Here is a 41,527-nt window from a genome sequence, read left to right as displayed (position 1 = left end):
TTCGTCACCTTCATCAAAACCGGTAAACCCCCTCTTTTCAAGGAGATGTGTCAGATTTGGTCTGAACTAATACAATTGAAACACTACCGCGCGATTGCCTCACGTTTCGACAAACTCAAGAGGTGCTATCAAAGCACAGTAGCTATGGCTTGTGCCTTCCTATGGCTACCCATGTGAAACGGGAACAGCCCCTAGGCGCAGCCCCCTGGAAAATACGGTTAGGCTCTCGCCTGTTGATCAGGTAATTCTCGACCAAAATGACATATCTACTGAGTCCTGATCAAGAAGTTCCAAGTATTGCTTGGCAACGGCATTGTCAAGCCACATTTGACATATTTCTTCTGCTCTTGCTTGCGTTGTCGCAATAGCCACATCCGCATAGACGCCATCCTTACCTCGCAGAAGAAAGTGAGAAAGCAAGCCTTCCTGTTCGGATAAAAAACTTTCATCTACCGCTTTTGAAAGTGCGATCAAATCCTTTTCGAATGCGCCTTCAGCAAGGCGGAAACTTGCAAACTCAAGACCCATAAACTCTGCTGTTTCAGTACGATATAACATGATTCTCTCCTTTTGTGGAGATTGCAGTATTGGGCTATCCTCCTGACACCATTGTGTCAGTAGCGTATTGCAAAGATTGATTTCTCTGGTAGTTGATGCAATTGGTTAAATTGACTGTATCTGGAATCACCGTTGGTGCTACTGCGGAAGCAATACTTCCTATACGATCTACTCTGAAATCTCGATATTGTTCTTTTAAGCTACACCAGCAGGCAAGCGTCCATTTGCCCCCCCAATAGAAAAGGCCTAATGGAAAAATGAGGCGATTTGAGGCTTTGTTTGCCAGCGAGTTATAGGAGATGTGCACCCATTGCTGAGAATTTATTGCTTTATGCAGCTGATCCCAGTGCTTGAAATCAATAGCCCGTAAATGCTCTCCCGGGACTCTGATGTTTTTTTGAACGTCAAGCTTTGTCGGGTTTGACAGTCCTGCTTCAATTTTACTCAATAGTGCGCGAGAGGCTTTGCCCAGCTCTGGCCCAGTCCATGAAGAAAGCATGTCTACACTGACAATAAGGGCTTCGAGTTCCAGCTGCGTTAACTGTAAGGGCGGAAGTTCAAAGCCTTCTGAAAGTCTATAGCCAATGCCTGCCTCACCATACACAGGAATTCCGGACAAAGAGAGATCGTCCATATACCTGTAGATTGTTCGTTCAGACACAGCGAGCTTTTCTGCCAAATCCTTTGCGGTTATTGGCTGGTGCGCTCTCAGAAGGTTCGTCAACTGAAAAAGCCTGTCCGATTTATGCATTGTATTGGCGATTCTGTGTTTTAGGTGTGGAGCCTAGTGGGCCATGCGGTTAATTAAATAGTACTTTGTTTATAGCCGAGATTTAGCGAAATCATTTAAGTTGACAAAAAGCACAGAAAAAATAATTACGACAGTCAAGCGCGCAAAAAATATTGTTACCAAATTAACCGCACAGCCCACTATTCAATCTCACTATGCTCAGATCAGGCCGGATGCAGCGCCTCACCGCCATACCGGCGCCATTCAGGGGCGATACTCGATATCCACATCGTGATCGTCACCCTCCCGATCCTCATCATCCACCACCGATCCCCTGGCGGCCCTGCGCCTGGCGCGATAACTATCTCGCAGTGCCTCAATGCGCTCGCGCGCCTCGCGCTGCATTTGCACCTCCAGCTCCGCCTGGGCCAGCTGCGGGGCCCTGCCCTCCGCCTCCCGGCGCGCTTCCAGATAGCCCATCAGACGACCAACCAGCACAGCGGTACCCTCCGCGCGGATCGCAGCCACCCGAAACACCGGCCCGGTCCAGTTCAGCGCTTCAACAATCGCTTCACAGCGCGCCTCCAACTCGGTCGCGGGCACCAGATCTGTTTTGTTGAATACCAGCCAGCGTTCGCGCCCGGCCAGCGTGGCGCTGAAGCTGGCCAGCTCGCGCTCAATGGCCCAAGCATTCTCAATGGGATCTGAGCCGTCAAACGGTGCCAGATCCACCAGGTGCAAGAGCACCCGACAGCGGGTCAGGTGCTTGAGAAAGCGGATGCCCAGGCCGGCGCCCTCGGCGGCACCCTGGATCAGGCCGGGGATATCGGCGATCACAAAGCTGCGGTGCTGCTGTACCTGCACCACCCCCAGATTGGGCACCAGGGTCGTAAAGGGATAGTTGGCCACCTTGGGCTTGGCTGCGGAAACGGCGCGTATAAATGTGGACTTGCCGGCATTGGGTAACCCGAGCATGCCCACATCGGCCAAGACTTTCAGCTCCAGCTTGAGGTTGCGCGCCTCGCCCTCAGTCCCATTGGTGGTCTGGCGGGGAGCCCGGTTGGTGCTGGACTTGAAGCGGGTATTGCCGAGGCCATGGAAACCGCCCCGAGCAACCAGAAGGCGCTCGCCAGCATCGGTCATATCCCCCAGGGTTTCACCGGTTTCCGCATCAATCACCGTGGTCCCCACCGGTACCTTCAATACCAGATCCTCCCCTTTGGCGCCGGTGCAGTTGCGCCCGCGCCCCTGCTGGCCGGTCTCGGCGATATAGCGGGGCTGGTAGCGGTAATCCACCAGGGTATTCAGGGAGTCGTCGGCTTCCAGGTAGACGGAGCCACCATCGCCGCCATCACCGCCATCCGGTCCGCCCCGCTCGACAAACTTTTCCCGGCGAAAGCTCAGGCAGCCATTGCCCCCCTTACCCGCCTGCACGTAGATGGGCGCTTCATCGACAAACTTCATAAATTACTCCACCGCTTCAGCGATTATCTATCCCTCGCCGTGTGCAAACGTGAGATGCCCATCACCAAGCCAGACAACAGGTTCTCCAAACTACGAGTGCCCACCTCCCAAGGTTGCGTATTCCGCAACCGCTCAGGGTCTTACAACAAAAAAGCCCCGCAGCAAGCGGGGCTTTTTTGAAGCTTGAGCCAGATTCCGTTCAGGCTGTTTCAATAGAAACAAACCTGCGGTTGTTGGGGCCCTTCACTTCAAACTTCACAACGCCGTCCGCAGTGGCGAACAGAGTATGGTCTTTACCCATACCAATATTTACCCCGGCGTGGAACTTGGTGCCACGCTGGCGAACGATGATATTGCCTGCAGCAACAGACTGACCGCCAAAGCGCTTAACACCAAGGCGTTTACTCTCGGAATCGCGGCCATTTCGCGTACTGCCGCCAGCTTTCTTATGTGCCATGAATCGTTACTCCTCTTTATGCTTTGATACCAGTGATTTTCACTTCGGTATACCACTGGCGGTGCCCCTGGCGCTTCATGGAATGCTTGCGACGGCGGAACTTGATGATTTTCACCTTCTCACCGCGGCCGTGGTTGACCACTTCAGCAGTCACTGTTGCGCCGTTGACAATGGGGGCACCGATATCAATCTTGTCGCCATCAACCACCATCAGCACCTTATCGAAATCGATGGATTCTCCAGTCGCGACTTCCAATTTCTCAAGGCGAAGTACCTCGCCCTCTTCCACGCGGTGTTGCTTGCCACCACTCTCAAAAACAGCATACATATTTTCTCTGCTCCGGTATGGACGACACGAAGCAGCGGGCGGACTGATGAGTCACCACCCGCATTTCGGGAGCTTGCGCCGTGTTGTCTAAACATCTGTTGCCGAGGGGTCCCAGATCCGAGCCGATCGGTACCCGCAAACGGCGGGGCGCAGATTCTAATCAATTCACCGGGTTGATACAATAGCGTCCCTTTACCGCCCGGCCCCTCCGGGCGGTCTCTGTCCAGTCGTATAAGGAACTCATGCATGCTGCCTTTCCACAGGGTCGCCGCCGAAGACTTTGCCGCGGTCAACCAGCGTATTCTCGACCAACTGCACTCGGACGTTCCCCTGGTGGAAAACATCGGCCACTATCTGGTGGAAGCCGGCGGCAAGCGCCTGCGGCCCCTGCTGGTACTGCTCTGCGCCAGGGCCTGCGGTTATCGCGGTAATCGCCATATCGACCTCGCCACCATTATTGAGTTTATTCACACGGCCACACTGCTGCACGACGATGTAGTGGACACTTCTGAACTGCGACGCGGCCGCCTCACTGCCAACGCCAAATGGGGCAATGCCCCCAGCGTCCTGGTGGGTGACTTCCTCTACTCCCGCGCCTTCCAGATGATGGTTGCCCTACAGGATATGGGCATCATGGCAATCCTCTCCGATACGACCAATACCATCGCCGAGGGCGAGGTACAGCAGCTGGTCAATGCCGGTGATCCAGGCGTGGGAGAAGACAGCTACTTAACCGTTATCCACAAGAAAACCGGCGCCCTTTTTGAGGCCGCCTGTGAAACTGCCGCGGTCTTGTCCGGGTGCACTGGCGAGGTACAAACCGCTCTGAAACTGTACGGCCGCCATCTGGGACTCGCCTTCCAACTGGTCGATGATGCGCTCGACTACCGCGGCAACCCGGAGGCGTTGGGTAAGAATGTGGGTGATGATCTGGCCGAGGGCAAACCGACCCTGCCACTCATCTACACCATGGCCAATGGTACCGAGGCCCAGGCACAACTGGTCAGGGAAGCCATCGAACAGCATAGTGCGAAGCAATTATCCAGCATCGTCGAAGCCATCGAGACGTGCGGGGCACTGGATTACACCATGGAACACGCCCGCGCCGCTGTCGATAACGCAAAGGCACAACTGGCTTTTCTGCCTGACTGCGCACAAAAGACCGCCTTGCAGCAACTGGCCAGCTTTGCAGTGGAAAGAGAGGCCTAACGCCCCAGGGGTGGTGCCAGCCCGACAGCCAAACGGGTTGACAGCGTATGAGGGCAGGGGCAGGTGCCGCCGCGGACCGATGAAATACGGGTCACTGCGCACACCTGCGCCGCTATTACAAGGAAGGCAATCAGCTCAACAGCATTGAACCACCGGAATTCAGGCCCGGATCAGTTTCAGTAACTCTTCAGTCTTTGCGCGCATCAGGGCCTTATTCCCGCGGGATTCCACATTCAGGCGGACAACCGGTTCGGTATTGGACATCCTAAGATTAAAGCGCCAATCAGCATAGTCCACGCTCAAACCATCCACATGCTCAACGTGCTCGGCATCCGGACCATAGTGCGCTTCGACGGTTTCCAGCAGCGCCGCAGCATTCCGCACCCTAGTATTGATCTCGCCGGAGCAGGGAAATGCCATCATACCCGCCCCAACCAGTTCGGACAGGGGCTTGCCACTGCGGCTGATCAACTCGGCCACCAATAGCCAGGGGATCATACCGCTATCGCAGTAGGCGAAGTCACGGAAGTAGTGGTGGGCACTCATCTCGCCGCCGTAAACCGCGTCCTCCCGGCGCATACGCTCCTTGATAAACGCGTGGCCGGTTTTGCTCTGCACCGGTACCCCACCCGCCCTGTGGACGATATCCCTGGTATTCCACAGTAGGCGGGGATCGTGAACCACTGTGCCGCCTTCATGCTTGCGCAAAAAAGCCTCTGCAAGCAAACCGACCACATAGTAACCTTCGACAAACGCACCCTTTTCATCGAAGAAAAAACAGCGGTCAAAATCGCCATCCCAGGCGATACCAAGGTCAGCCCCGCTCTCACGCACCGCCACCGCAGTGGGTGCGCGATTCTCCGGCAGTATCGGGTTGGGGATGCCATTGGGGAAATTGCCATCCGCCTGGTGGTGTACCCGCACAAACTCAAACGGCAGGTGTGGTGCCAACGCATCAACCACGGCACCCGCGCCGCCATTGCCAGCATTGACCACCAGCTTGAGCGGCTTGAGTGCGGAGCGGTCAATATATCCCAATAAATGCTGAATAAAGTCTGCGCGATGCTCGAAACGTTGCGATTCACCGCGCTTTGTCACAGGGGTAAAGTTGCTCTCCTCCGCCAGGCGCTTGATGTCCAGCAAACCGGTATCACCGCTGATCGGGCTACTGCCGGCACGGACAAACTTCATTCCGTTGTAATCCATGGGATTATGGCTGGCGGTCACACAGATACCGCCATCAAAGTCCCCATGAAACGTGGAGAAATAAATCTCTTCGGTCCCACACTCCCCAATATGAAACACATCTGCCCCGGCATCGCACAGGCCATTGGCCAGCGCTGCAGTCAGTTCGCCACTGGTGCGGCGTATATCGTGCCCGACCACCACCCGGCGCGCACCCAGGAACTGGGCAAAGGCACGCCCCACCCGGTAAGCAATATCAGCATTCAGTTCTTCCGGTACCCGACCGCGCACATCATAGGCTTTAAAACAGGTGAGATCGCGCACTTACTGCTTCTCCTGAGCGGAATGCCTGGGTAGGTATACATTTTCATACACATGATTTGTGGCCTCGATAAACCCCTCCACCGAACCACAGTCAAAACGGCGCCCTCTGAACGCATAGGCCAGCACGCAGCCCTGGCGCGCCTGGGCCAGCAGGGCATCGGTAATCTGAACTTCCCCATTTTTGCCTGGGGGCGTATCCCGGATCAGATCAAAAATATCCGGGGTCAAAATGTAGCGTCCAATAATCGCCTTATTGCTCGGCGCCTCCTCCGCAGCCGGCTTCTCGATCATATCGGTCACCTGATAGAGGCCCGGTTTGATCTCGTTGCCCGCGATCACACCGAATTTATGGATCTCCGCCATAGGGACTTCCTCTACGGCAACGATGCTGCAGCGAAACTGTTTGTAGAGCCGCACCATCTGCGCGAGGACACCCAGGTCATCATTCAGGCACAGGTCGTCGGCCAATACTACAGCGAAGGCTTCATCCCCCACCAAGCGGCGCCCCTGCAGGATCGCATCGCCCAATCCACGCATTTCCCCCTGGCGCGTATAGGAGAAACTGGCACAATCGATGACCTTGCGCACAGAGTCCAGGTAGCGTTCTTTACCGGTTCCGGCGATCTGGTGTTCCAGTTCAAAGTTGGTATCAAAGTGGTCCTCGATGGCACGCTTGCCCCGCCCGGTGACAAAGCCGATTTCCGTCAACCCCGCCTCAATAGCTTCCTCGACGCCGTACTGTACCAGCGGTTTGTTCACCAAAGGCAGCATCTCTTTGGGCATGGCTTTGGTAGCTGGCAGGAAACGGGTGCCGTAACCGGCAACCGGAAATAGACATTTTTTGAGCATTTTACCCCCTTTGAACAAAATCGTGCCTCCCCCATCGGGCCGGCAATCTATCACAGTTGGCAAGCGGTATCATTTACACAAGATGACGCAGGGCTTCCCGATAAGGTCAAAAATCCCCGATTAAATGCTCTAAGATTGTGAAGACAACTATAGCGCCAGTCACAAAAAAATTTTGGCTGACTGGACAAGCAAGACACAGCCCTTAGAATGCCCGCTCTTGCAAAAACGCCCAGCCTCAATTGCACAACCACCCAATAATAGGGATAAGATGAGTAACTTTGTTCAAAAAAGCAACTATAGCAGAGAGGAACTCCTGACCTGCTCCCGGGGTGAAATGTTCGGCCCCGGCAATGCCCAACTGCCCGCCCCCAATATGCTGATGCTGGACCGAATCACCCACATCTCCAAAGAGGGCGGTGCCTTCGGCAAGGGAGAGTTGATTGCAGAGCTGGACATCCATCCTGATTTGTGGTTTTTCAATTGCCACTTTCCCGGCGATCCGGTTATGCCCGGCTGCCTCGGCCTGGACGCCATGTGGCAACTGCTCGGTTATTTCCTCGCCTGGAAGGGCAATCCCGGGCGCGGTCGCGCGCTCGGCTGCGGTGAAGTCAAGTTTACCGGACAAATTCTGCCCACCAACAAGAAAGTGACTTACCATATCCAGATGAGCCGTATCGTCGAACGTAGACTCGTCATGGGCATCGGCAACGGCACTGTCTCTGTCGATGATCGCGAAATTTACACAGCGAAGGATCTTCGCGTAGGCTTGTTTACCCGCACGGATAATTTTTAAACTGGCCGAAGACCAAACCCACTGGACATCATCAAGTCCTCTGCCGACACGCTATGCTGGAGATCACTATGCGCCGGGTAGTCATTACCGGAATGGGAATCACATCCTGTATCGGTACCAACACAAAAGAAGTCATCGCCTCCCTGAGAGCCGGCCGCAGCGGCATTCGATTTCAGGACGAATATCGGGAACTCGGACTGCGCAGCCAGATAGCCGGCTCGGTGGATATTGATTTCAAGGAACATATCGACCGCAAACCACTGCGCTTTATGGGTGATTCCGCCGCCTATGCCTATATTGCCATGCGCGAGGCCATCGATCTGTCCGGCCTGGAGGAGAGCGATATTTCCAACCCCCGCACCGGTATCATTATGGGCTCCGGGGGCACCTCCACCCAGCAGATTATTGATGCCGCCCACACCCTCAAAGAAAAAGGCGTGCGCCGTGTCGGTGCCTACCGGGTGCCCCAAGTGATGGGCAGCACCGTCTCCGCCTGTCTGGCCACCCCGTTCAAAATCAAGGGAGTCAACTACAGCATCTCTTCCGCCTGCGCAACCAGCGCCCACTGCATTGGCCACGGGGCCGAGCTGATCCAAATGGGCAAGCAGGATATTGTCTTTGCCGGTGGCGGCGAGGAACTGGCCTGGAGCCTGACCCATCTGTTTGATGCCATGGGCGCCCTCTCGAGCAAGTACAACGAAACCCCCACCAGAGCCTCGCGCCCCTACGATACGGATCGCGATGGGTTTGTGATCGCCGGCGGCGGTGGCTGCCTGATACTGGAGGAGATGGACCATGCCCTGGCACGCGGTGCCACCATTTACGCTGAGCTGACCGGCTACGGCGCCACCTCGGATGGTTACGACATGGTCGCCCCCAGCGGCGAGGGTGCGGTGCGCTGTATGCAACAGGCCATGGCGGGCATGGATGGTCAGGGCCTGCGGGGCAGCGTGGACTATATCAATACCCACGGCACCTCGACCTCTGTGGGCGATGTGGCCGAACTCAAGGCCATGCGCGAAGTCTTTGGGGACAAGGGGCCGGCTTTCGCTTCCACAAAATCGCTCACCGGCCACTCCCTTGGGGCTGCCGGTGTACAGGAGGCTATTTACAGCCTGCTGATGATGCAAAACAGTTTTATCGCTGCCTCGGCCAATGTAGACAACCGGGACCCCGCAGCCGAAGGCATGGACCTGGTGACCGAATTGCGCGAATGCGAAATAAAGCGCGCCATGTCGAACAGCTTCGGCTTTGGTGGCACCAATGCCTGCCTGGTTTTCGACAAGGTATAGGCCACAAACCAAAAAGGGGCCTGCCTGACGGGCACCCTTCTCTTTTGCAAATCCCTCCTCGGCACTCTTTTTTAGTGTGTCGACCTCTCTGCTTCCAGGCGCTCAAGCCAAAGCTCTACCTGCCGGGTGAGACCCTGGCGCCAGCTGTGCTGCTGGATGCCAAACACATCGCGCAGCTTGCCACAGGCCAGAACAACACTGCGGTCTCGCCGCTCGCCGCTATCCTCCAGTGGGTTCAGCTGCACCAGGCGCTCTTCGTCATAGAAGGATCGGGCCCGCTCCACAACCTCCAAAGCAAACTCCATCGCAGTACAGCTGTCGGAGCTACCGTAGTGGTAAATCCCGTTGGCACAGGCCCCACTGGCCAATTGTTGTGATACTGCCACCACCACACGCGCCAAATCCAAAGCGGTGACCGGATTGCCGCTGTTGCAGCCATCCAGGGCAATAGGCTCGCCCGCCACAAAACTGCGCAATATCCGCCCCAACAGTGCATCCCGGCTGCTGTCTACCACCCAGCCGAATCTCAGAATAGTCAGGTTGTCCAAAGCGCCCAGAGCCCGCTCACAGGACAGCCACTGTTGCCCGCAACGGGCGCGGGGGTCCGCCGCATCGTCTTCATCGTAGCGGCGGGGTTCGCCACCGCCAAAGACCTGATAGGAAGAGAGATGGATCACATGCGCACAGAGGGTTTGCGCGAGCAGCCTGGCCACCTGCAGCGCCTCCGGCATGCCCTGCGCATCGGCGCAGGCCGAGGCATTGATCACGATAGAGCCCGGGCGCAATTGTTCGAGCTCAGACGGGGCCAACAGCTGGATGCGCAAGCCAGCACGCTGCAGGCGTTTCTGCAACGCACCGTCAATTTCGTTGCCAGCAGTGATAACCGCGACGGTGCTCGGTCTGTAGCCGGAGTTCAGTTCAGACACTGGACAGGCCAGTCTCAGAAGGGAATATCATCGTCAAAGCTGTTATCGAAGCCTCCGGCGGGCCCCTGGCCAGGCTGCTGCTTGTTGGATGGCGCCGCCGGCGAAGGGGCGGTATTTGCCGGTGCAAAGGCGCCCTGACCACCCGTGGGGTGTGCACCGGTATCGGCGGCGCCCATTCCGGCACCACTCATACCCTGACCAAAACCGCCCGCTTCACCGCGGCCGTCGAGCATCTGCATCTCACTGGCGACAATCTCGGTGCTGTAGCGGTCCTGGCCAGTGTTCTTGTCCTGCCACTTGCGTGTGCGCAGTGCCCCTTCAATATACACCTTGGAACCCTTGCGCAAGTACTCCCCGGCAATCTCGGCCAGACGGTTGAAAAACACCACCCGGTGCCACTCGGTGCGCTCCTGCTGCTGGCCGGTCTGCTTGTCTTTCCAGCTCTCGCTGGTGGCCAGGCTCACGTTGGTTACGGCACCCCCACTCGGCATATAGCGGGTTTCCGGATCATTGCCCAGATTGCCAATCAAAATAACTTTATTAATTCCCCTGGCCATGGCCCTCTCCTGTCTTCAGCCCGGGTCCCGCCCGGGGCAATTATGATTCAGACGTTACCTGTGCACGCCTGCTTAAGCACTGCTGTTGCGCGACCGTCCCGGCAGGCAATCAGTGTATGTTTATCCAGCAGCATACAACAGTCGCCACCAGTTAGTAAGCACTGGCCCGCTCGCACAGCCACCACCAGAACAGGCCCCAGATCGATAACACCGCAAAACCGAACCAGGCCACAGCATTCGCACCGCCCACACCGAACAGGTAGCCTCCCAGACTGCCGCCGACAAAGGTGCCGAAAAACTGCAGGGTTGCATAGAGGCCCGAAGCGGCCCCGCGGGCATCCACCGGCGCCTTGCGGGTCAACTGGGCCGGCAACAGTGCCTCCAGCAAATTGAAACCGGTAAAGAAAATACCCAGCAGTACCACTGCAGCCACGGGGCCGGTCGCCAGCAACAGTGTCGCACTGCCACCAGCCAGAGCCAGAGCGCCCAGGTTCAAGGCGAGCGGCGCTTTTTCACCGCGCTCTGCCAACCGCATCAGCGGCAGCATCAGAATAAAGGTACCCAGCATCAGTGGGCCATACAATTTCCAGTGCTCCCCTGCCGGCCACCCCAGCCTGTCCACCAAAACCGGCGGCAGGGCGACAAATAACGCCGTCAGTAACAGGTGGGAAAAAAAAGCCCCGGAAACCAACCGCCAGGTGAGACCGCTGCCCAGCACAGTGCGGAAACCGCTGCTGGATACCGCCGGGCGTCGCGCCACCGGTGGCGTTGGTACGACACACCAGACCAGCAGAATGCCCACCAAAGCCAATACCGCGGTGACCCAGAAGATGGCCGCCAGGCCACCGGCGCCCGCCAGGGCCGGCCCCAGTATCACTGCCAGCATAAAGGCCACACCGATTGACGCGCCTATTATCGCCATGGCAATACCGCGCTTCTCGTCCCGGGTGAGATCCGCAACCAGCGCCATTACCGCCGCCGAAATAGCACCACAGCCCTGCAGCACCCTGCCAGCAATCAATCCGTAAACCGAGTCCGTGTGGGCGGCAATCACACTGCCGAGGGCAAACAGGACCAGGCCTGTATAGATCACCGGCTTGCGCCCCCAGCGATCGGACAACAGCCCCAAAGGAATCTGCAGCACCGCTTGGCTCAGGCCATAGGCACCCATGGCCAGCCCCAGCAGCAGGGGCGTGCTGGCGCGGTAATCCCCACCGTAAACGGTGAGCACCGGCAGCACCATAAACAGGCCGAGCATGCGAAAAACATACAGGGGAGCCAGTCCACCCAGGGCGCGACGCTCAATGGCATTCATGCAAATTCCGCAACAGCATTCAATTGGGCGCGCATTGTACAGTGAGCCGCCGCCGGGCTGTAGTGGCAGCTGCAGAGATACTCACCAGGGCTAATTGCGACCGTAGTCATCGTCAAAGCGGACAATATCATCCTCACCCAGGTAACTGCCGGATTGCACCTCGATCAACTCCAGGGGAATGGTGCCCGGATTTTCCAGGCGGTGGACCACCCCCAGGGAAATGTAAGTGGACTGGTTCTCCGTGATCAGTAATTTCTCTTCGCCATGGGTTACCCTCGCTGTGCCGCGCACAACGACCCAGTGCTCGGCACGATGGTGGTGCATTTGTCGAGACAGCTGTTGCCCGGGCTTGACCACGATACGTTTGACCTGAAAACGCGGGCCCGCATCTATGCAGTCATAGTAACCCCAGGGCCTGTAGACCTTGCGGTGACGCCGGGCCTCGCTGCGCCCCGAGTGTTTGAGACTGTGCACCAGCTTTTTCACTTCCTGCACCCGCTGTTTGCTGGCGATCAACAGGGCATCATCGGTGTCCACCACCACCAGATCCTTGACGCCCAGCAGGCTCACCAGGCGATTTTCAGCGCGCACCAGACAGCCCTCGCTGTCCTCCAGCAGCACGTCGCCACGCAGCAGGTTGTCATCGGCATCCCGCTCGGCCAGCTCCCAAAGCCCGAGCCAGGAGCCCACGTCGCTCCAGCCGGCGTCCATAGAAACCACGGCGGCGGATTCGGTGCACTCCATCACCGCATAATCCACCGACTCGTCGGCACAGGCGGCAAAGGCCGCTTTATCCACACGGGTGAAATCCAGATCCCGCGTGGCGCGCGCACAGGCGCTCCGACAGGCTGCGAGAATATCCCTGCGGTGCTGGTCCAGCTCTTCCAAATAACGGGAGGCGCGAAACAGGAATATGCCACTGTTCCAGGCGTGTTCGCCGCCGGCCAGGTAAGACTTCGCAGTATCGACATCCGGCTTCTCGACAAACGCCATCACCTTCCAGGCATGGTCCCCCAGAGCCTCTCCGCGACGAATATAGCCATAGCCCGTCTCGGCGCGCGTCGGCACAATACCGAAGGTCACCAGATGCCCCTGCTCTGCCAGCGCTTCCGCCGCCTGCACCGCACTTTGGAAAGCCGGCACGTCCGCCACTGCATGATCCGCCGGCAACACCAACAGCAAGGGATCCTCACCACGCTCCAGTGCCACCAATGCGGCCAGCGCGATGGCCGGTGCCGTATTGCGCGCGCAGGGCTCCAGCAGGATTGACTGGGCGCCGTGGCCGATCTCCTGCAATTGCTCCGCCGCAGCAAAGCGGTGCTCCTCATTGCACACCAGAATGGGGGCCTGTAACCGCTGCAAACCCTCCAGCCGCCGCACTGTAGCCTGCAACATGGTCTCAGTGCCAATGAGCGGCAGAAACTGTTTCGGATAGGCTTCGCGGGAGAGAGGCCACAGGCGCGAGCCCGTACCTCCGCAGAGAATTACAGGAACCATCACTTCAATCTGTCTAGCTGTTGGGTTTTTGCGACAGACGATTTTGGCACATCGGATAGCGAGTTTATACTGGGCTGTTTTTCGGCACCGCAGTTGTGATCGCCCTGCGAGGAGCAAGTCCGAGGCCCGACCCAATATGACCAGCAAATAGGTAGAGCGTGGACACGATTTATGTAAGGGGTGCGCGCACCCACAACCTGAAAAATATCGACCTCGACATCCCCCGCGACAAACTGATCGTGATTACCGGACTGTCCGGTTCCGGCAAGTCCTCCCTGGCATTTGACACCCTCTATGCCGAGGGCCAACGCCGCTATGTGGAATCCCTCTCCACCTATGCGCGCCAGTTCCTGTCGATGATGGAAAAGCCGGATGTGGACACCGTCGACGGACTGTCTCCAGCCATATCCATCGAGCAAAAGTCCACCTCCCATAACCCCCGCTCCACCGTGGGCACCATCACCGAGATTTACGACTATCTGCGCCTGCTGTTTGCCCGCGTGGGCGAACCCCGCTGCCCCGAACACGCTGAGCCGCTACAGGCGCAGACGGTCAGCCAGATGGTGGATCAGGTACTGGCCCTGCCGGAGGGCAGTAAAATCATGCTGTTGGCACCCGTGGTGCGGGATCGCAAGGGCGAGCATCAACATGTGTTCGAACAGCTGCGCCGCGATGGTTTCGTACGCGCGCGCATCGACGGGGTGACCTGCGATCTCGATGACACCCCCAAACTGGACAAGCGCCGCAAGCACACCGTCGAGGTCATCGTGGACCGCTTCAAGGTGCGCAAAGATCTGCAACTGCGGCTGGCGGAATCTTTTGAAACAGCCCTGAACCTCACCCAGGGCATCGCCTCCATCGGTTTTATGGACGGCAATCAGAAAGATCGGCTCTTCTCCGCCCGCCACGCCTGTCCGGTGTGCGACTACTCCCTGGATGAGCTGGAGCCGCGCCTGTTCTCTTTCAACAATCCCGCCGGCGCCTGCCCCAGTTGTGACGGCCTGGGGGTCAAACAGTTCTTCGACGAAGACAAGGTGATACTCGATCCGCAGAGCAGTATTTCCGAGGGCGCCATCCGCGGCTGGGACCGGCGCAATATCTACTATTACCATATGCTCGACGCCCTCGCAGAACACTACGGCTTCGATCTGGACAAGCCCTGGAAAAAGCTGCGCAAAGCGCACCGCAAGGTTGTCCTGCACGGCAGCGGCGATGAAATCATCGACTTCAGCTATGTCAATGACCGCGGCGACGTCACTGTGCGCCGTCACACCTTCGAAGGCATTATCCCCAACTTCCAGCGCCGCTACCAGGATACCGAATCCCAATCCGTGCGCGAGGAACTGGCCAAATACCTGAGCACACAGCAGTGCCCGGAATGCGACGGTACCCGACTGCGCCGCGAGGCCCGCCACGTCTTTGTCGACAACTGCACCCTGGCTCAGATCACCGCCCTGCCGGTGGGTGATGCCTTTGATTATTTTGATCACCAGCTGAATTTTGAAGGCGCCCAGAAAGAGATTGCCGACAAAATCCTTAAGGAACTGCGCGACCGGTTTCGCTTCTTGGTGGACGTTGGCCTCAATTATCTGACTCTGAATCGCAGCGCTGAAACCCTGTCCGGTGGTGAGGCCCAGCGTATTCGCCTGGCCAGCCAGATTGGCGCCGGCCTGGTGGGCGTGATGTACATCCTCGATGAACCCTCCATCGGCCTTCACCAGCGCGACAATGCGCGTCTACTCAGCACGCTCACCCACCTGCGCGATATCGGCAATACGGTGATCGTGGTGGAGCACGATGAAGAGGCCATCCGCAGCGCAGACTATATCGTCGATATCGGCCCCGGCGCCGGGGTGCATGGCGGTGAAATCGTTGCCGCCGGTAGCGCCGACAGCATTGCCAAGTGCAAAAAATCCCTCACCGGCCAATATCTCTCCGGCAAGAAAAAAATTGCCGTGCCTGAGGAGCGGTATATCCCGGACCAGGACTATATACTCCGTCTCAAGGGTGCCAATGGCAACAACCTGCAAAACGTGGACCTGGAAATCCCCGTGGGACTGTTCACCTGCGTCACCGGTGTCTCCGGCTCCGGTAAATCCACCCTGATCAACACCACCCTGTATCCGCTTGCGGCAACCGCCCTGAACAAGGCCACCACTCTGAAGGCTGCACCCTACCAAGCAGTGCATGGGCTGGAGCACTTCGACAAGTGCGTGGATATTGATCAGAGCCCGATCGGGCGCACACCCAGGTCCAATCCGGCCACCTACACCGGTATTTTCACCCCGATCCGCGACCTGTTCGCCGGCACCCAGGAAGCGCGCTCCCGCGGCTACAAGCCCGGTCGCTTCAGCTTTAACGTCAAGGGCGGTCGCTGCGAGGCCTGCCAGGGCGATGGCGTCATCAAGGTGGAAATGCACTTCCTCCCGGATATCTACGTGCCCTGCGACACCTGCCACGGTAAGCGCTACAATCGCGAAACCCTGGAAGTACACTACAAGGGCAAAAATATCCACGAGGTACTGGAAATGACCGTGGAAGATGCGCGGGCGTTCTTCGACCCGGTGCCTGCCATTGCCAAAAAACTGCAGACACTGATGGATGTGGGTCTCGCCTATATCAAGCTCGGCCAGGCAGCCACCACCCTCTCCGGCGGTGAAGCGCAGCGGGTGAAGCTCTCGCGCGAACTGTCCAAGCGCGACACCGGCCAAACCCTGTATATTCTCGACGAACCCACCACCGGCCTGCACTTTGCCGATATCCAGTTACTGCTGGATGTATTGCACCGACTTCGCGATCACGGCAATACCATTGTTGTGATCGAACACAATCTGGACGTCATCAAAACCGCTGACTGGATCGTTGACTTGGGTCCGGAGGGCGGTTCCGGTGGCGGTCAAATTATTGCAGCGGGTTCACCGGAAGAGGTCGCGGAAATGGAATTGTCCCATACCGGGCAATTTCTCAAACCAATGCTCGAATAGCTTCATTCACAAAGGGTGCCGGATGACTCAGGCGCCCTGTTTACAAAGCATTACCTTTATTAGTCCATTCTGAGATCAGTAAAATGAAGTTCTTAAATAAAGAGAGACTGATTTTACTTATCGCACTCTGCGCCATTCTGATTTCCACAGCCTCTTTTTACGCCACCTACCAACAAGCGAAGGCAGCCAACCTCCAGGTCAAAGTGATGACCATGCCGATTGTGGAGTTCTCCCATGGCAATTTTGACATTAAAGAAAAAAAGCCGCTCACCTCCTTTACACTCAAAAATGCCGGATCAGGGCCAGCGATACTAAAATCCATTCAATTCAATTATAAAAACACTCCTCATTCCAATCATACCGATTTCTTAAAAGGCTGTTGCAAAAAAGAGTACAACGAGCTGATGAAAAATATTGCAAATGCAATAAGAGAAGAGAGAGATATCAGCTTTGATTCTGGGGGAATTGTCAGCAGCCCAACAAAAAATACTATTATTCCGGCAAAGTCTGACTTCGAATTTCTAAGAGTCTACAGAGGGGATTTATCTATTGATCTTTGGGAAAAAATTGACCAAGAGAGATTCAACCTTTCCCTGATCGCCTGCTTCTGCTCACCTCTTGGAGATTGCTATCAATCTAATTCAGAACATATTTCGGTAGAGGTTAATTCCTGCCCGACAGGTTAATTCTCCATCCATACAAGCCTTTAAATGCACTTTTGCAAGGACCGCTATGCATATCGATATTAACTGCGACCTGGGAGAAGGCAGCGATATCTCCAGTTGTGGTCGCGATGCGAGTATCATGCCCTTTATCTCCCGCTGCAATATCGCCTGCGGTGGCCATGCGGGCAGCCCGGAGATCATGCGACTCTCTATTGCCAACGCCCTTCAGCATCAGCTGCAGATCGGCGCCCACCCCGGCTATCCCGACAGGGTAAATTTCGGACGCAAGTCCATAAAACTTTCCAGGAATGAGCTGCTAGACTCTCTACAAGATCAAATCGGGCTGCTGCGCACATTCATTGCCGAAGCTGGAGCCGAGCTTGACCATATCAAGCTACACGGCGCGCTCTATAACGATGCGGAGTCGAATGAGGAACTGGCCGAACAAATTCTTATTTTCTTTGCACAAGAATATCCCAATATGAAGATTGTCGGCCTCGCCAATGGCGCGATGGAAGCCGTTGGCAAAAAGTTCAACACTGCATTTATCCGCGAGGGCTTTATGGACCGGCGGTATCTGAGTAAGAAAAAACTGGCGCCGCGCGCACTGCCGGGATCTGTGATTACCGATCCGAAAAGCTGCCTTGATCAAGCACTTGCCCTGGCGCGGGGAGAAACATTTAGCGGCTACCGGGGCGCGCCCATACAGCTTTCTGTGGATACCATCTGCCTGCACGGAGACACGCCTACTGCTCCGATTATCGCAAAACAGTTAATGCGGCATTTGCGCAAAAATGGCCTGACTATACACTCGTGAATTCTTTTTATAGTAATACGGATCCCGACAGTTTCGGTTTCAAAGTTATGGCAAACGGGGACTGCGCGCTGGATATCTGCTTTGCATCCCCACCGAGTGAAGACCTGAGCCGCTGTATTATCGGGATCAGGCAGTCGATCCAGAAGCAGGACTTCCCCGGTCTGGTTGATCTGATTCCCGCCTACCAGTGCCTGACGATTACTTTCGATCCACTCACCTGTGATCGCAGGCTTCTCACACAACAGCTAATAGAACTGGCTCAGGGGGTCATAGAATCCCCCCCAAGGTTAAACAGGAAGCCGCGTACCATCTCCATACCGGTTTGCTACGAGGAAGTATTTGCCCCGGACATGCACACAGTCAGTGAATACACAAAGTTATCCCGGGAGGAAATTATTGCCCTGCACACCCACCCCCCCTATCTGGTGCATATGCTGGGCTTCTCCCCGGGGTTTCTGTACCTAGGCGGGCTGGACCCACAGCTGCATTGCCCTCGCAAGCACACACCGCGCCTGCGGATTTCAGCGGGTGCTGTAGGCATCGGCGGCAGCCAGACCGGGGTTTACCCCCAGGCAACGCCCGGTGGTTGGCAGATCATCGGACAAACCCCCATCGGCCTGTTCCACCCTGCCAGAGATACCCCCTGTATCGCTGAGCCCCTGGATACTGTCAAATTCCACCCGGTGGATATCACCCAGTTTGAGGCGATTAGGCAAAGTTACCCCCGCGCAAAATACAGGGAAAAACGCTGATGAGCATCTGCTTTACCCGTGCGGGCCTGCAAACCAGCGTTCAGGACTGTGGCCGCCCCGGCCTGATGCACTACGGCATTCCCCAGGGAGGTGCCGCCGATCCCCTGGCGATGACACTGGCAAACCTGATACTGGGCAATGTGACAAACATTCCAGTGATCGAAATCACCCTGACAGGACCCCGGATCGAATTTGGTTGCGACATCTCCATTGCCATTACCGGCGCCCAGTTTAAGGTCACGCTCAATGGCAACCCCGTGAATAATTTTGAGACCATACAGATACAACGGGGCGACACTCTGGATTTCGCCCAGTTAATCAGCGGAGCCCGCGCCTATATTGGATTTTCCGGGAAAATGGTCGTACCGGAAATATTAGGTAGCTCGGCAACACACCTGATCAGCCATTTTGGCGGGCATCGGTGTGGCGCCATTACAGCTGGTGATAGTATTGATTTTTGCGATGTTCGAACAGCACAAACCGCGCGCCTGGCTCGGAAGTTTCACCTTCACTACGCACCGCACCCACAATTTCGGGTGGTTTCCGGCCCGGATAAACACCTCTTTGACGACCATGTCATTGAGCAGTTTTACCACACCACTTACGCAGTATCGGCACAGAGTAACCGCATGGGTATTCGCTTGTGCCACTCTTCCACCACGACAAGAAATGAAAGCGCGTTTGAACATATGATCTCATCCGGGCTCTACCCTGGAAGTATTCAGATTCCACCTGGCACCGAGCCCATTATTTCCTTTGTGGAGGGCCAGACTATTGGTGGATATCCTCGCATTGCCCATGTTATCAAGGCGGATTTACACCGCCTCGGCCAGTTAAAACCCCATGATAAAGTTGACTTCCATCCTGTCGGGTTGGCGCAGGCAGCGCAGATTCTAAGGGAAAAACACCAGCGTCTTTTTGAACTTCAACAAGGCCTTGCCATTGACAGCAAAGTCAGCTTGACTCTGTAGTATTTTATTTTTTTTTGTTATTTTTCTAAAAGTTTCGGATAAAAAAATAACCAAAATTAACCTCCCTGTCTCATTCCGCACTTTCGTAAATACGCGACTTGGACATTCTCCAAGCTAGTGTCGGTCCCGCGCAAAAAGGGTTTCCACCAGACACCATCTTCTTTCTCTTTTCAGCGTTACCCGCTTCCAGCAGTAGTGTTACTTTGGGAAAAGACCAAATAGTCTTACATGACCAAATAGTTTTCATCAAAACTTCGCCTAGACCGCCACAGAATTATTAACTACCCTCTGTAAGCTTTACCAAATCAGCAATTTGGACAAGTGTCTATTTTGGCCTGCCGGGAGAGGAAGGAATTACAGCAACGGCATCTTGCCTTGTACAGCTCAGCGCTATCCAAATAGCCTCGTCCAGAGAGAAAACACCAACTACCGGAAGGGGATTAATAATGATAAGAATTCTCCGTGGTTTTATGTCAGCCTTTATTGCCATCTCACTACTCACTGCCTCCTATGCGCAGGCCGAGCCGGGAGATTACAGTTTCTGGACCACCCTGAAACACCTGTTTGACCCTCCCGAGGCCAACGCACAGGTGACTCCTGAGCAGGCACAGAGCATGTACCCTCTCGCCCTGGATGACCCCAACTTTAACGATGGGTTCAGCCCCGGAAAATATGACCACTGGCAAAAAGTAGATGTTCCCGCCGATACCGGTGCCATGTGCGGCAATGGTTCGCCTTACAAGTTTTTTGTGTACCGCGTGCCGGATACCAGCAACACCATGTTCTATTTTGAAGGCGGTGGCGCCTGTTGGGATTATGAGAGCTGTTCAGGGGCTACAGGTATTCGCGGTGCACGCAATCCCAACGGTATTCCCGACAACTATGTACAGAACATCAACCTGCTGGACTTCCAAAATGCCGCCAACCTGGCCACCGCTGCAGTATCACCGCTGATTTACACCCACCATCCCTACAACCAATTTAAAACTGGTGAATGGAACCTGGTGTATGTGCCCTATTGCACAGGCGATATTTATGTGGGGGACAAAACGGAGGTCTATGAGGACGCCACGGGAGAGAATCCCGATCTGATATGGCACCACAATGGCGTGCGCAATGTGCAGGCGGTAACCTCTTGGGTCAAAAACAATTTACAAAAACCCAAGCAGATGGTGGCGGCGGGCTGCAGTGCCGGCAGTATCGGGGCACTGCTGAACTATTCCAAGCTGCGCGCGGATATGGACGTGGACTACGGCTATCTGATTGATGATTCCGGCCCGCTCTACCGGGCCCCGCTGAACAGCGGAGACAACAACAGCTTTCCATCCCTGCCCCTACACCAGAAAGTGCTGAGCTCCTGGACCACTTACTCCGCCGGTGGTGATCCCGATGATGTCAACCCGGTCAATATGCTCGCCAGCATTACTCCGGGATTCGACAAGAATGAACTGGCTTCGCTCTACTCCGCCCTGTCCGGTAAGTTTCCCAGTGACCGCCTCGGCATCACCCACTTCCTCGCTGACGGTAACTTCTCATCCTATTCCTACGAGCGTTTCTACGAAGATATTTACAACGACCCGGATCCACAGTCCCGTCTGAACAAACTGCGCAACAAGTGGCAGCAGGACACTTTTGACAACCTGATTCCACAGCTTGAGCAGACCAGCAACTGGGGCTACTATTTCCCGATGTACCGGGACTTCAATGAAAGTCACTGCACCACTATCCTGGATCTGGAATATGGCGAGATCGCCGAGCACGGGCTGGTATTGCGCGATTTCCTCAACAATATCGTCAACTACCAAGGCGGCGCCATGCTCCGAGCCTATGAATCAGATCAGGTTTCCGATTTCCAGAATAACCACAACTGGTTCTACGATTTGGTGGGCGGGCTGCTCTGACCGAGTGTTTGGATTTACCCGGCAACCCATTTGGTCGCCGGGTTCATAGTAGGATCCGTGATCCATGGTATGCGGCTGCTTGCATGGATCATCGGTCACCGATTATTTTGACCTGAATACGCTTTTTCCCTCGCTTCCTGCAGACGCCTGCGAAGGTATTCCTGTTTGCTTATGCCACCGGGAAAATGTGTCATTCCCTGTACTTCAAGCACTATCTGCGCTTCTCTCTGTTTGTACTCGGCAAATCCCGGCACCGCTTCGTAGGGGTCATAGGCCGCTGTATTCTGCTGGGATTTCCTCTGGTAGCGCTCTACCAAATCACTGGCTGCCTGCTCGAACGCCTGCGCACTGACACTGTTACGCTCCAGCCAGGCCAGCTTCAGGGCCAGCGCCTCATAGGCCATGACACGCCCTTCAGACTCTATGGATTCGATCAGCTGCCAGACCTCCTCATCACTCAGCGACGAATCTCCCTGGTTAAAATAGGCATCCAACGCCTGTTTATTCCGCTCCCTGCTCAGATAGGTTTTCACGCGCGGATCTGACAACAATCTGGCAGCCTCTTTACCACGCATTTTTTCAGGAGCCTGGCTCTGCAATGCGTGTAAATCCATCGGACGCGTTTCTACCTTCGCATCACGACTATTTCCGACATCATCAGGTGTTGGAATGAAATACCACCAGGTAGTGGCACCAGTGGCCAGAAGCAGGGTGATACCAACAGACAGCAGAATCTTATTATTCATTATTGCCATTTCCGCTATATCGGGATAATGGGAGCAGTGTAATAGGCTTGGGGGAATGTGCAAGGCGCGCTGGACTAGCTACACGCGAAGGCATGAACAAATCATGCTATGAAAGGAAGGGAATGAGTTAAAAAATCAACTCCCGTAATAACTGCTAAGCCCTGCGGCAGCAAAAAGGCAAAGCTGGTAAAAATTACACCCAGTTGATCTTCCGCTCGTCAGCAGGCGGATTCCCACACGGGGTTTCTTTGCGGGGCACAAAGCCTGCCCGGGATGCTGGTGGCAGGTTGTGCTGCTCCCAACGGGCCACTGCCTCTCCACACCTGCGGCGTTGCGCATCGGTGAGTGTTTTCCCATCGGGCCATTTACCCAACTCAATAGCGCGTTTCAGGCTCCCTACAATGTGTGGATTGAGCGTGTTGAGCAATTCTTCGAAAGACATGAAGCGGTAATCTCAGTTGGCGTCTGTACAAAAAAGCCGGTCGATGACCGGCTTTTTTCTGCTCCAGATGGGCCGCGATCTAGGCCTCGGCTGTTTCGGGCTCATCTTCCGCCTGGGGGCGATCCACCAGTTCGACATAGGCCATCGGCGCCTTGTCGCCCGTCCGGAAGCCGCATTTCAAAATACGGATGTATCCACCTGGGCGAGTTTCGTAGCGGGGACCCAGTTCATCGAACAGCTTGCGCACGGTGTCCTTGTCACGGGTGCGGGCGAAAGCCAGGCGGCGATTGGCAACACTGTCCTTCTTGGCCAGGGTAATTAGCGGCTCGGCAACGCGGCGTAATTCCTTGGCCTTGGGCAGGGTGGTTTTGATCAGTTCGTGCTCCACCAGAGAGGCGGTCATGTTCTTGAACATGGCCTTGCGGTGGGCGCTGGTTCGGCTGAATTTACGGCCACTATAGCGATGACGCATGACTCAATTCCTTACGACCACAGTTGTGCTGTCACAGCAGGTCGTTCTGGGGCGGCGTCACATCTAACTGTGGCACCACTCGGGTTTTCTCTACTTGTCACGACACTGCCGCGACTACCAAATACTTACAGTGGGCTTAATTTGCTGTCACCTTTAAGGCTGACCGGAGGCCAGTTTTCCAGGCGCATACCCAGAGACAGACCCCGGGAAGCCAATACGTCCTTGATTTCGGTCAGGGACTTTTTGCCAAGATTCGGGGTCTTCAGCAGTTCCACTTCGGTGCGCTGAATCAGGTCACCGATATAGTAGATATTTTCCGCTTTCAGACAGTTGGCCGAACGTACCGTCAGTTCCAGGTCGTCGACCGGACGCAACAGTACCGGATCGACCTCCGGCTCCTCCGCCTTGGGCTGTGCATCCTTTTCACCTTCCAGGTCCACAAATACCGCCAACTGTTGTTGCAGGATGGTGGCTGCGCGGCGGATCGCCTCTTCCGGGTCCAGAGTACCGTTGGTCTCCAGATCCAGAACCAGCTTGTCCAGGTCAGTGCGCTGCTCTACACGTGCGCTCTCCACACTGTAGGCCACACGGCGCACCGGACTGTAGGAGGCGTCCAGCTGCAAACGACCGATTGTGCGACCTTCCTCTTCCTCGCCACGGCGGGCGTCGGCGGGCTGGTAGCCACGACCGCGCGCCAGGGTAAGGCGAAGACTGAGCTCCACATCACCGGTGATGTGGGCAATCACGTGCTCGGGATTCACAATCTCGATATCGTGATCCGCCTGGATATCCCCAGCTGTCACTACACCGGGCCCCCGCTTGCTCAGGCTCAATACCGCCTGATCCTTGCCGTGCATCACAACCGCGATTTCTTTCAGGTTGAGCAGGATCTCAATAACGTCTTCCTGCACACCTTCGATCGCGCTGTATTCGTGCTCGACACCGTCGATTTCAACTTCGGTGACAGCGCAGCCCGGCATGGAGGACAGCAAGATGCGACGCAGTGCGTTGCCAAGAGTGTGGCCAAAGCCACGTTCCAGGGGCTCCAGAACCACTTTGGCATGATTCGGATTGTACTCGGTGACGTCAATACGACGCGGTGTCAAAAACTCGTTGACAGCAGTCTGCATAGCCATACCTGTTTACAGTTGCACTCCATAAAGTGGACGAATTGTTACTTGGAGTACAGTTCCACGATAAGGTTTTCGTTGATCTCTGCAGGCAGATCGACACGATCCGGAATGCGCTTGAAAGTGCCTTCCAGTTTGCTCGCGTTCACATCCACCCACTCGACATCGCCACGCTGGGTAGCGAGTGATACAGAATTCTGGATACGCAGCTGCTTCTTGGCTTTCTCGCGCACAGCAACGACATCACCTTCTTGTACTTGGTAAGAAGGAATGTTTACAGTGCTGCCATTGACCAGAATTGCCTTGTGTGAAATCAGCTGGCGCGCTTCAGCGCGGGTAGAGCCAAAGCCCATACGGTAAACCACGTTGTCCAGGCGCTTTTCCAGAAGTTGCAACAGGTTTTCACCCGTTGCACCCTTAATGCGTGCCGCTTCCTTATAGTAGTTGCGGAACTGCTTTTCCAGTACACCATAAATGCGGCGAACCTTTTGCTTCTCGCGCAACTGAACACCGTAGTCAGAAAGACGACCGCGGCCAGCACCGTGCTGGCCGGGCTTGGATTCTGCGCGACACTTGGAGTCGTGCGGACGCACGCCACTTTTCAGCTGCAGATCAGTGCCTTCGCGGCGGGACAGTTTACATTTTGGTCCAATATAACGTGCCATTTTATCAGCCCCCTCTTACACGCGACGTTTTTTCGGCGGACGACAACCGTTATGCGGGATCGGCGTCACGTCGGTGATATTGGTGATTTTGTAGCCGCAGTTGTTCAGTGCGCGAACAGCAGATTCGCGACCGGGGCCCGGGCCCTTCACTTCCACGTCGAGGTTTTTCAGGCCATACTCCTGCGCTGCAGTACCTGCGCGCTCAGCGGCAACCTGGGCTGCAAACGGGGTGCTCTTACGCGAGCCACGGAAGCCAGATCCACCTGCGGTGGCCCAGCTGAGGGTATTGCCCTGGCGATCAGTGATCGTCACGATCGTGTTGTTGAACGATGCGTGGATGTGGGCAATACCGTCGACAACGGTCTTTTTGACCTTCTTGCGAACAGTCGTTTTTGGCTTAGCCATACCAGTATCCTAAATCCTGTATCAAATCCCCATGGTTTCTCACCGAAAAGGGGCTTGTTAAACCGCGATATCGCGCCTTAATCAGGCTTACTTGCGAATCGGCTTGCGCGGACCCTTGCGGGTGCGGGCATTGGTCTTGGTGCGCTGACCACGCAGCGGTAAGCTGCGACGGTGACGCAGACCGCGGTAGCAACCCAGGTCCATCAAACGCTTGATGTTCATGGAGACTTCGCGGCGCAGGTCGCCCTCTACAGTGAGTTTCGCAACTTCACCGCGGATAGTTTCGATCTGCTCTTCAGACAGGTCACGGATTTTGGTGGATTCAGCGATACCAACCGCTGCCAAAATAGTTTTTGCCGCAGTGCGACCAACCCCATAGATGTGGGTCAGGGAAATCACGGCGTGCTTGTGATCTGGTACATTGACACCAGCAATACGTGCCATAGAGGCGTACTCCACGTATTGGGAGCCACAGCTATTAATTAAAGTATGTGACTCTACTTTGATTTCGGCGCTGACAGCGACTAAAAAACCGACGGCGCCACTAAAAAGGCGCGCAAGAATAGCTTTTCAGACACCAATTTGCAATAGTCCATATCCGCTTCGGTTTCCCCAAGCGGATATGGACGACAGTCAGCGCCCCCAGTTGGTAGCCCGCATTAGTGGCCGGACTCCCACCCAAGCGCACATAACGCCAGGGCACTGCCACTCCACAATACGCTGTAGTGGGTGGCAAATTCTATCAGATTTATACAGAGAAACCCGGATTGGCAACTCCGCACAGGGCTGACCCCAAGATTAGCCTTGACGCTGCTTGTGACGTGGCTCAGCGCTGCAGATGACCCGCAGAACACCCTTGCGACGCACGATTTTGCAGTTACGGCAGATCTTTTTTACAGAAGCGCGTACTTTCATGACCTTACCTCAATTCAATCAAACTGCGAGCAGATGGCACACTAACGGCGACCGTAACTCTGCAGATTCGCTTTTTTCATCATACCTTCGTACTGGTGCGACAACAGATGCGATTGTACCTGCGCCATAAAGTCCATCACTACCACCACAACGATCAGCAGCGAGGTACCCCCCAGATAGAAGGGAACGTTAAATCCAACCACCAGGAACTGTGGTAGCAGGGATACCAGCGCAATATACACAGCACCGACCAGAGTGAGGCGGGTCAGCACACTGTCGATATAGCGGGCAGTCTGCTCACCGGGGCGGATACCGGGCACATAGGCGCCGGACTTTTTCAGGTTGTCTGCCACTTCATTCGGGTTGAACATCAAAGCCGTATAGAAGAAGCAGAAGAAACCAATCAGCAGTGCAAACAGGATAATATTCAGCGGCTGTCCCGGCCCCAGCTGCAATGCCATCCACTGCAGGATCTCGGCACCAATACCCTCGCCGCCCTGGCCAAACCACTGCGCCAGCGTGGCCGGGAACAGCAGGATACTACTGGCGAAGATCACCGGGATAACACCGGCCATATTCACCTTCAGCGGCAGGTGGCTCGCCTGCGCAGCCGGTGCGGCAGAGTAGCGCCCCGCCTGGCGCCGGGCGTGGTTGATAGTGATGCGACGCTGACCGCGCTCCATCACTACCACAAAGAACACCACGGCAATGCCGATGATACCGATGATGAGCAGCATCAGAACATGTAGCTCACCCTGCCGCGCCTGTTCAAACGCCTGGCCGATGGCACCGGGTAGGCCGGCCACGATACCGGCAAAAATCAGCATTGAAATACCGTTGCCGACGCCGCGCTCAGTGATCTGCTCACCGAGCCACATCATAAAGACCGCGCCGGTCACCAGCGAAGTGACTGCCACAAAGTAAAAACCAAACGCAGGCTCGGCCGAGTAAGCCAGGTTCTGCCCGGCCAACCCGAAGGTCATGCCGATCCCCTGTATCAGGGCCAGAAGTACCGTCAAGTAACGGGTGTACTGGTTGATTTTGCGTCTACCTGCCTCCCCTTCCTTCTTTAAGGCCTCTAGGGAGGGGGTGACCGCACTCATCAGCTGCATGATGATGGAGGCAGAGATATAGGGCATAATCCCCAATGCCAGAATACTCATCCTCTCCAGGGCGCCGCCGGAGAACATGTTAAACAGACCAAGGATGGTTCCCTGGTTCTGGTTAAACAGGTTTGCCAGTTTTTCCGGATCAATACCGGGCACCGGAATATGTGTTCCCAAACGGTAAACAAGAATCGCTAGGAACAGAAAACGAAGGCGAGCCCAAAGCTCGCCCAATCCCTTCCTGTTGCCCAGGGGATTTCCACCGGATCCTGGTCGTGCCATTGGCGCCTCGATTAGTCTTCTATTTTACCGCCAGCAGCTTCGATAGCCGCTTTTGCGCCCTTGCTTACTCCCAGCCCTTTTACGGTAACAGCTTTAGTCAGCTCACCCGAGAGAAACACCTTGGCGCGTTTAATATGGCTGCCGATAATATCGGCATTCTTAAGCGCTGCCAAATCGATTACATCATTTCCTACCTTGGCCAGCTCCGCCAGACGGATTTCCGCGGTGAAACGGGAAACACGCGCGGTGAAACCGTACTTCGGCAAGCGCTTTTGTAAAGGCATCTGACCGCCTTCGAAACCGGGCCGAACGCTGCCGCCGGAACGTGCTTTTTGACCTTTGTGGCCGCGGCCAGCGGTCTTGCCCAAACCACTACCGATACCACGACCCACACGCTTGGCAGCTTGCTTGTGGCCTTGTACGGGAGATAAGTCGTTCAAACGCATGCTACTCTCCCTCAACCTGAACTAGGTAGTTTACTCTGTTGATCATGCCGCGCACGGAAGGCGTGTCTTCCACTTCCACTGTGTGGCCGATGCGGCGCAGGCCCAGACCCACAACGCACGCCTGATGACTTTTCAGGCGTCCATTGATACTTTTGATCTGGGTGACTTTAATAGTCTTCTTAGCCATGGTCTTAACCCACCAATAACCTTAAACCGAGGCTGCGATCAGCCCAGGATCTCTTCGACTGATTTACTGCGTTTGGCTGCCACATCCTCAGGGCTCTGCATTTGCTCCAGCGCCTTGAAGGTTGCGCGCACGACATTCACCGGATTGGTGGAACCGTAGCACTTGGCCAACACGTTGTGCACACCGGCCATTTCCAGAACAGAGCGCATGGCGCCGCCGGCAATAACACCGGTACCCTGGGAGGCGGGTTGCATGTAAATCTTGGAACCGCCGTGGCGGCCGTTGGTAGCATACTGGATAGTGTCACCATTCAGCTCTACCTGGACCATGTTGCGGCGCGCGGCTTCCATCGCCTTCTGGATCGCAACCGGCACTTCCCGCGCCTTGCCTCGACCGAAACCAATGCGGCCGTTGCCGTCGCCAACGACAGTCAGTGCGGTAAAGGCGAAGATACGACCACCTTTCACCGTCTTGGCAACGCGATTGACCTGGACCAGCTTTTCCTGCAGGCCTTCGTCGTTGCTTTTTTCTTTCTCTCTAGCCATAACTCAACCCTTAGAATTTCAGACCGGCTTCGCGGGCAGCGTCAGCCAGAGCCTTAACACGGCCGTGGTACTTAAAGCCGCTGCGATCAAAGGCAACCTCTTCAACGCCGGCGGCCTTAGCGCGTTCGGCAATCAGCTTGCCAACTGCGGTGGCGGCGTCAACGTTACCGGTTGTGCCTGTGCGCAGATCCTTGTCCAGGGTAGAGGCACAAGCCAGTACCGTACTGCCTTCAGCGGACAGAACCTGTGCATAAATGTGACGCGGTGTGCGGTTCACGGTGAGGCGAACAGCGCGTAGCTCACGGATCTTGGCGCGGGCACGACGTGCACGACGCAAGCGGGATGCTTTCTTAACGTTCATATCTATGCCCTACTTACTTCTTCTTGGCCTCTTTGCGATACACGCGCTCGTCGGTGTACCGGACACCCTTACCTTTGTAGGGCTCCGGCGGACGGAAGGCGCGGATCTCAGCGGCCACCTGGCCCAACAGCTGCTTATCGCTGCTCTTCAGTACGATTTCAGTCTGGCTCGGCGTTTCCGCAGTCACACCCTCCGGTAACTGATAATCGATCGGGTGGGAGAAACCCAGGGTCAGGTTAACCTTTTTTCCGGCGGCTTTCGCACGATAACCAACACCCAGTAACTGCAGCTTCTTCTCAAAGCCAGTGCTTACGCCAACAACCATGTTGTTGACCAGCGCACGGGTAGTGCCTGATAGCGCCTTGGCCTGCTTGGAATTATTACGCGCGGCGAACGTCAGCTGGCTGTCTGCCTGGCTCACTGTTACATCACCGTGAATAACCATACTCAGGTTACCGTTACTACCTTTTACCGCGATATCCTGACCTTTCAGGTCAATGCTTACACCTGCGGGGACAACTATCGGACTATTTGCTATTCGAGACATGTTAACCCCCGTTTAGAATACGGTGCAGAGCACTTCGCCACCGACACCCGCCTGGCGCGCAGCGCGATCAGTCATCACACCCTTGGAGGTGGAAACAATCGCGATGCCCAGACCACCGCGCATGGTTGGCAGCGCTTTCTTACCGGAGTAAGCGCGCAGGCCCGGACGGGAAACGCGATCCAGTTCGGCGATAACCGGCTTGCCCTGAAAGTATTTCAGGACAATAGTCAGTTCCGGTTTAACGCTTTCACTTATATTCAAGTCATTGACGTAACCTTCACCTTTCAGGACTTTAGCTACCGCCACTTTCAGTTTGGATGATGGCAGGGTGACCTCCGCCTTTCCGCGCGCCAGGGCATTGCGGATGCGGGTCAGCATATCTGCCAGCGGATCTTGCATACTCATTTATTGAGGCTCCTCAAATCTGCTTAAAACCGGTTCGCCATTACCAGCTGGATTTCACCAGACCGGGCACATCACCGCGCATTGCCGCTTCGCGCAGTTTGTTACGACACAGGCCGAACTTGCGGTATACAGCGTGGGGGCGACCAGTGATACGGCAGCGGCGTTGCTGGCGTACCGGGCTTGCATCGCGCGGCAATTTCTGCAGCTTGAGCTGAGCCTCCCACTGCTCCTCATCAGAAGCAGTGGCACTGGCGATGATCGCCTTCAGCTCTTGACGCTTGGCGGCGTACTTAGCTGCGGTTCGAGCGCGCTTGTGCTCGCGCGCAATCATGGATTTCTTCGCCATGGAATCCTCTTAACCCTTGAGTGGGAAGTTGAACGCTTTCAGCAGTGCACGACCTTGATCATCGTTTGCCGCTGTGGTGGTAATACAAATATCCAGGCCGCGGAGCTTGTCGACTTTATCGTAGTCAATTTCCGGGAAGATAATTTGCTCGGTCACACCCATTGAGAAATTGCCGCGACCATCAAACTGCTTCGGGCTGATACCACGGAAGTCGCGGACACGCGGGATTGCGATGTCGATCAAGCGCTCCAGGAATTCGTACATGCGCTCACCGCGCAACGTTACCTTGCAGCCGATCGGCCAGCCATCGCGGATTTTAAAGCCCGCAATAGACTTGCGCGCTTTAGTCACAATGGGCTTTTGACCAGTAATTGCTGTCATATCGTTGACAGCGTGATCCAGCACCTTCTTATCACCAATCGCTTCACCAACACCCATGTTAACGGTGATCTTGGTGATGCGCGGCACTGCCATCACATTCTCAAGGCCCAGCACTTCTTTGAGCTTGGGCGCGAGTTCTTTCGTGTAGAGCTCTTTAAGCTTTGCCATGATCTACCAACCTGCTTCTGCGCCTAATGCCCTAGATGGCTTCGCCGCTGGATTTGAAGACGCGAATCTTACTGCCGTCTTCCAGAACTTTAAAGCCCACCCGATCAGCCTTCTGGGTGTTGGGGTTAAAGATGGCCACATTGGAGGCCTGCAGGGCAGACTCTTTCTCAACAATGCCACCGGCAACGCCCAACTGGGGATTCGGCTTTTGGTGTTTTTTGATCATCTGTACACCGGCAACAATCAGGCGGCCGTCGTTCAATACCTTACGTACCGATCCACGCTTGCCCTTGTCGCGACCGGCGATGACGATCACTTCGTCGTCACGCTTGATCTTGCGCATAACTCTTCTCCGCTTGAGGCCTAGATAACTTCGGGAGCGAGCGAGATGATCTTCATGAACTTCTCACCGCGCAATTCGCGCGTTACCGGACCAAAAATACGGGTGCCAACCGGCGCCAATTGCTGGTTGAGCAGTACCGCTGCGTTATCGTCAAATTTAATCAGGGAGCCATCTGCGCGACGCACACCTTTTCTGGTGCGAACCACAACAGCGTTCATTACCTGACCCTTCTTTACTTTACCGCGGGGGATGGCTTCCTTAACGGTCACCTTAATAATGTCACCCACGCCAGCATAACGACGATGGGAGCCGCCCAGCACCTTGATGCACATGACGCGGCGAGCCCCACTGTTGTCAGCTACTTCTAAGTAGGATTCCGCTTGAATCATTGTCTCTCTCCGAAACCTTTCAATTCGGCAGTCAATGCGCTAGGGGTTAAACCTTCGCCGCACGCTCTACAATTTTCTGTAAAGCCCAGGATTTGCTCTTGGACAGCGGACGAGACTCCTCAATGGTGACAACATCGCCGATATTGCATTCATTGCTCTCGTCATGCGCCTTGAGCTTGGTGGACTTGTTTACAATTTTGCCGTAGATCGGGTGCTTAACACGGCGCTCGATCAAAACGGTGATGGTTTTTTCCATCTTGTCACTCACGACTTTGCCGGTGAGTGTGCGCTTCAGTTTTGCTTCAGCCATGATTAATTACCTGCCTTCTCGGTCAACACAGTCTTAATGCGAGCAATGTCGCGACGAGCCTGCTTCAGCAGATGGGTCTGAGCCAGCTGACCGGTGGACTTTTGCATGCGAAGTTTGAACTGAGCCTCAAGTTGATTCAAAAGCTCCTGGTTCAACTCTTCAACTGACTTTTCGCGTAGATCTGCAGTCTTCATTACATCACCGAACGCTTAACGAAAGTTGTTTTTACAGGCAGCTTGGCCGCGCCCAAGGCGAAAGCCTCGCGAGCCAGCTCCTCGGACACCCCCTCCATTTCATAGAGGACCTTGCCCGGCTGGATCTGCGCCACCCAATATTCAACGCCCCCTTTACCTTTACCCATTCGGACTTCGAGGGGCTTGTTGGTAATGGGCTTGTCCGGAAACACGCGAATCCAGATTTTACCACCACGTTTTACATGGCGGGTCATTGCACGGCGAGCCGCTTCTATCTGGCGTGCGGTAATGCGACCGCGACCGATAGACTTCAGGCCGAACTCGCCAAAGCTCACTTTTGAGCCGCGCTGGGAAAGCCCACGATTGCGGCCTTTCTGTACCTTGCGGAATTTTGTACGCTTTGGTTGCAGCATCTGCGTACCCCTTATTTAGCAGCTTTCTTGCGGCTCTTCACCGGCTTCTCATCGGGTATTTCGTCACCGATGACTTCGCCTTTAAAGATCCACACCTTGATACCGATGATGCCGTAAGTGGTCATCGCTTCGGCGGTGGCATAATCGATGTTGGCGCGCAGGGTGTGCAGAGGCACACGGCCCTCCCGGTACCATTCGGTGCGGGCGATTTCCGCTCCACCGAGACGACCGCTGACCTGTATCCTGATACCCTGAGCGCCCTGTCGCATCGCATTTTGTACCGCACGCTTCATCGCGCGACGGAACATAACGCGGCGTTCCAGTTGCTGAGCGACGTTCTGGGCTACCAGGGCGGCATCCACGTCAGGTTTGCGAACCTCTGCGATGTCGATGTGCACGGGCACACCCATTCGCGCGCTAACCTCTTTGCGCAGACGCTCTACGTCTTCGCCTTTTTTACCGATCACAATGCCCGGTCGCGCAGTGTGAATAGTCACTCGCGCGGTGTTCGCCGGGCGTTGGATCTCGATACGGCTCACAGAGGCGTGGGCCAGTTTTTTGCGAATGTAGTCGCGAACTTTCAGATCCGTGTACAGCTTGTCTGCGTACTCGTCACTGCCGGCATACCAAACAGAAGTATGCTTTTTAACGATACCCAGACGAATGCCGGTAGGATGTACTTTTTGTCCCATGGTTTTCTCGCCTGCTCTGTTATTTCTCGGCCACTTTCACAGTGATGTGACAAGTACGCTTAAGAATACGGTCGGCACGGCCTTTCGCGCGCGGTTTAATGCGCTTCATGGTCATACCTTCATCCACAAAAATTGTGGAGACTTTCAGCTCGTCAACATCGGCACCTTCGTTGTGCTCGGCATTGGCAATGGCCGACTCCAGAATCTTCTTGACAATCGCCGCACCCTTTTTATTGCTGAATGCGAGGATGTCCAGAGCTTCTTCAGCGCCTTTGCCGCGCACCTGATCCGCTACCAGTCGCGCCTTTTGCGCCGATAGTTGTGCACCGCGTAATTTTGCTGCTACTTCCATCTTTATAACCTCGGCTTAGCGCTTCTTCGCTTTCTTGTCCGCAGTGTGACCACGGTAGGTACGGGTAGCAGCGAACTCGCCCAACTTGTGGCCAACCATTTCCTCATTAACCAAAACGGGGACGTGCTGACGACCGTTGTGTACGGCAATTGTCAACCCAACCATTTCCGGCATAATCATGGACCGGCGGGACCAGGTTTTAATCGGTCGACGATCATTGGCTGCAATCGCCGCCTCCACCTTTTTGATCAGATGCAGATCAATAAAGGGACCTTTCTTTAAGGAGCGTGGCACTGTCGATTCCTCTCTAGCTGCTCAGACGTCGCGGGGCTTACTTGCCGCGGCGACGTACAATCATCTTATCGGTGCGCTTGTTCTTGCGCGTTTTCTTACCTTTGGTCGGCACACCCCACGGCGTCACCGGGTGGCGCCCACCAGAGGTACGGCCTTCACCACCACCGTGCGGGTGGTCGACCGGGTTCATCGCCACACCGCGAACAGTCGGGCGAACACCGCGCCAGCGCGCGGCACCGGCTTTACCCAACTTGCGCAGGCCATGTTCAGAATTGCCCACTTCTCCCAGGGTTGCACGGCACTCAGCGAGCACCTTGCGCGTTTCTCCGGAGCGCAGACGAATGGTTGCATACTGGCCTTCCCTCGCTACCAGTTGCACGGCAGCACCGGCAGAGCGTGCCAGTTGGGCACCTTTGCCCGGCTTCAGCTCGATCGCATGGATCACGGAACCCACCGGAACATTGCGCAGAGGCAGGGTATTGCCCACCGCAATCGGTGCGGCATCGCCAGACTGAATGGTGGCTCCCGCCTTGAGCCCCTTCGGCGCGATAATGTAACGGCGCTCACCATCGGCATAACACACCAGAGCGATGTGTGCGCTGCGGTTCGGATCGTACTCCAGGCGCTCAACTTTAGCTGGAATACCGTCTTTGTTGCGCTTGAAATCGATGGCGCGGTAGTGCTGCTTATGACCACCACCGATATGGCGGGTAGTGATGCGACCATTATTGTTACGGCCACCACTTTTACTTTTACTCTCCAGCAGAGGCGCGTATGGAGCCCCCTTGTGCAGGTCGGGGTTTACAACCTTCACCAGGTGACGGCGGCCCGCGGAGGTCGGTTTTGTTTTGACAATTGCCATGCTAACAGTCCCCTTTACTCAGCAGCTTCAAAGTTGATGTCGCTGCCTTCAGCCAGGCGAACATAGGCTTTTTTCCAGTCGCTGCGACGGCCCATGCCGTTGCGAGTGCGCTTGGTTTTACCTTTCACGTTCACGGTGCGAACCTGCTCAACGGAGACGTTAAACAGTTTCTCGACCGCAGCCTTGATCTCCGCTTTCTCGGCATCGGTGGAAACCTTGAAAACCACCTGGTTGGCACTATCGGCCAACCCTGCAGCTTTTTCGGAAATTACCGGGCCCAGCAGTACTTTGTAGAGTCGCTCTTGGTTCATCCCAGCACCTCCTCAATCTTCTTGAGCGCGGCCACGGTTACCACGACCTTGTCAAAACGAATCAGGCTGACGGGATCAATTGCCTGTACATCGCGGACGTCGATCTTGTGCAGATTGCGCGCGGCCAGGTAGAGATTTTCGCTCACCTCTTCGGTCACGATCAGCGCCTCGGACAAGTCAAACTGGGCCAGCTTACTGACTAGCTGTTTGGTTTTAGGCGCATCCACGTCAAAGGACTCCACCACCACCAGGCGCTCCTGCCGAGCCAGCTCAGACAGAATACTGCGCAGCGCAGCGCGGTACATTTTCTTATTCAGCTTTACGCCGTGATCGCGTGGCTCAGCGGCAAAGGTTACCCCACCGGAACGCCACAACGGGCTGCGAATAGTACCGGCGCGCGCACGGCCGGTGCCTTTCTGACGCCAGGGCTTTTTGCCACCACCGGAAACCGCGGAGCGATTTTTTTGCGCCTTGGTGCCCTGACGTGCGCCAGCCATATAGGCGACAACGGTCTGATGCACCAGATCCTGATTAAATTCACGCCCGAAAGTCACTTCAGAGACAGCTATTGTGCCTTTGGCGCCTTCGGGAGTAGCGATATTCAGTTCCATATCCATTTCCCCCAGACTTAGGCTTTCACTGCCGGACGAACGATTACATTGCCACCGGGAGCGCCGGGTACGGCACCTTTAACTAGCAATAAACTACGCTCAGCATCGACACGAACAACTTCCAGGTTTTGCACGGTTACGCGCTCAGCACCCATATGCCCGGCCATCTTCTTACCTTTCCATACCCGGCCAGGAGTCTGACACTGACCGATAGAGCCGGGTGCCCGATGGGAAAGAGAGTTACCGTGAGTGGCGTCCTGGGTGCGAAAATTCCAGCGCTTAACACCGCCCTGGAAACCTTTACCTTTGGAGGTGCCGGTGACATCGATCTTCTGGCCAGCTTCGAAGCTGGAAGCAGTGATTTCAGAACCGATTTCGAAAGTCTCTTCAGAATCGTCAGTGCGCAGTTCGAAAAGACGGGTGCCAGCCTCTACGCTGGCTTTGGCGAAGTGGCCCGCTTCGGGCTTGGAGACGCGGGAAGCCTTGCGCTTACCCACTGCCACTTGGACAGCGGCATAGCCGTCAGCTTCCACAGTTTTCACTTGGGTGACGCGATTCGGAGCAACCTCGATTACGGTTACCGGAATAGATACGCCATCTTCTGTGAAGATGCGAGTCATGCCGCTCTTGCGGCCGACAATACCTGTTGTCATCTTTTTCAACCTCTCAGTGCACGGGGCTTTAACCCACTGCGGCCGCCCAGTTCCAGAGCGTTACACTACCCAGACCTTTTTCGCCTGGGGTTCGGATTTGGTAGTTAGTAAAAGTTAGCCGAGACTAATCTGGACCTCAACACCGGCCGCCAAATCGAGCTTCATCAGCGCATCGACGGTTTTCTCGGTCGGCTCAACAATGTCCAGCAAACGCTTGTGCGTACGAATTTCGTACTGGTCGCGCGCATCTTTGTTAACGTGCGGAGAAATCAGCACAGTGTACTTTTCTTTGCGCGTCGGCAGCGGGATTGGGCCGCGTACCTGAGCACCGGTGCGCTTGGCCGTCTCTACAATCTCCTGTGTAGACGCATCGATCAGCTTGTGATCAAAGGCCTTCAGGCGAATTCGGATACGTTGACCCTGCATGGAATCAAACTCCAACTAAGAAATAAAGAACGTCCTTCTACGCAGCCCCGAGGGCGGGCGAAAAGGAGCGCGAATTCTACGGTCCGTGCGGGAGGCTGTCAACCGCGCACGCGCACAAATTTCACCCGGCGAAACTACAATGGAGTATCCGCAGTGAAATGAGGAGGGTTCCAATATGACCATTGCCGCAAGATTGAGCCAATATCTTAATGACCAATCGGTCGATTACCATTTGATTCAACACCCCCACAGCCGCACCAGCCGCGAGAGTGCCCATGCCGCCCACGTGCGGGAAGACCAAGTTGCCAAGGCGATTCTGCTCCGGGACGAAGAGGGCCCTGTGCTGGTGGTTATCCCTGCAAGCAGCAGCCTGGATATGCGCGCAGTACACGATGAAACCGGGCGAAACGGTCTGGAGATGGTAGCGGAAAATGAGCTTGGCTCAATTTTCCCCGACTGTGAGCTGGGCGCCCTGCCGCCTGTGGGACAAGCCTATGGCATTACAACCATGCTCGACAGCAGCCTGAGTCACTGTGAAACCATTTATTTCGAGGCCGGTGACCACGAGGAGCTGGTGGAGATGGATGGCCCCCTCTTCCTTAAATTGTTCGAGGGCTGCCCGCGCTGCGACCTGAGCAAGGACTGGCCCTAGGAAAAGCGGGAGAGCAATGACCCCGCCTCCCCGGAGACCAGAAATTCTCGCAGGGGGACTTCGCTGCGAAATTGTGCCACTCTGGGCGACTGAGCGGTCGATTGTCCGCCTGCCGCTGCCCCGGGATACACCTCAGCCACCATAAAACTGACCTCTTTACATCCCGATAGCAGGGCGACAGGGAAAACCACCCACTGATCTGACTGATCAGCGCCGCGGGTTTTCCCGAATGCACCCGCTGATATCGCCGACCAGACAAAGCGTACACACGACACCGGAAGGGGCTGGTGTGCTCCCTGAGATGCAAGCGGGACAGACAGTTGCACCGGTTTTTCAAGCGCCCCAATCTCACAGACCATAAAAAATCCGTATCATACGGGCAAACAACAAAAATGGCGTAACCGCAGACAACTTACCCTGCCAAACGCATCGCGTCCCCTTTACGTCCCCACTTATGGAGGTTACTAATGGCTGTCGATCAATACCGACAATGGCTGCGCACCGCCGCCCGACTTTCCCAGCGGGGCCACGAGGCAGAAGACCTGCTACAGGAAGGCCTGCTCGCCGCTGTCGAGGCGCAGCGAAAACCCATTCAAGATGCCGGGGATGCGGCCTGGTTTTACGGGGTACTGCGCAATCTCGCCGCCATGAATGCCCGCCAAGCCAAGCGTCGCCAGGTGCGTGAAGTAGGCTATCCTTCAGGCGAAGGTGAATCCAACGCCGACTTGGGCACATTCGACGAAGATACTATTCCGACTCTGCCCACCGGGCAGCGCTTGATTCTACTCCTGACTTTAAATGGGCTCAGCAAAAATGAGATCTGCAGGGTACTCAGCATTTCCGATGCCGCCCTGCGGCAACGTCTCAGCGCCCTGCGAAAGAAGCTGGCTTCACAACAATCAAACAGCAGGATCGAACCCGCGGGCCTGGCCGCAGCCTATGCCGCACGCCTGGATAAAACAAATCCTTCCGGGGCCGGCCTCCGGCGAGCGGCCCTGGCACGCGGCCCCTCGCGCCTGTCCAGCTTTCGTTTCGGTATCACCGACCCGGACAGCAACCTTTTTACGATCAGCCATTCGAGCAAAAAATAGCACAGGTCACCCATCGCCAGATGCCCAGGTGCTGAATGCCCAGCCGCTGCAGTGGCGAGCCGCGATTGAACAGCGAACCCCCAAAATCTGACAAGCCGCTCACAAAATACCGGACAGCGGCAACTAACAGGTATCCGACAGGCGGATATAGACTTAAACCAATCGCAAGCTGGAGAGCATTATGTTGCAAAATTCGCGTATCGAGGCCGTTGTCTTTTTTGTCAAAAATCTGCACAACACCCAGCAGTTCTACGAGAGTACTCTTGGGCTCAAAACTTCCTGGGCAGCGGGCGCAGAAGAAGGAGAACGTGGAGAAGATGGCGGCCACCTGATGGCCCATATCGGTGATTCCGTGCTGATCTTTTTTGAAGGGGATGAGAAACCTGCACGTACGCCTATTCTCGTTTTTTCGGTTGACGACAGTGAGATTCACCGCATGGTGGAACACCTGACTACCCACCATGTGGAAATCCTGGCCCCGGTACAGCACGCCCCGGACGGCGGATTGACAGCGGACTTCGCAGACCCGGATGGACATGTACTGAGTATTTACCAATCCCCCCGATGAAAAATGTTAGTAGGCAAAAGACCATTTCTGACTTTCTGTTCAGCATCCATAAAGCGGGTCTCATCTGAGGCTCGCCTTTTATACTTCCCCGGCTCGGATTTCACACCTGCCTTAAGGCTCCCCCTGATTTAAGCTTTTCTGTAAAATACACTGACATAGAACAAGCACACTGAGCAGGCAATGATTTCCGTTGGCTTCGGGTCTACCATGACAGGGATAGCGGCCTTTTGAGCCAATATCCATTGCTAACTGGGAAACCACTTCCCGGCCCGAGGATTCTCAAACAACACGCTTAACGAAATAGGGGTATCAGGTATAAGAAGGAACAGAAGCAGGGCTCAAGGTTGCGGAGAACATATCCTGACAGCACCAGTTTTTGAGACTGAATGGAAGGCTCTGCCTTTTCAGAACAGAGAGCAAAAAAATGCCGTTCTTGTATACCCTAAATTATCTCTGCTCGATATGCTGGCAATTGACGAATACCCGCCCACCTTCAGTTTATCCGGGCAAAATACGAACAACTGACTTACAAATCACACTTTCCCCGGCAACGCTAAAAACGCTAAACGCGCCGAAAAAGATACAGGATACATTCATCATGAAGCAATTCAAAAAAACTCTATTTTACACACTCCTAATTACTGTCAGTGCAACCTTGATCAGTTGTGGTGTCATGAGATCCTCGCACTATAGCAGCAGCGCTGTACAATATTTATATCCAGACCAGGATGATTACATTGAAACCCCAGGTATCCCCAGGCTTTCCTTACCATTAAAAGTTGGCATTGCTTTTGTTCCTGAAGGAAATAAAAAAAGTCAAACGCTTACAGAAAGAGACAAACTGGAATTGATGAATAAGGTCAGCAAGAACTTCAAAAACCATGACTTTGTAAAATCAATAGAAATCATCCCCTCTGCCTATCTCAGAGAAAAAGGGAGCTTTGCAAACCTGGATCAACTTAGAACAGTGTACGGCATTGATGTTATAGCGCTACTATCATACGACCAAACACAATTTACCGATGAGGGTTTAGCATCAATCACTTACTGGACACTTGTTGGAGCTTACATGATACCCGGAGAAAAAAATGCCACCAACACAATGCTAGATGCATCGGTTTATGATATTCAAAGCCGTAAAATGTTATTCCGAGCTCCCGGCATTAGTCACATCAAAAGTAAAGCTACCCCAATCAATCTTTCTGAGCAGCTGCGCATTGACAGCTTAAAAAGCTTTAAAGAAGCAAGCGGGCAACTTGTCACAAATCTTGAAATACAACTTGACCTGTTCAAAGATAAAGTAAAAGAGTTGCCCACAGATTATCAAATAACCCACAAACCTGGTTATACAGGCGGAGGCAGCCTTGATCCTATGCTGGTAATCTTTTTGCTATCTTTAATTGCTTATTGGTTGTGGGCGCAAAGTAACAAGAAAGCGTAATCATGTACCGACCTGCATTTTATTTAGCCATCATTTTAGCAAGCCTGCTGCCAAGCATGATCCCCGAGTGGGCTTCTGCCTTTATTTTCGACAGGCGTGCCGTATTTAGTGGTGAAATCTGGCGCATTTTTACAGGCCATTTTGTGCACTTTTCCTACACGCACCTAGCTTATAATCTAATTGCTTTCTGTGTCGTAAGCTATGTGATTGAGAGAAAAAAATATCCCAACTTATATTTACTCTATTTTTTTCTGTCTCTGCTCATCAGCACATCACTGATCATCTTGAAACCTGGCATGACCTACTATGGAGGGTTATCTGGAATCGTGTACGGCTTTTTATATTATTGCGCCCTAATGGGCATCAAGGATCCCCGGCCATGGCAAACCATATGCATCCTCACACTCCTTTTCCTCCCAATTAAAATTGCAGCAGAGATCTACAATAGCACCCCCGCTCTACTTCATTTTGAGAATCAGTTATTTATTCCAATGCAGACAAGTCACATTACAGGCTGTTTGGCAGCAGTATTTTTCTATTTCATGACAAAAACAAAACAAGCCCTGATAAATCACCCAACAAATACAAAAAGACTTGACAGCCTGCCTTCTCCGCCATCCTTAGCCAGGTAAATAACAGAAATAGGCAGCCATAAGAAAAACAATAAAAAAGCCGCAGCGTCTCCGCAGCGGCTTTTTAGTAAGATCAGGCGTAAAAATTATTCGATGATCTTAGCAACCACGCCGGCACCGACGGTGCGCCCGCCTTCGCGAATCGCAAAGCGCAGACCATCCTCCATGGC

Annotated in this window: 57 protein-coding genes and 1 pseudogene; 15 read left to right on the top strand and 43 right to left on the bottom strand. The window is 55.0% G+C overall.

What is annotated here, in order from left to right:
- Positions 1–72: 72 nt before the first annotated feature.
- Positions 73–177, top strand: a pseudogene (locus Q1A48_RS15290) (IS5/IS1182 family transposase); the annotation flags it as partial.
- 60 nt (positions 178–237) lie between these two features.
- Here Q1A48_RS15290 and Q1A48_RS15285 read toward each other — a convergent pair.
- The 5 genes from Q1A48_RS15285 to rplU form a co-directional block, all read right to left on the bottom strand.
- Positions 238–558, bottom strand: coding sequence for a hypothetical protein (locus tag Q1A48_RS15285; RefSeq protein WP_299946583.1), 321 nt, complete (start codon positions 556–558; stop codon positions 238–240).
- Between the two features lie 34 nt (positions 559–592).
- Entirely contained in the window at positions 593–1,309 is a 717-nt protein-coding gene (locus Q1A48_RS15280; RefSeq protein ID WP_299946581.1) for a YafY family protein, read from the bottom strand.
- A 243-nt stretch (positions 1,310–1,552) separates the two neighbouring features.
- Positions 1,553–2,752 carry an Obg family GTPase CgtA gene (gene cgtA / locus Q1A48_RS15275; protein WP_299946580.1) on the bottom strand — a complete coding sequence of 400 codons (1,200 nt, stop codon included), beginning with the start codon at positions 2,750–2,752 and terminating at the stop codon, positions 1,553–1,555.
- A gap of 199 nt (positions 2,753–2,951) precedes the next feature.
- A complete protein-coding gene (gene rpmA, locus Q1A48_RS15270) occupies positions 2,952–3,209 on the bottom strand; it encodes a 50S ribosomal protein L27 (RefSeq protein ID WP_299946578.1) in 258 nt (85 codons plus the stop codon).
- A gap of 16 nt (positions 3,210–3,225) precedes the next feature.
- Positions 3,226–3,537, bottom strand: coding sequence for a 50S ribosomal protein L21 (gene rplU / locus Q1A48_RS15265; protein ID WP_299946576.1), 312 nt, complete (start codon positions 3,535–3,537; stop codon positions 3,226–3,228).
- Between the two features lie 246 nt (positions 3,538–3,783).
- On the opposite strand from rplU, the gene ispB reads away from it, so the two are divergent.
- Positions 3,784–4,746, top strand: a complete 963-nt coding sequence (gene ispB / locus Q1A48_RS15260) for an octaprenyl diphosphate synthase (protein ID WP_299946574.1) — start codon at positions 3,784–3,786, stop codon at positions 4,744–4,746.
- A 159-nt stretch (positions 4,747–4,905) separates the two neighbouring features.
- Here the strand turns inward: ispB and Q1A48_RS15255 are convergent, their stop codons facing one another.
- A complete protein-coding gene (locus tag Q1A48_RS15255) occupies positions 4,906–6,255 on the bottom strand; it encodes a phosphomannomutase (RefSeq protein ID WP_299946572.1) in 1,350 nt (449 codons plus the stop codon).
- The gene (galU, locus tag Q1A48_RS15250) at positions 6,256–7,104 is read right to left on the bottom strand and encodes a UTP--glucose-1-phosphate uridylyltransferase GalU (protein ID WP_299946569.1); all 849 of its coding nucleotides are present in this window, start codon (positions 7,102–7,104) and stop codon (positions 6,256–6,258) included.
- Between the two features lie 268 nt (positions 7,105–7,372).
- Between galU and fabA the strand changes: the two genes are divergently transcribed.
- Both fabA and fabB read left to right on the top strand, forming a co-directional pair.
- Positions 7,373–7,897 carry a 3-hydroxyacyl-[acyl-carrier-protein] dehydratase FabA gene (fabA, locus tag Q1A48_RS15245; RefSeq protein ID WP_299946568.1) on the top strand — a complete coding sequence of 175 codons (525 nt, stop codon included), beginning with the start codon at positions 7,373–7,375 and terminating at the stop codon, positions 7,895–7,897.
- A 68-nt stretch (positions 7,898–7,965) separates the two neighbouring features.
- Positions 7,966–9,189, top strand: a complete 1,224-nt coding sequence (fabB, locus tag Q1A48_RS15240; protein ID WP_299946566.1) for a beta-ketoacyl-ACP synthase I — start codon at positions 7,966–7,968, stop codon at positions 9,187–9,189.
- Between the two features lie 71 nt (positions 9,190–9,260).
- On the opposite strand, the gene Q1A48_RS15235 is transcribed toward fabB, so the two are convergent.
- The 4 genes from Q1A48_RS15235 to Q1A48_RS15220 form a co-directional block, all read right to left on the bottom strand.
- Positions 9,261–10,115, bottom strand: coding sequence for a sugar nucleotide-binding protein (locus tag Q1A48_RS15235; RefSeq protein WP_299946564.1), 855 nt, complete (start codon positions 10,113–10,115; stop codon positions 9,261–9,263).
- A 14-nt stretch (positions 10,116–10,129) separates the two neighbouring features.
- Complete coding sequence (ssb, locus tag Q1A48_RS15230; RefSeq protein WP_299946562.1) at positions 10,130–10,672, bottom strand: single-stranded DNA-binding protein; 543 nt, start codon at positions 10,670–10,672, stop codon at positions 10,130–10,132.
- Between the two features lie 151 nt (positions 10,673–10,823).
- Positions 10,824–11,987: an MFS transporter gene (locus Q1A48_RS15225; RefSeq protein WP_299946561.1), complete on the bottom strand. Its 1,164-nt coding sequence runs from the start codon at positions 11,985–11,987 to the stop codon at positions 10,824–10,826.
- A 90-nt stretch (positions 11,988–12,077) separates the two neighbouring features.
- Positions 12,078–13,484: a mannose-1-phosphate guanylyltransferase/mannose-6-phosphate isomerase gene (locus Q1A48_RS15220; protein WP_366523423.1), complete on the bottom strand. Its 1,407-nt coding sequence runs from the start codon at positions 13,482–13,484 to the stop codon at positions 12,078–12,080.
- 158 nt (positions 13,485–13,642) lie between these two features.
- Here Q1A48_RS15220 and uvrA point away from each other — a divergent pair, with 158 nt between their 5' ends.
- The 6 genes from uvrA to Q1A48_RS15190 all read left to right on the top strand — a co-directional run bounded on the left by uvrA (position 13,643) and on the right by Q1A48_RS15190 (position 21,574).
- Positions 13,643–16,468 carry an excinuclease ABC subunit UvrA gene (uvrA, locus tag Q1A48_RS15215; RefSeq protein ID WP_299946558.1) on the top strand — a complete coding sequence of 942 codons (2,826 nt, stop codon included), beginning with the start codon at positions 13,643–13,645 and terminating at the stop codon, positions 16,466–16,468.
- An 83-nt stretch (positions 16,469–16,551) separates the two neighbouring features.
- Entirely contained in the window at positions 16,552–17,154 is a 603-nt protein-coding gene (locus Q1A48_RS15210; protein WP_299946556.1) for a hypothetical protein, read from the top strand.
- A 46-nt stretch (positions 17,155–17,200) separates the two neighbouring features.
- The gene (pxpA, locus tag Q1A48_RS15205; RefSeq protein WP_299946553.1) at positions 17,201–17,950 is read left to right on the top strand and encodes a 5-oxoprolinase subunit PxpA; all 750 of its coding nucleotides are present in this window, start codon (positions 17,201–17,203) and stop codon (positions 17,948–17,950) included.
- 47 nt (positions 17,951–17,997) lie between these two features.
- Positions 17,998–18,702 carry a 5-oxoprolinase subunit PxpB gene (gene pxpB / locus Q1A48_RS15200; RefSeq protein WP_299946550.1) on the top strand — a complete coding sequence of 235 codons (705 nt, stop codon included), beginning with the start codon at positions 17,998–18,000 and terminating at the stop codon, positions 18,700–18,702.
- Positions 18,702–19,673, top strand: coding sequence for a biotin-dependent carboxyltransferase family protein (locus Q1A48_RS15195; protein WP_299946547.1), 972 nt, complete (start codon positions 18,702–18,704; stop codon positions 19,671–19,673). The genes pxpB and Q1A48_RS15195 overlap by 1 nt, the downstream gene beginning before the upstream one ends.
- A gap of 446 nt (positions 19,674–20,119) precedes the next feature.
- Entirely contained in the window at positions 20,120–21,574 is a 1,455-nt protein-coding gene (locus Q1A48_RS15190; protein ID WP_299946545.1) for a pectin acetylesterase-family hydrolase, read from the top strand.
- Positions 21,575–21,669: 95 nt separating this feature from the next.
- Here Q1A48_RS15190 and Q1A48_RS15185 read toward each other — a convergent pair whose 3' ends face one another.
- From Q1A48_RS15185 to rpsJ, 30 genes are all read right to left on the bottom strand, one after another.
- Positions 21,670–22,320, bottom strand: coding sequence for a hypothetical protein (locus Q1A48_RS15185; RefSeq protein WP_299946542.1), 651 nt, complete (start codon positions 22,318–22,320; stop codon positions 21,670–21,672).
- Positions 22,321–22,513: 193 nt separating this feature from the next.
- A complete protein-coding gene (locus tag Q1A48_RS15180) occupies positions 22,514–22,762 on the bottom strand; it encodes a DUF1315 family protein (protein WP_299946539.1) in 249 nt (82 codons plus the stop codon).
- Positions 22,763–22,841: 79 nt separating this feature from the next.
- Complete coding sequence (rplQ, locus tag Q1A48_RS15175; RefSeq protein ID WP_299946536.1) at positions 22,842–23,234, bottom strand: 50S ribosomal protein L17; 393 nt, start codon at positions 23,232–23,234, stop codon at positions 22,842–22,844.
- Between the two features lie 125 nt (positions 23,235–23,359).
- Positions 23,360–24,364: a DNA-directed RNA polymerase subunit alpha gene (rpoA, locus tag Q1A48_RS15170; protein ID WP_299946533.1), complete on the bottom strand. Its 1,005-nt coding sequence runs from the start codon at positions 24,362–24,364 to the stop codon at positions 23,360–23,362.
- 44 nt (positions 24,365–24,408) lie between these two features.
- Entirely contained in the window at positions 24,409–25,029 is a 621-nt protein-coding gene (rpsD, locus tag Q1A48_RS15165) for a 30S ribosomal protein S4 (RefSeq protein ID WP_299946530.1), read from the bottom strand.
- Between the two features lie 15 nt (positions 25,030–25,044).
- Positions 25,045–25,434, bottom strand: a complete 390-nt coding sequence (gene rpsK / locus Q1A48_RS15160; protein ID WP_020411406.1) for a 30S ribosomal protein S11 — start codon at positions 25,432–25,434, stop codon at positions 25,045–25,047.
- Between the two features lie 87 nt (positions 25,435–25,521).
- Positions 25,522–25,878: a 30S ribosomal protein S13 gene (gene rpsM / locus Q1A48_RS15155; RefSeq protein WP_299946522.1), complete on the bottom strand. Its 357-nt coding sequence runs from the start codon at positions 25,876–25,878 to the stop codon at positions 25,522–25,524.
- A 354-nt stretch (positions 25,879–26,232) separates the two neighbouring features.
- Entirely contained in the window at positions 26,233–26,349 is a 117-nt protein-coding gene (gene rpmJ / locus Q1A48_RS15150; RefSeq protein ID WP_010133825.1) for a 50S ribosomal protein L36, read from the bottom strand.
- Positions 26,350–26,390: 41 nt separating this feature from the next.
- A complete protein-coding gene (gene secY / locus Q1A48_RS15145; protein ID WP_299946518.1) occupies positions 26,391–27,737 on the bottom strand; it encodes a preprotein translocase subunit SecY in 1,347 nt (448 codons plus the stop codon).
- A gap of 11 nt (positions 27,738–27,748) precedes the next feature.
- A complete protein-coding gene (rplO, locus tag Q1A48_RS15140; RefSeq protein WP_299946517.1) occupies positions 27,749–28,183 on the bottom strand; it encodes a 50S ribosomal protein L15 in 435 nt (144 codons plus the stop codon).
- Position 28,184: 1 nt separating this feature from the next.
- Positions 28,185–28,370 (bottom strand): 50S ribosomal protein L30, encoded by a 186-nt coding sequence (gene rpmD, locus Q1A48_RS15135; RefSeq protein WP_299946515.1) that lies wholly within the window; start codon positions 28,368–28,370, stop codon positions 28,185–28,187.
- A 38-nt stretch (positions 28,371–28,408) separates the two neighbouring features.
- Positions 28,409–28,915, bottom strand: a complete 507-nt coding sequence (gene rpsE / locus Q1A48_RS15130; protein ID WP_299946512.1) for a 30S ribosomal protein S5 — start codon at positions 28,913–28,915, stop codon at positions 28,409–28,411.
- Between the two features lie 10 nt (positions 28,916–28,925).
- The gene (gene rplR / locus Q1A48_RS15125; protein ID WP_299946511.1) at positions 28,926–29,276 is read right to left on the bottom strand and encodes a 50S ribosomal protein L18; all 351 of its coding nucleotides are present in this window, start codon (positions 29,274–29,276) and stop codon (positions 28,926–28,928) included.
- Positions 29,277–29,289: 13 nt separating this feature from the next.
- On the bottom strand, positions 29,290–29,823 hold the full coding sequence (gene rplF, locus Q1A48_RS15120; RefSeq protein WP_299946508.1) for a 50S ribosomal protein L6: 534 nt from the start codon (positions 29,821–29,823) through the stop codon (positions 29,290–29,292).
- A 12-nt stretch (positions 29,824–29,835) separates the two neighbouring features.
- Positions 29,836–30,228, bottom strand: a complete 393-nt coding sequence (rpsH, locus tag Q1A48_RS15115; protein ID WP_299946505.1) for a 30S ribosomal protein S8 — start codon at positions 30,226–30,228, stop codon at positions 29,836–29,838.
- A 40-nt stretch (positions 30,229–30,268) separates the two neighbouring features.
- Positions 30,269–30,574 carry a 30S ribosomal protein S14 gene (rpsN, locus tag Q1A48_RS15110; protein ID WP_299946501.1) on the bottom strand — a complete coding sequence of 102 codons (306 nt, stop codon included), beginning with the start codon at positions 30,572–30,574 and terminating at the stop codon, positions 30,269–30,271.
- A 9-nt stretch (positions 30,575–30,583) separates the two neighbouring features.
- A complete protein-coding gene (gene rplE / locus Q1A48_RS15105) occupies positions 30,584–31,123 on the bottom strand; it encodes a 50S ribosomal protein L5 (protein WP_299946499.1) in 540 nt (179 codons plus the stop codon).
- 31 nt (positions 31,124–31,154) lie between these two features.
- Entirely contained in the window at positions 31,155–31,466 is a 312-nt protein-coding gene (gene rplX / locus Q1A48_RS15100; RefSeq protein ID WP_299946496.1) for a 50S ribosomal protein L24, read from the bottom strand.
- Positions 31,467–31,486: 20 nt separating this feature from the next.
- On the bottom strand, positions 31,487–31,855 hold the full coding sequence (gene rplN, locus Q1A48_RS15095; RefSeq protein WP_143729420.1) for a 50S ribosomal protein L14: 369 nt from the start codon (positions 31,853–31,855) through the stop codon (positions 31,487–31,489).
- Positions 31,856–31,901: 46 nt separating this feature from the next.
- Complete coding sequence (gene rpsQ / locus Q1A48_RS15090) at positions 31,902–32,165, bottom strand: 30S ribosomal protein S17 (protein ID WP_299946492.1); 264 nt, start codon at positions 32,163–32,165, stop codon at positions 31,902–31,904.
- Between the two features lie 2 nt (positions 32,166–32,167).
- Positions 32,168–32,359, bottom strand: coding sequence for a 50S ribosomal protein L29 (gene rpmC / locus Q1A48_RS15085; RefSeq protein ID WP_299946490.1), 192 nt, complete (start codon positions 32,357–32,359; stop codon positions 32,168–32,170).
- On the bottom strand, positions 32,359–32,772 hold the full coding sequence (gene rplP, locus Q1A48_RS15080; protein ID WP_299946488.1) for a 50S ribosomal protein L16: 414 nt from the start codon (positions 32,770–32,772) through the stop codon (positions 32,359–32,361). The genes rpmC and rplP overlap by 1 nt, the downstream gene beginning before the upstream one ends.
- Positions 32,773–32,783: 11 nt before the next feature.
- The gene (rpsC, locus tag Q1A48_RS15075; RefSeq protein WP_299946486.1) at positions 32,784–33,464 is read right to left on the bottom strand and encodes a 30S ribosomal protein S3; all 681 of its coding nucleotides are present in this window, start codon (positions 33,462–33,464) and stop codon (positions 32,784–32,786) included.
- A gap of 19 nt (positions 33,465–33,483) precedes the next feature.
- Complete coding sequence (gene rplV, locus Q1A48_RS15070; RefSeq protein ID WP_299946484.1) at positions 33,484–33,816, bottom strand: 50S ribosomal protein L22; 333 nt, start codon at positions 33,814–33,816, stop codon at positions 33,484–33,486.
- A 15-nt stretch (positions 33,817–33,831) separates the two neighbouring features.
- A complete protein-coding gene (rpsS, locus tag Q1A48_RS15065) occupies positions 33,832–34,110 on the bottom strand; it encodes a 30S ribosomal protein S19 (RefSeq protein WP_299946482.1) in 279 nt (92 codons plus the stop codon).
- Between the two features lie 37 nt (positions 34,111–34,147).
- Entirely contained in the window at positions 34,148–34,972 is an 825-nt protein-coding gene (rplB, locus tag Q1A48_RS15060) for a 50S ribosomal protein L2 (RefSeq protein WP_299946480.1), read from the bottom strand.
- Between the two features lie 14 nt (positions 34,973–34,986).
- Positions 34,987–35,283 carry a 50S ribosomal protein L23 gene (gene rplW, locus Q1A48_RS15055; RefSeq protein WP_299584113.1) on the bottom strand — a complete coding sequence of 99 codons (297 nt, stop codon included), beginning with the start codon at positions 35,281–35,283 and terminating at the stop codon, positions 34,987–34,989.
- Positions 35,280–35,894: a 50S ribosomal protein L4 gene (gene rplD / locus Q1A48_RS15050; RefSeq protein ID WP_299946478.1), complete on the bottom strand. Its 615-nt coding sequence runs from the start codon at positions 35,892–35,894 to the stop codon at positions 35,280–35,282. Before rplD ends, rplW begins: the two co-directional genes overlap by 4 nt.
- Positions 35,895–35,911: 17 nt before the next feature.
- Positions 35,912–36,547, bottom strand: a complete 636-nt coding sequence (rplC, locus tag Q1A48_RS15045) for a 50S ribosomal protein L3 (RefSeq protein WP_299946476.1) — start codon at positions 36,545–36,547, stop codon at positions 35,912–35,914.
- Positions 36,548–36,661: 114 nt separating this feature from the next.
- On the bottom strand, positions 36,662–36,973 hold the full coding sequence (gene rpsJ, locus Q1A48_RS15040; protein ID WP_010133849.1) for a 30S ribosomal protein S10: 312 nt from the start codon (positions 36,971–36,973) through the stop codon (positions 36,662–36,664).
- Between the two features lie 175 nt (positions 36,974–37,148).
- Between rpsJ and Q1A48_RS15035 the strand changes: the two genes are divergently transcribed.
- Positions 37,149–37,625: an aminoacyl-tRNA deacylase gene (locus tag Q1A48_RS15035; protein ID WP_299946470.1), complete on the top strand. Its 477-nt coding sequence runs from the start codon at positions 37,149–37,151 to the stop codon at positions 37,623–37,625.
- Here the strand turns inward: Q1A48_RS15035 and Q1A48_RS15030 are convergent.
- Positions 37,622–37,984, bottom strand: coding sequence for a hypothetical protein (locus tag Q1A48_RS15030; protein WP_299946467.1), 363 nt, complete (start codon positions 37,982–37,984; stop codon positions 37,622–37,624). The two genes, Q1A48_RS15035 and Q1A48_RS15030, sit on opposite strands and share 4 nt — an antisense overlap.
- 108 nt (positions 37,985–38,092) lie before the next feature.
- Between Q1A48_RS15030 and Q1A48_RS15025 the strand changes: the two genes are divergently transcribed.
- From Q1A48_RS15025 to rrtA, 4 genes are all read left to right on the top strand, one after another.
- Positions 38,093–38,716: a sigma-70 family RNA polymerase sigma factor gene (locus Q1A48_RS15025; protein WP_299946464.1), complete on the top strand. Its 624-nt coding sequence runs from the start codon at positions 38,093–38,095 to the stop codon at positions 38,714–38,716.
- Between the two features lie 181 nt (positions 38,717–38,897).
- Complete coding sequence (locus Q1A48_RS15020; RefSeq protein ID WP_299946461.1) at positions 38,898–39,284, top strand: VOC family protein; 387 nt, start codon at positions 38,898–38,900, stop codon at positions 39,282–39,284.
- Between the two features lie 598 nt (positions 39,285–39,882).
- A complete protein-coding gene (gene rhlP, locus Q1A48_RS15015) occupies positions 39,883–40,725 on the top strand; it encodes a rhombotarget lipoprotein (RefSeq protein WP_299946458.1) in 843 nt (280 codons plus the stop codon).
- 2 nt (positions 40,726–40,727) lie between these two features.
- Entirely contained in the window at positions 40,728–41,357 is a 630-nt protein-coding gene (rrtA, locus tag Q1A48_RS15010; RefSeq protein WP_299946455.1) for a rhombosortase, read from the top strand.
- An 86-nt stretch (positions 41,358–41,443) separates the two neighbouring features.
- Here rrtA and Q1A48_RS15005 read toward each other — a convergent pair.
- Positions 41,444–41,527 (bottom strand): hypothetical protein (locus tag Q1A48_RS15005; RefSeq protein ID WP_206604777.1); only part of this gene is annotated, 84 nt, incomplete at its 5' end.

Origin of the sequence: uncultured Microbulbifer sp. (assembly GCF_947489355.1) — a bacterium.
Classification (GTDB): Bacteria; Pseudomonadota; Gammaproteobacteria; order Pseudomonadales; family Cellvibrionaceae; genus Microbulbifer.
Note: the sequence above shows the minus strand (reverse complement) of the source record. Positions and strands in the feature narration are given on the sequence as shown.

Coding starts and splice junctions, on each gene's coding strand:
- Q1A48_RS15190 (WP_299946545.1), top strand. CDS start 20,120: ATGATAAGAATTCTCCGTGGTTTTATGTCAGCCTTTATTGCCATCTCA.
- secY (WP_299946518.1), bottom strand. CDS start 27,737: ATGGCACGACCAGGATCCGGTGGAAATCCCCTGGGCAACAGGAAGGGA.
- rpsK (WP_020411406.1), bottom strand. CDS start 25,434: ATGGCTAAGCCAAAAACGACTGTTCGCAAGAAGGTCAAAAAGACCGTT.
- fabA (WP_299946568.1), top strand. CDS start 7,373: ATGAGTAACTTTGTTCAAAAAAGCAACTATAGCAGAGAGGAACTCCTG.
- rpsJ (WP_010133849.1), bottom strand. CDS start 36,973: ATGCAGGGTCAACGTATCCGAATTCGCCTGAAGGCCTTTGATCACAAG.
- Q1A48_RS15210 (WP_299946556.1), top strand. CDS start 16,552: ATGAAGTTCTTAAATAAAGAGAGACTGATTTTACTTATCGCACTCTGC.
- rrtA (WP_299946455.1), top strand. CDS start 40,728: ATGTACCGACCTGCATTTTATTTAGCCATCATTTTAGCAAGCCTGCTG.
- Q1A48_RS15285 (WP_299946583.1), bottom strand. CDS start 558: ATGTTATATCGTACTGAAACAGCAGAGTTTATGGGTCTTGAGTTTGCA.
- Q1A48_RS15180 (WP_299946539.1), bottom strand. CDS start 22,762: ATGTCTTTCGAAGAATTGCTCAACACGCTCAATCCACACATTGTAGGG.
- rplB (WP_299946480.1), bottom strand. CDS start 34,972: ATGGCAATTGTCAAAACAAAACCGACCTCCGCGGGCCGCCGTCACCTG.
- galU (WP_299946569.1), bottom strand. CDS start 7,104: ATGCTCAAAAAATGTCTATTTCCGGTTGCCGGTTACGGCACCCGTTTC.
- rplN (WP_143729420.1), bottom strand. CDS start 31,855: ATGATTCAAGCGGAATCCTACTTAGAAGTAGCTGACAACAGTGGGGCT.
- ssb (WP_299946562.1), bottom strand. CDS start 10,672: ATGGCCAGGGGAATTAATAAAGTTATTTTGATTGGCAATCTGGGCAAT.
- rpmD (WP_299946515.1), bottom strand. CDS start 28,370: ATGGCTAAGAAGACTATTAAAGTCACCCAGATCAAAAGTATCAATGGA.
- rplD (WP_299946478.1), bottom strand. CDS start 35,894: ATGGAACTGAATATCGCTACTCCCGAAGGCGCCAAAGGCACAATAGCT.
- Q1A48_RS15185 (WP_299946542.1), bottom strand. CDS start 22,320: ATGAATAATAAGATTCTGCTGTCTGTTGGTATCACCCTGCTTCTGGCC.
- rplU (WP_299946576.1), bottom strand. CDS start 3,537: ATGTATGCTGTTTTTGAGAGTGGTGGCAAGCAACACCGCGTGGAAGAG.
- rplQ (WP_299946536.1), bottom strand. CDS start 23,234: ATGCGTCATCGCTATAGTGGCCGTAAATTCAGCCGAACCAGCGCCCAC.
- rplW (WP_299584113.1), bottom strand. CDS start 35,283: ATGAACCAAGAGCGACTCTACAAAGTACTGCTGGGCCCGGTAATTTCC.
- rpsQ (WP_299946492.1), bottom strand. CDS start 32,165: ATGGCTGAAGCAAAACTGAAGCGCACACTCACCGGCAAAGTCGTGAGT.
- rplP (WP_299946488.1), bottom strand. CDS start 32,772: ATGCTGCAACCAAAGCGTACAAAATTCCGCAAGGTACAGAAAGGCCGC.
- ispB (WP_299946574.1), top strand. CDS start 3,784: ATGCTGCCTTTCCACAGGGTCGCCGCCGAAGACTTTGCCGCGGTCAAC.
- Q1A48_RS15195 (WP_299946547.1), top strand. CDS start 18,702: ATGAGCATCTGCTTTACCCGTGCGGGCCTGCAAACCAGCGTTCAGGAC.
- rpsN (WP_299946501.1), bottom strand. CDS start 30,574: ATGGCGAAGAAATCCATGATTGCGCGCGAGCACAAGCGCGCTCGAACC.
- rpmJ (WP_010133825.1), bottom strand. CDS start 26,349: ATGAAAGTACGCGCTTCTGTAAAAAAGATCTGCCGTAACTGCAAAATC.
- Q1A48_RS15025 (WP_299946464.1), top strand. CDS start 38,093: ATGGCTGTCGATCAATACCGACAATGGCTGCGCACCGCCGCCCGACTT.
- rplX (WP_299946496.1), bottom strand. CDS start 31,466: ATGCGCAAGATCAAGCGTGACGACGAAGTGATCGTCATCGCCGGTCGC.
- Q1A48_RS15220 (WP_366523423.1), bottom strand. CDS start 13,484: ATGGTTCCTGTAATTCTCTGCGGAGGTACGGGCTCGCGCCTGTGGCCT.
- rpsH (WP_299946505.1), bottom strand. CDS start 30,228: ATGAGTATGCAAGATCCGCTGGCAGATATGCTGACCCGCATCCGCAAT.
- rpmC (WP_299946490.1), bottom strand. CDS start 32,359: ATGAAGACTGCAGATCTACGCGAAAAGTCAGTTGAAGAGTTGAACCAG.
- rplE (WP_299946499.1), bottom strand. CDS start 31,123: ATGGCAAAGCTTAAAGAGCTCTACACGAAAGAACTCGCGCCCAAGCTC.
- Q1A48_RS15035 (WP_299946470.1), top strand. CDS start 37,149: ATGACCATTGCCGCAAGATTGAGCCAATATCTTAATGACCAATCGGTC.
- rpsD (WP_299946530.1), bottom strand. CDS start 25,029: ATGGCACGTTATATTGGACCAAAATGTAAACTGTCCCGCCGCGAAGGC.
- rpsE (WP_299946512.1), bottom strand. CDS start 28,915: ATGGCTAGAGAGAAAGAAAAAAGCAACGACGAAGGCCTGCAGGAAAAG.
- rplV (WP_299946484.1), bottom strand. CDS start 33,816: ATGGAAGTAGCAGCAAAATTACGCGGTGCACAACTATCGGCGCAAAAG.
- pxpA (WP_299946553.1), top strand. CDS start 17,201: ATGCATATCGATATTAACTGCGACCTGGGAGAAGGCAGCGATATCTCC.
- Q1A48_RS15280 (WP_299946581.1), bottom strand. CDS start 1,309: ATGCATAAATCGGACAGGCTTTTTCAGTTGACGAACCTTCTGAGAGCG.
- cgtA (WP_299946580.1), bottom strand. CDS start 2,752: ATGAAGTTTGTCGATGAAGCGCCCATCTACGTGCAGGCGGGTAAGGGG.
- rplR (WP_299946511.1), bottom strand. CDS start 29,276: ATGAACGTTAAGAAAGCATCCCGCTTGCGTCGTGCACGTCGTGCCCGC.
- rpoA (WP_299946533.1), bottom strand. CDS start 24,364: ATGCAGACTGCTGTCAACGAGTTTTTGACACCGCGTCGTATTGACGTC.
- rplF (WP_299946508.1), bottom strand. CDS start 29,823: ATGTCTCGAATAGCAAATAGTCCGATAGTTGTCCCCGCAGGTGTAAGC.
- rhlP (WP_299946458.1), top strand. CDS start 39,883: ATGAAGCAATTCAAAAAAACTCTATTTTACACACTCCTAATTACTGTC.
- rplO (WP_299946517.1), bottom strand. CDS start 28,183: ATGCGTTTGAACGACTTATCTCCCGTACAAGGCCACAAGCAAGCTGCC.
- Q1A48_RS15225 (WP_299946561.1), bottom strand. CDS start 11,987: ATGAATGCCATTGAGCGTCGCGCCCTGGGTGGACTGGCTCCCCTGTAT.
- rpsC (WP_299946486.1), bottom strand. CDS start 33,464: ATGGGACAAAAAGTACATCCTACCGGCATTCGTCTGGGTATCGTTAAA.
- Q1A48_RS15030 (WP_299946467.1), bottom strand. CDS start 37,984: ATGGTCTGTGAGATTGGGGCGCTTGAAAAACCGGTGCAACTGTCTGTC.
- rplC (WP_299946476.1), bottom strand. CDS start 36,547: ATGACAACAGGTATTGTCGGCCGCAAGAGCGGCATGACTCGCATCTTC.
- rpmA (WP_299946578.1), bottom strand. CDS start 3,209: ATGGCACATAAGAAAGCTGGCGGCAGTACGCGAAATGGCCGCGATTCC.
- pxpB (WP_299946550.1), top strand. CDS start 17,998: ATGGCAAACGGGGACTGCGCGCTGGATATCTGCTTTGCATCCCCACCG.
- rpsM (WP_299946522.1), bottom strand. CDS start 25,878: ATGGCACGTATTGCTGGTGTCAATGTACCAGATCACAAGCACGCCGTG.
- fabB (WP_299946566.1), top strand. CDS start 7,966: ATGCGCCGGGTAGTCATTACCGGAATGGGAATCACATCCTGTATCGGT.
- Q1A48_RS15020 (WP_299946461.1), top strand. CDS start 38,898: ATGTTGCAAAATTCGCGTATCGAGGCCGTTGTCTTTTTTGTCAAAAAT.